Genomic DNA, 55,578 nt, shown 5'->3' on the forward strand with positions numbered 1-55,578 from the left:
GAGGGTCTGGAGGCTGTCCCACATCTGCTCGGGCGTGCCTTCGAACAGGCGGCCGCAGCCCAGGGTGAACAGCACGTCGCCGACGAAGGCCAGGCTGTCCGAAGGCGCGTGATAGACGATGTGGCCCAGCGTGTGGCCCGGCGCGTCCGAGACCTCAAAGGCCGTCTCGCCCAGCAAGACGATGTCGCCGCCCCTGATCACCCGATCCAGCGGGGCGGCCTTGCGCACCTCTTCCGGACCGACGATTTCGCAGCCGGTCGCGGCCTTGAGCGCGGCGTTGCCCTGGGTGTGATCCGGGTGCCAGTGGGTGTTCAGGATGAGGTCCAGCCGCCCCCAGCCGGAGCGTTCCAGCTCGGCCAGAATGACGTCGGCGTCGGGCGTATCGACAGCGGCGACCATCCCGGTCGCGCCGTCGCGGACCAGAAAGCCGTAATTGTCGCTCAGGCAGGGGAAGAGGCGAACTTCGAGAGACATGCGACCATTCTGGCAGCCGCCCGTCCACGGGTCTATGCTGGAGCCATGCGGTGCAGCATCGAGGATCTGAGACTCTTCTACGGCGAGCCTGCCGGACGGCTGGCGCGTCGTCTGCTGGCGCGACGGCTTGAGGACGCCTGGGGCGAGGCGCCGAACGCGGATGTTCTGGGCATCGGCTATGCGACCCCGTGGCTGGACGCCTTCGTCGGCGCGCGCCGGACGGTGGCGGCCATGCCCGGCGGACAGGGCGTCGAGCTATGGCCGCAGGCGGGCAAGAACCGCACGGTGCTGGTGGACGACCGCCGCCTGCCCTTCGCCGCCGGCTCCTTTGACCGCATCCTTATGGTGCATGCGCTGGAAGAAGCGGATGACGCCCAGGCCCTGATGCTGGAGGCCGTGCGGGCGCTGGCGCCGACCGGGCGGATCATTCTGGTGGCGGCGGCGCGAGGCGGACTGTGGGCGCGCGCCGAGAACACGCCCTTCGGCCATGGCAGACCCTTCACCCGTCGCCAGCTGGAGCGGCTGGTGCGCGAGGCCGGACTGGAGCCGACCGCCTGGTCCCAGACCCTGTATGTGCCGCCATGGGGGCCGCTGCTGCCGATGGCCGACGGGCTGGAACAGATCGGCAAGCATCTGATGCCCGGCGCGGCCGGTTTGATCCTGCTGGAAGCGACGCGGCAGGCCTACGCCCGCGCCCGTCCGGGCGGAGCGGTGGCGACGGCGCAGGTGCTGACGCCCGCCTTGCAGCCTCAACCGGCCTCGCGCGCCCGTCGTGATCTGGTCGAACGGGCCAAACACCCGTAAAGGCGGGCCATGCAAAGACTGATCCTGATGCGCCACGCGGAGGCCGAGCGGGCGAGCGATTCCGGCCGTGATCGCGACCGCGACCTGTCGGCGCGCGGACGCGCCGACGCCGCCGCCATGGGCCGGGCGCTGGCCGCGAAGGGCGTGCGTCCTGATCTGGCGCTGGTCTCGCCCGCCAGCCGCACGCAGCAGACCTGGGATCTGGTCCATGACGCCATGGGTGATGTCGAGGTGCGGGGCGACGAGCCCCTGTACAACGGCTCCGCCGACACCCTGCGCCGGGCCATCGAGGCGGTGGAGGACGAGGCCGGAACGCTGCTGGTGCTGGCGCACAATCCGGGCGTTCACCTGCTGGCCGTCGAGTATCTGGTCGAGAGCGCCGCCTCGCCGTCGATACTGGATCGGATGAGCGGCGGCTTCCCGCCGGGCTCCGCCGCGCTGTTCACGGTCGATGTGGCCGGACGCTGCACCTTCGAGGGCTACCTCCAGCCGCGGGACCTCGCCGGATGAGCGACATCGCCTACAAGCTGGTGGACCGCGACGAGTGGGAATTGGCCCGCCTGGATGGCGCCTATGCCGGTTCCGCCGTCGATCTGAAGGACGGCTACATCCACATGTCGAGCGGCGCCCAGTTGGCCGAAACGGCGCGCCGCCACTATGCGGGGCGCGGCGACCTGCTGCTGGTGGCGGTGGACCTGACGGTGCTGGGCGAATCGCTGAAATGGGAAGCGTCACGTGGTGGCGACCTGTTCCCGCATCTGTTCGCCCCCCTGCCCGTGAGCGCGGCGCGCGAGGAGCGCTCCCTTTCGGTCGATGCGGACGGCGTCATGCATTTCGACGATGGAGCCATCGGATGGGCCTGACCGACATCGGCGCGGCCCTGCTGCGGACCCTCGATCCGGAGACGGCGCACCAACTGGCGATCAAGGCCTTGCAGGTCACCCCCCTGCCCGCTCCGCCTACGGACGATCCGGTTCTGCGCGCGCGCGTGGGCCGACTGGACCTGCCGAACCCGGTGGGGCTTGCCGCTGGTCTGGACAAGAACGGCGAGGCCCTGCACGGCCTCGCCCGGCTGGGTTTCGGCTTCGTGGAGTGTGGCTCTGTCACCCCGCTGGCGCAGCCGGGCAATCCGAAGCCGCGTCTCTTCCGCCTGTATGAAGACCGGGCGATCATCAACCGGATGGGGTTCAACAACGCCGGGCTGGACGCCTTCGCCGGCCGTCTGTCGGGACGTCCGACGACGGCGGTGATCGGGGCCAATCTCGGCGCCAACAAGGACACCGAGGACAAGGCGGCGGACTATGTGAAAGGCCTGATCCGCCTGAAGGGACTGGCCGATTACGTCACCGTCAATGTCTCCTCGCCGAACACCCCGGGCCTGCGGGCCTTGCAGGGCCGCGCGGCGCTGGACGACCTTCTGGGCCGTCTGGCGGAGGCGCGAGGCGACGACCCGACGCCCGTTTTCCTGAAGATCGCGCCGGACCTGACCGCCGGCGAGATCCGTATGATCGTCGAGGCCAGTCTGGATCACGGACTGGACGCCCTGATCGTGTCCAACACAACGCTGGACCGCCCGGAGAGCCTGCGCGCGCCGGATCGCGGCGAGGCCGGCGGCCTGTCCGGCGTACCGCTGAAGGCTCGCGCGCGGGATGCCTTGCGCGCCGCCGCCGACGCCTCGGCGGGACGCCTGCCGCTGATCGCGGTCGGGGGCATCGACAGCGGCGAGGAAGCCTGGGCGCGTATCCGGGCGGGCGCTTCCGCGATCCAGATTTATTCGGCGCTGATTTACGAGGGCCCCGGACTGGTTTCCCGCATCAAGCGCGAACTGGCCGAACGGCTGCGCGCCGAAGGGTTCTCCACAGTGTCGGAAGCGGTCGGAACCGCCCGTTGACGGAGCGTTAGGGCCAACGCGGCATGATCCCCGAACGGCGAAGACGCCATTTCCGGGGAGACGCATGGCGAACGCCAGTGCCGCCATCACGCCGATGACCGATCCGTGGGTCGTCGCCATTCACCAGCGCCGCAAGGCGCTGCTGCAGCGGCTCGGCATGGCCGCGGCCAGCGCCCTGGTCTTCAGCCCCCTGATCGGCTGGGAGCTGAGCGTCCTGTGGGTGATAGGCTATTTCGTGATCCAGGGCGTCGACCTGTGGACCTTTTCCCCCGTTCTGGCCGGTCGCGCGCAGAAGCTGACGGGGCTGCGCGCCCTGCTGGGCGACGTCATGCTGGTCCTGAACGCAAGCTATTTCGGCAGTCTTTCAGTTCCGCTGTGGCTGGTCGGCGGTCCGATGGGCGGCATCAGCGCGGCCATGCTGCTGTCGGCCGGCGCCATTTATTCGATGATCAATGCGCCGCGTTCAATGCGGGTGCTGCTCCTGACCGTCACGCCACAGTTCCTCTATCTGACCTCCATCCCCTTCTACATGGCCCTATTCGGGGGCTCGACGGGCTTTGTTTCGGCCGCGGCGATCGCGGTGGGCGTCTTCATCACCTACTGCCTGTCGACCTGGAAGCGCATGAACGACGCCCGCACGGCCGAGAGCGCCGCCCGGATCGAAGCCGAACAGAAGCGGGTCGACGCCGTTCGCATCATGGAGGGCCGCAGCGCCTTCCTGGCCACGGTCGGCCATGACCTGCGCACCCCGATCAGCGCCATCCTGACCGGCGCGGCCGAGCTGGAGCGCGGCGCCGCCGACGGCGCCGCCCGCAGTCAGGCCCGACTGATCAACGACGCGGGCGTGATGATGAAGGCCCTGCTGGACGATCTGCTGGACCATGCCAAGCTCGAAGCCGGGCATATGACGGTGGACGCCGTGGACTTCGACCTGCGCGAACTGCTGAACCAGACCGTTCGCCTGTGGCGCGCCCCGGTGCGCGCCAAGGGCGTGAAGTTCCGCGTCGAAGGCGCGGCGACCATTCCGGCCGCGGTGCGCGGCGACCCGATGCGCCTACGCCAGGTTCTCAACAATCTGATCTCCAACGCCGTGAAGTTCACCTCGACCGGCGCCATCACGGTGCGGCTGCAAAGCTGGCTGGACGAGCCGGTCGGCCACGCCATCCTGATCGAAATATCTGACACCGGCCCGGGCATGAACGCCGCCCAGGTGGCGCGCCTGTTCACGCCGTTCGACCAGACCCAGGACGGCGTCAGCGCCCGTCACGGCGGCACGGGTCTGGGGCTGTCGATCAGCAAGCAACTGGCCGACCTGATGGGCGGCCGCCTGACCGCGCGCAGCCGTCCCGGCGAAGGCGCCCACTTCACCCTGGCCCTGCGCCTGCAACCCGGCGAGATGACCCAGGCCGTCACGCCCGGACTGGATCAGGAAAGCCGCGACGCCGTCGCCCGCGTTCTGTCTGATCGGGACGCCGGCGCGGGGCCTGTCGCACTGACGCCCGCGCCCCGGCCTGCCCCGACGCCTGCCCCGGTGATGGAAGCCGCCGGGCCCGCGCCCGCCGTCGTCGAGGACGCCGTCGAAGACGAGGACGAGGGCCGCCCGATGCGGGTGCTGGTGGTCGATGACCATGACATCAACCGCCGCGCCATCCAGTTGATCCTGCAGCCGCTGGGCTGTGACATCGCCACCGCGGCGGACGGCATGGCGGCGCTGAAGATTTGCGAGCAGACCGCCTTCGATCTGATCTTCATGGACGTGCGGATGCCCGAACTGGACGGTCGCGAGACGACCAGGCGCATTCGCGCCGGAAGCGGCCCGAACGCTCATGTCCCCGTTATCGCCGTCACCGCCGACACGGCGCCGGAAGACATCGCCGCCTGCACCGCGGCGGGCATGACCTATTTCGTGCCCAAGCCGATCACCCCGCCGATGCTGCTGGGCGCCATCACCCATGTGATGACCATGGCCGAGGATCAGACGGGCGTGGAAGACATGGAGACGGCGGTCGCCTGACCGCGCACCGCCGTCAGGAGGCGCTCAGGGAAATCCGCCGCCTTCATCGCGCACTCCCAGACCGTGATGACGCGCCATCCGGCGGCCTGAAGGGCCTGTGCGTTGGCCAGGTCGCGGGCGCGATTGCGGTCGATCTTGGCGATCCAGTAGTTCGCGTTCGCCTTTGGTTGTCGCGCCCCGCGCGGGCAGTCGTGGCCGTGCCAGAAACAGCCGTGGACCAGGACGACGGTGCGCCGCCCCTTCATTACGATATCCGGTCGTCCGGGCAGTCCCGCGCCGCCCAGCCGGTAACCGATCCCGGCCGTGCGCAGAATGCGGCGCACGGCCAGTTCGGGCGAGGTGTCCTTCCCCTTCACGCGCCGCATGACGGCGCTGCGCTTTTCCGGGGTGAAGACGTCGGTCACAGCTGGACCGCGCTCATGCAGCGAGTGACCGCGTCACCAGCGATAGCGCCAGCTTAGAGCTGCGCCAGCAGGTGCTCGGCCGACGAGACCTTGAACTCGCCGCCCTGCTCGATGTTCAGCTGCTCGACGACGCCGTCCTTGACCAGCATCGAATAGCGCTGCGAGCGCTCGCCCATGCCGAAGCCCTTCGCGTCGAGCGAGAGGCCGATCTGGCGGGTGAAGTCGCCGTTGCCGTCGGCCAGCATCAGGATGTCGTCCTTGCCGATGCCCTGGCTGTCAGCCCAGGCGCCCATGACGAAGGCGTCGTTCACGGAGACGCAGGCGATGGTGTCCACGCCCTTCTCAGCCAGAGCTTCGCGATTGTCCTTGAAGCCCGGGAGGTGGCGGGCCGAGCAGGTCGGGGTGAAGGCGCCGGGCACGGCGAACAGGGCCACGGTCTTGCCGGCGAAGATGTCGTCCGTCGAAACCGGCTTGGGGCCGTCGTCGGTGGCGCGGGTCAGGTTGGCCGAGGGGATGCGGTCACCGATCTGAACGGTCATGGCAGGCTCCGAAAATGGAATGTGAGGATCTAACTCCCGGACCAGATAGGCGTTGCCGAAGGTCCCGCCAACACCTGCGTCGCCGCGCATCCTTGCGCCGCCCGGCCCGCGTACCGATGATAAGGGCATGGACGACTTCCAATCCCTCGTCGGACGGCTGCTGGTGGCCATGCCGGGCATCAATGACGACCGGTTCGAACATGCGGTGATCCTGGTCTGCGCCCACGGCCCGGACCACGCGATGGGCCTGCGGCTGGACCGCCCCGCGCCGGGCGTGGACCTGAAGGCGGTGCTGGACAAGCTGGACACCCCCGCGCCGGACTCGGCCTCGAGCCGCAAGGTGCTGGTGGGCGGCCCGGTGGAGCGTGAGCGAGGCTTCGTGCTGCACACCAACGACTGGCTGATCGAGGACGCGTCCATGCCCTTCGGCGAGGGACTGGCGATGACCGGCACCCGCGAGGCGCTGGCGGCCATGGTCGATCCCTTCGAAGGGCCGCGGAAGTCGGTGCTGATGCTGGGCTATGCCGGTTGGGGCGACGGCCAGCTGGAGGACGAACTGGTCGGGAATGTCTGGTTGACCGCCGACGCCGATCCGGCCCTGATCTTCGACACCGATTATGACAGCAAATGGAGCCGGGCGGTGGCGACGCTGGGCGTCGATCCCGGGCAGCTGTCAGGACACGGCGGGCGAGCCTAGAGCCGCTCCCGGCACTGGACGATCATCCGGCGCTCACGATCTGAACGCGGCGCCCAGGCCAGCGCCGATCCCGTGAAATCGATGCGGCCCGCCCGGCCCCGGCTTTCGAGAGCCGCCACGCCACGCGTGGGATCACCATTCACCCGGCCGCACCACAGTCGGCTTCCCCTGTCAGCCCGACCATCGTCCCGCAGAAAGGCGCCGGTGTTGACCAGTTCAAGCTGATCCTCGGCGGAGAGATGTGCCCGTTCCCGGAGCACGGCCTCCACCCGGTTGCCGCCTTGATAGATCCACAGCAGAACCGGGGGCCCCAACAACGCGACTACGATCATCACGTACATCACCGCTCGTCCGACCGGACGCTCACGCCAGTAATCTTCAGGGCTCACGCGGAGCGCGCCTTGATCGGCGCCGAGCCGTCGGCAAGGGACTCGTTCAGATAGACCTCGGCCTCCTGCGCGGGCAGGGCCTGGGCGTAGCCGAAGCCCTGTCCGTAGTGGCACTGGGCGTCGAGCAGGAGCTTGGCGAGGCTGGCGTTCTCGACGCCCTCGGCGACGACTTCCAGCGAAAGATCACGGCCCAGGTTGACGACCGATTTGACGATCTTGGCCGACCCCTCGTCCTTGTCCATCGTCAGAACGAAGTAGCGGTCGATTTTCAGCGTATCGAACGGCAGCTTAGCCAGATAGCTGAGCGAGGAGAAGCCGGTGCCGAAGTCGTCCAGCGCCAGCGACGCGCCGACGTCGCGGAGCTTCTTCAGGGTCTCGGCGGCGCGGGTGGTGTCGCGCATGATGTCGCCTTCGGTCACTTCCAGCTTCAGCGCGCCCTTGGGCAGGCCGGCTTCGGAAATGATGCGTTCGACATCCTCGACCAGATTGGCCCGCTCGATCTCGCCGACCGACAGGTTGACGCTGCAGAACAGCTTGCCCGCCGACGGGTGCCGGGCCAGCCATTCGGCCAACTGACGGGCCGAGGCGCGCATCATCAGCAGGCCCAGATCGTTCATCAGGCCCATCTCGTCGGCCAGACCCAGAAACTCGTCCGGCGGGACCATGCCGCGCTTGGGGTGACGCCAGCGGGCGAGGGCCTCGAACCCGGCCACCGCGCCGGTATTGAGGTTCACGATCGGCTGGTAGAAGGGCTCGATCTCGCCGCGCACGAAGGCGTTTCGCAGGTCCGCCTCAAGCGCGAGGCGGGACAGGCTGTCGCTCTCCAGCGCACGGCCATAGGCGGCGATGCCGCCGCGACCGGCGGTCTTGGCCTGCTCCACCGCCAGTTCGACCCGGCGCAGCAGCTCGGCGGGATCAGCGGCGTCCGGACCGCCCTCGACCGTCACAGCGCCGATGGAGACCGTCGGATAGATGTCGAAGCCCGCGACACGCAGGGGCTGCTCCAGCGCCTCGCGCAGGCGCTCGGAGGCCACCGAGGTCTCACGCGGAACGAGGATGGCGAACTCGTCCTCGCCGATGCGGGCGGCGTTCGAGCCATGCGGGAAGGCGGCGTTCAGGCGCGAGCCCAGCGCGGCCAGCACCAGATCAGCCCGCTCGTGGCCCAGGGCCTCGTTCAGGCGACGCAGGCGGTCGACGTCGGCCACCACCAGTTCGAACTCGCCGGATTGGGTCAGGGCCTCGCCCGCGCGGACAAGGAAGGTGCGGCGGTCCAGAAGGCCGGTCAGATTGTCCCGGTGGGAGGCGGCGAACTTGGTCTCCAGCGCCACGACACCGGCGGCGCGCAGGCCGTCCTCGAGCCAGACGCCACGCCAGATACAGGTTTCGGCGTCACGCATGCGCAGGCGAACGGCGACCTCGGTCCCCTCCTCCTGCGGCTTCAGAATCTTTTCGGCAAGGGCGCGATCCTGCGGAATGGCCACCGCGGTGAAGGCCGCGCCCGAGCATTCGGGGGCCAGCGGGCCAAGTCCGAGGGCGCGGGTGGCGCCGGTGAACCGCATCTGATCATCGGCGGGGGTCCAGATCCACAGGGCGGTGTCCGCCGCCGCCAACGCCTCAATGGCCGTCGTCGCATCCCAGGCCAGACTTCTGGAGCGAGTGTTCACGCGCCGCGGTTCTCCGATGCACGGCGTCAGCCGGCGCGTCCAGTCCCGTCATTCACACGGCCGAACAGGAGATGATCTGCCCAAGCGCCGTTAATTTTGAGATAAGCCCGTGCCCGGCCTTCAAGCTCGAAACCCGCCTTTTCCAGCACGCGGCGGGAAGCGGCGTTGTGCGGAACGCAGGACGCCTCGACCCGGTGCAGCTTCAACTCGGTGAAGGCGTAGTCACTGATCGCCCGCACAGCCGCCGTCGCGAGTCCCTGGCCCGCGAACCGGCTGGCGATCCAGTAGCCGATGGTGCCGGTCTCGGCGACGCCGCGCCGGACGTTCGACAAGGTGATCGCGCCCACGAGCGTCCGCCCGTGATCGAGGAAGATGAAGAAGGGCCAGGCGTTCCCGGCGTCGAGTTCGCGCTGGTAGATCGACAGCCGCCGACGGTAGGCCGCGCGGGTCAGATCGTCCTCGGGCCAGGTCGGCTCCCACGGCTGGAGGTAGGCATAGGATTCCTGACGCAGCGCCGCCCAGGCCTCGTGGTCGGAGGCCCGGGGCGTGCGCAAGATGACGCCCTGCCCCTCCACGACCGGTCCGCCCGCGTCACTGATCCAGTCCAGAAGCGCCATGGGGCCAGAATAGTCCTGCGAGGATCAGCCGAACAGGGCGTGGCGGAAGGCCGCGCCCGCCGGAGCCGCCGCCTTCGGGCCCAGCACCGCCGTGGCGGCGAGACCAGGCGCCAGACAGGCCAGCGCGGCGGCGCGGACATCAGCGGCGCTCTGGAGCAGCACCCGATCCGCCATTGTCTGAGAAGCCAGCGGCGCGCCATAGATCAGCACCTGCGCCGCCGCCCGGTTGGCGCGCGACGCCGGGCTTTCGTCCGACATCCAAAGGCCGGCGTTCAGCACGGCCTTGGCGCGCGCAAGTTCAGCGGCGGTGGGGCCGTCCTTGGCCAGCGCCTTCAGTTCGGCCGCGCAGACCTGCGCAAGTTCGACCGCCCGGTCGGCCGAGGCGCCGGAGTAGATGCCGAGAACGCCGGCGTCCTCATAGGGCTCGTGCCAGGCGTCGACTGCGTAGGCGAGCCCCCGCTCCTCCCGAGCGCTCTGGAACAGGCGCGACGCCATCCCGCCGCCAAGGATTTCGGTCATCAGGCGGCTCGCCGGATAGAGCGGGTCCAAAGCCGACGGCGCGGGCAGTTCAAAGACGATGTTGGCCTGTTCGATCCGGCGGGTCAGGGCCGCGTCGCCGCCGGTGAACACGGGCACGGCGGGCGCCTCGGCCGGGGTCGCGACCTGATCTCCGAACCACAGCTCGGCAAGGGCCAGCAGCTCGGCCTCATCCACGGCGCCCGAGGCCGAAACCACCATCCGGTCCGGCGAGTACAGGCGCGCGCGCCACGCGGCGATGGTCGACTTGTCGATGGGCTTCAGGCTGGCGACCGAACCCAGGATGGGGCGACCGAGCGGCTGGTTCGCGAAAGCCCGCGTCTGGGCCATTTCGAAGACGTGGTCGTCCGGGGTGTCGAAGGCCTCGGCGATCTCCTGCGCCACGACATCCTTCTCGCGGATGATCTCGGCGGGATCGAGGGTCGGGCGAAAGACAAGGTCCGACAGCACCTGCATGGCCAGCGGCAGCGAGCCCTTGAGCGCCCGGATCTCGAAGCTGGTGCGCTCATAGCCAGTGGCGGCGTTGATGGAGCCGCCCTCGGCCTCGACCCGCTCCACGATCTCGCGCGCGCCCATATCGCCGGCGCCCTTGAACACAAGATGCTCGAGACAATGCGACCAGCCGGAGGTCGCCTCGCTTTCCCACTTGGCCCCGCCCCTTACGGCGACGGTCAGGGCGAGGGTGCGCAGACCCGGCATCGGATCGCAGACGACGCGGACGCCGTTGGACAGGGTGTGGAGGGTGGTCAGGTGGAGATCTCTTCAGTCGTCGGGACGCTCATCCGGCGCCGAAGCAGCGTCACGTAGGTGCCCAGCAGGGCGATCGCCAGCCCGAACCAGGTCAGGGCATAGCCGAAATGGTTGTTGGAGAAGGCCGCGGGCGGTGCCGAGGGCTGGAGGGCGGGCCAGTCGGGATTGGTCGATGTCAGGGCGTAGAGCGTCTCGGCCGCGACCGGACCGGCGACGTTCAGGGCGCGCGCCATGGTCGGCGTGTCGCGGGCATAGAACTGCCGGCCGCTGGACGGGGCCGCCATCGGGCCGGGCGGCGGCGTATGCCGGACCTCGACGGTCAGGGTGACAGGCGTATCGGACGCGGTCACCGGCGGACGGGCGGAAACGGTGTCGGGGACGAAGCCGCGGTCGATCAGGAACGTCGGACCGGCAGGGTCAGGCCGGCAGGCCGAAACGAGGCGCACGCCGATCTGCCCCTCCTGAACGGTCTGGAGCTCCACAAAGGGGGCCCAGGCCAGTCCGGCGCAGGTCAGGGTCGCGGAACGGAATTCGGGCGCCTGTGCGGCGAGCACGGCCGCGAGCGGTTGCGGCGGCTGGGCGGCGGCGGCTTCAGCCTCGGCGATCAGACCTTCCTTCCAGTGCAGGCGCTGGACCTGCCAGCTGCCCAGACCGCAGAGCAGGGCCAGGGCAACACCGGTGGCCAGCGTCAGGCCCCACGGGAACCGGGCGCGGGGTTCAGACATGGTCGTGTTGCCCGGCCTTGTTGCGCATCTGCAAGGCGATCATGACACCCTTGCCGGGTCGCATCAGTCCGATGGACAGCCCCGCCACCAGCGGCAGGGCGATCACCAGCAGAAGCCAGATGGGCGGGTTCCAGGCGATCATGGCGAACAGGGCGCTGAACACCACCAGTCCCCCGGCGATCTGCATGATGAAGATGGCCGCGCCGTCACCCGTGTTGAGGCGACTGTAGTCGAAGCCGCAAGCCTCGCAGCGGTCCACGACCTTCAGGAACCCCGCGTAGAGCGGTCCCTGCCCGCAGTTGGGGCAGCGGCAAAGCAGACCGGCGCGGATCGGGTCGATCCGCGCCGGCTTAAGTGGTTGCCCTGCAGGGCCTTCCGTCACCCGAAGACGACGTAGACGAAGGCGAACAGGAACAGCCAGACCACGTCCACGAAGTGCCAGTACCAGGCCGCCGCCTCGAAGCCGAAATGCTTCTGCGGGGTGAACTGGCCGGCCAGCAGACGCAGCAGGCAGACGATCAGGAACAGGGTGCCGATCAGGACGTGGAAACCGTGGAAGCCGGTCGCCATGAAGAAGATCGAACCATACAGGCCCGAGTTGATGGCCTCTTCGTTGAAGAAGAGGTTCTCGTGGATGATGTGGTGGTACTCGTAGGCCTGAACGGCGGTGAACAGCAGGCCGAGGGCGACGGTGATGGCCAGACCGATCTTGGTGGCCTTGCGGTCGCCTTGCGCCAGGGCGTGGTGCGCCCAGGTCACGGTGGTGCCCGACAGCAGCAGGATCAGGGTGTTCAGCAGCGGCAGTTGCCAGGCGTCCAGGGTTTCGATGCCCTTGGGCGGCCAGGTCGACCAGGCCTTGGCGGTGTCGGCCCAGGCGCCGACTTCCGGGATGTGAGCGCGCGCTTCATTGAAGAGCGTCATCTCGAAGAACATCCAGAAGAAGCCGACGAAGAACATCACTTCCGAAGCGATGAACAGGATCATGCCGTATCGCAGACCCAGCTGGACGACCGGGGTGTGGTCGCCCGCGCGGCTTTCCTTGACCACGTCCGCCCACCAGCAGGCCGCCGAGATCAGGACACCGGCCAGACCGGCGAAGAACAGCGCCTTGTCACCCTTGGCGAACAGGGCGCCCATGACCGTGCCGGCGGTCTCGGCGGGAACCAGACCCTTCATCCAGACGACGGCGCCGATCATCATGACAGTGACGGCGAACGAGGAGGCCAGCGGCCAGGGGCTCGGATTGACGAGGTGGTAGTCGTGGTGCGGTGTCGCGTGAGCGTCGGCCATCGGTGTCTCTTGGAACGGTCGAGAGTCGTATTGGGGCAGGCTATAGCGCCCGCTATCCAGCCGCGCCAGTGGCTTGCGCCACTGTTTGGGCGCCGTTCGCGGCCTGTTGGAACCGCGACGTCGGATAGAAGGTGTAGCTGAGGGTGATTTCGGTCACACCCCGGCTCTCCGCATCGGTCGCCATTTCAGGCGCGACGAAGTACTGAACCGGGAATTTGATGGTCTGGCCGGGCTGGATGATCTGCTCGTCGAAGCAGAAGCATTGCAGCTTCTGGAAGTAGGGACCGGCGCGTTCCGGGACCACGTTGTAGGCCGCCTTGGCGCTGATCGGCTCGTTCGAGGTATTGGTCACGTCGAAGAAGGCCATGCCGGTTTCGCCGATTCGGACGCGCTGGCTGACCTGCTCGGCGCGGAACTGCATCGGCAGCTCACGGACATTGGTGTCGAAGCGAACCAGAACCGTCTGATCCAGCTGGACGTCCGGCGCCTTGTCCGCGCGGCTGACGGTGCCGTCGAAACCGGTCACCTGACAGAACATGCGATACAGCGGCACGGCGGCGAACGAGGCGCCGGTCATCCCCATCACGCCCAGCACGCAGGCGATGGCGACGGCGTTCCGGGACATCTTCATCGGGCGTATCCGACAGGCTCGCCGGCGGCGATGGCCGCGGTGCGGGCGTCGATATTGCGCTTCAGGTTCAGGATCGTCACGCCGAAGACGATCACCATGAAGGCGACCAGGGCGCCGGCGATGGCGAGGTTCCGCTTCTTGCGGGCGGTGAGTTCTTCGGGGGTGAGCTGGCGCATGGGTCTTACAGTCCCGGAGTGAAGCTCTCGACCAGCAGAGCGGCGAACAGGGCCATCAGGTACAGGATCGAGAAAGCGAACAGGTTGCGCGCCGGTTTGGCCTCGGCGCGGACGTCATACAATGCGGCCTCTCGCCCCACGGCCTCCGCCTTGTCCGGCTGGTCGCCCGCGCGTGACCGCCACAGCCGCAGCGTCAGGAACAGGAAGCCCGCGCCGCCGACGATGGAGACCACCTGATAGATGATCCCGCCCATGCCGGTGAAGCCGGGCGCGACCGCCGCGACGAGGAACACCAAGGTGTACAGGACGATCTGCAGACGGGTGCTTTTCGCGCCGCGCGCCACCGGCATCATCGGAATGCCCGCCTTGGCGTAGTCGCCCGCCGAATACAGGGCCAGGGCCCAGCTGTGCGGCGGCGTCCACAGGAAGATGATCAGGAACAGCACCCAGGCCTGCCAGGGCGCCTGGCCTGTGGCCGCGGCCCAGCCGATGACCGGCGGGAAGGCGCCGGCGGCGCCGCCGATGACGATGTTCTGGGGCGTCCGGCGCTTCAGCAGCAGTGTGTAGAAGACGGCGTAATACAGGATGGTCAGCAGCAGCAGGCCGCCCGCCAGCCAGTTGGTCGTCATGCCCAGCAGCATGACCGAGAAGACCGACAGGATGACGCCGAAGGCCATGGCGTCGTTCTTCTTCACCCGTCCGGCGGCGACCGGACGGCCGCGCGTCCGCCGCATCAGGGCGTCCGTCTCGCCTTCCAGAGCCATGTTCAACGCGCCCGCGGCTCCGGCGCCCACGGCGATGCACAGCACCGCGATGGCGGACGAAATCCAGTCCAGCGCGCCATCAGCCACGACCAGACCGACGACCGCGGTGAAGATCACGACCGACATCACGCGCGGCTTCAGCAGCTGGAAGAAGTCTTCCGGCTGGGCCGTGGAGATCGCGGGGTGGGCGGCGGGTTCGGTCATTCAGGCTTCTTAACGGTTGAGGGCCGCTCCTGTGCAGGAGCGGCCCCCGGTTACTGTCCGGCCAGGCCGGTCTTAGTGCTCGTCGCTTTTGACCACCGGCAGCACGTTGAACTGGTGGTGCGGCGGAGGCGAGCTGAGCGTCCACTCCAGAGTCGTGGCGCCTTCGCCCCACGGATTGGCGACGCCCGGGCGACGACGGATCGCGGCTTCCAGCAGCATGATCAGAAAGACGGCGACGCCGATGATCGTGATCACATAGCCGACCGACGAGACGTGGTTCCACAGGGTGAACGCGTCCGGATAGTCGATGTAGCGGCGCGGCATGCCCTGCAGGCCGAGGAAGTGCTGCGGGAAGAACACGAGGTTCACGCCCACGAACATGATCCAGAAGTGCAGGCAGCCGAGGAACTCGTTGTACTTCACGCCGAACATCTTCTCGAACCAGTAGTAGAATCCGGCGAAGATGGCGAAGACTGCGCCCAGCGACAGCACGTAGTGGAAGTGCGCCACGACGTAGTAGGTGTCGTGCAGGCTGTAGTCGATGCCGGCGTTCGACAGGACCACGCCGGTCACGCCGCCGACGGTGAACAGGAAGATGAAGCCGATAGCCCACAGCATGGGGGTCTTGAAGGTGATCGACCCGCCCCACATCGTCGCGATCCACGAGAAGATCTTAACGCCCGTGGGCACCGCGATGATCATGGTCGCGGCCACGAAGTAGGCGCGCAGGTTCACCGACATGCCGACCGTGTACATGTGGTGCGCCCACACGATGAAGCCGATGAAGCCGATGGCGACCATGGCGTAGGCCATGGCGAGATAGCCGAAGACCGGCTTCTTCGAGAAGGTCGAGACAATGTGCGAGACGATGCCGAAGCCCGGCAGGATCAGAATGTACACCTCGGGGTGGCCGAAGAACCAGAACAGGTGCTGGAACATGACGGGGTCGCCGCCGCCGGCCGGGTTGAAGAACGAGGTGCCGAAGTTGCGGTCCGACAGCAGCATGGTGATGGCGCCGGCGAGGACCGGCAGCGACAGCAGCAGCAGGAAGGCGGTGATCAGCACGGCCCAGGCGAACAGCGGCATGCGGTGCAGGGTCATGCCCGGGGCGCGCATGTTGAAGATCGTGGTGATGAAGTTGATCGCGCCGAGGATCGACGAGGCGCCCGCGACGTGCAGCGAGAAGATCGCCAGATCCATCGCCGGCCCGGTGTGGCCCGAGGTCGAGAGCGGCGGATAGATCGTCCAGCCGCCGCCGAATCCCTTGCCCGGACCGCCGTCGACGAACATCGAGGCGCACAGCAGCACCCAGGCCGAAACCAGCAGCCAGAACGAGATGTTGTTCATGCGCGGGAAGGCCATGTCCGGCGCGCCGATCATGATCGGAACGAACCAGTTGCCGAAACCGCCGATCATGGCGGGCATGACCATGAAGAAGATCATGATCAGGGCGTGCGCCGTGACGGTGACGTTGTAGCCGTGCTTGGACGCCTCCACGAGGCCGAGCTGCTCGATGATGCCGCCCGGGACGAAATACTGGATGCCCGGGGCGGCCAGTTCGAGACGGATCAGGCCGGACAGGGCGCCGCCCACGATCCCCGCCATGATGGCGAAGATCAGGTACAGGGTCCCGATGTCCTTGTGGTTCGTCGACAGGAACCAGCGGGTGAAGAAGCCCGGCTTGTGGTCGTGATGACCGTCGTGATCGTGGGCGATGGTTTCGGCTGCGGTGGCCATGTCTTTGGGGCTCTCGCGGATCGTTACTGGGCGGCCGGGGCAGCGGCGGGAGCCGCGGCCGGGGCAGGCGTGGCCGCGGCAGGCGCGGGGGTGGTGGCGGCGTCCGCGGGAGCGGCGGCGTCAACGGCGGGGGCAGCGGCCGGAGCCGCGGCGCCTTCCGGCGCCTTCGGGGTCATCGAACCGCCCTTGGAGGCGACCCAGGCTTCAAACTCGGCCTGGCTGACGACACGGATCTCGATCGGCATGAAGGCGTGGTCGACGCCGCACAGCTCCGAGCACTGGCCGTAGAAGGTGCCGACGCGGTCGGCGCGGAACCAGGTTTCGTTCAGACGGCCCGGGACGGCGTCGATCTTCAGACCGAACGCCGGAAGGGCGAAGGCGTGGATCACGTCGGCGGCGGTGACCTGAACGCGGATGGTCTTGCCGACCGGCACGACGATCGGTTCGTCCGCGGCCAGACGGTAGAGATCGTGCGGCATGCCGCGTTCCTTGATCTCTTCCTCGGACAGCATGTTCGAGACGTATTCGGTGATGCCCTGATCCGGGTACTCATAGCCCCAGTTCCACTGGTTGCCGGTGGCCTTAACGGTCAGGTACGGCTCCGGCATGTTGTTGTAGGCGAACAGCAGGCGGAACGAGAACAGCGAGATGCCGACGAGGATCAGGACCGGCAGAACCGTCCAGATCACCTCGATCAGGGTGTTGTGGCTCCACTTGGCGGGAACCGGGTTCGACTTCTTGTTGTAGCGAACGACGATCCAGATCAGCAGCGCAAGCACCAGCAGCACGATCAGGGTGATGATCGGCATCAGGATCCAGTCATGGAAGAAGTGCGCCTCAACCTTCAGCGGCGAGGCCGCCGGTTGCAGCGTGATACCGCCCGGGGTCGGCTGACCCATGCGGTCGCCTTCCGAAGCCAAGGCCGGCGTAGCGGCGAAAACGGCCAGGCTCAGGGCGGCGATACCACCACCGATCAGCGCCCGGGCCCGCGTGCCCATCCCCATGCGAGACATCCTCATAAAACCGTTTCGTCGCAATCATTTGCGAGTCAATCGCAAACAGCCGCCCCAAGCCTCAAGCCCGCGACGACACTTCGGGCGGTCCATATCGCCCCCTCCCTCACTTGCCAAGCGTTCCGACCCATCCGCGACGTTCGGGCGCCGGATTAAATCGCATCCATGTTTTGACAGCTACCTTGCAGCGCAAGATACCTTGCGATACCCCTTTGGCCATCACAGGAGACCTTGATGTGCCTGAAACCATAGACATCCAGCTGAAGAAGGGGGCCCTGACGCTGTGCGTTCTGGCCGTTCTGAACCGGCGCGAAAGTTACGCCTACGAGATCGCATCGACCCTGTCGGACGCGATCGGAATGGGTGAAGGAACCATCTATCCGCTGATGCGGCGGATGCAGGCCGACGGGCAGGTAGAGACCTATCTGGTCGAATCGCCCTCGGGACCTTCGCGCAAATACTATCGCCTGACCGACGCCGGACGCGCGGCCCTGGAGGCCCAACGCTCCGAATGGCGCGTCTTCGCCCAGGCGGTCGAAACCATTCTGGACGACACGGCGGCTCCCGCCGTCGTCGCCAGCGAAGAGGGAGCTGAACAATGACCCGCGCCGAATTCATGGCCCGGCTGAGACAGGGCCTCGTCGGCCTGCCGATGGCCACGGCCGCAGAGATCGCCGCCGACTACGACCTGCACTTCACCGACGGCCTCGCCGCCGGGCGCAGTGAAGCAGAGGTGGCCGAGGCGCTGGGCGACCCGGCCCGTCTGTCCCGCGAACTGCGTGCAGAAGCCGGCGCCCGTCGCTGGACGCAGGAGCAGAACCCTTCGAGCGCGGTCGGCGCGGTCCTCGGCCTGATCGGTCTGGGCGCGCTGGACATCATCATCCTGACCTTCCTCGTGACCCCGCTGTTCGGTTCCGTCATCGCCATGCTGATCGGCGGTGTCGGGATATTCATCTCGGGCGGCGTCTTCGCCGTCGTCGCGCCGTTCTTCGACGGACCCGGCGGCGTCGCGGCGGCCGTTCTGGGCGGAGTCGGCCTGATGGGGCTGGGTGTGTTCATGACCGGCCTGATGGTCATGGTGGTCAAGCTGCTGATCGACCTGACCGTCTGGTACGCCCGCCTGCACTACCGCGTGCTGAAACCGGCGCTCGGCGCCCAATCCGACAACCAGGCCTGAGGGAGGACCTGACATGATGCGCAATCTACTGGTCATCACCGGCATCGGCTTTCTGCTGTCGCTGCTCGGTCTCGGCGGCGCCGCCGCCCTGGTGGGCAATGACGTCCGCAAGCACGACTGGACATGGGTCGTCACCGACGACGGTCCCGGCGACTCCAGCTTCCGCTTCGAACGGGGGCAGGTTCAGCCCGACATCAGCAAGACCATCGCCTGGTCCGGCGGCGACAGCCTGTCGATCGACGTCCCCGGCGAGGTCTCCTACGTGCAGGGCGATCAGGCCGGCATCCAGATCACCGGCCCGAAGGACATCGTCGACAGCATCCGCTTCGCAGACGGTCGCCTGACCATGATCAGCGATGACCGCCAAGACCGTGGCTACATCCGCTGGTCGGGAAGCAGCATCCGGGTGTGGAGCGAGTCCGAGAACCTGCGGATCGTCGTCACCGCCCCCTCGGTGACCACTTTCGAGACGGGCGACAACGGCGTCCTGCGGGTGCGCGGCTATGACCAGCCGACGCTCATGGTCACGACCCAGGGCGAAGGCCGGATCAATGTCGAGGGCCGGACGGACAAGGCGACGGTAGCCGTGAACGGCGACGGGGACATCAACCTGTCCCGCCTGCTGCTGGACGAGGCGGCGGTTACGGTGACCGGCAGGGGCGACGTCAGCGTCGGACCGACCGCCCGCGCCGACATCGACATCTCGGGGCATGGCGACGTCACCCTGACGCGCAATCCCTCCCAGGTGAACCAGACCATCACCGGCTGGGGTGAAGTCGAGTTCGAGTAGCCATGGTGACGCGGGGACGGTCAGCCCCTAATTAGGGAGCATGACCGTCCTCGTTTCCCCGCCCGCCATCCTCGACAGCGCCGAGGTCGGCGCAGACGAAGCCCTCTCGATCCTTCAGGACGCCCTGACCGGAGCCGATGACGGCGAACTGTTTCTGGAGCGATCCGAGTCGGAGTCGCTCGTTTTCGACGACGGCCGTCTGAAGTCCGCGGCCTATGACGCGACCGAAGGCTTCGGCCTGCGCGTCGTCGCCGGCGAGACCGCCGGTTACGCCCACGCCAACGAGATCAGCGCCCCGGCCCTGCGCCGCGCCGCCGACAGCGCGGCCCTGGCCAAGTCGGGCCACGCCGGGATCGCCGCCGAGGCCCCGCAGGCGACCAATCGCAAACTCTATGACGAGGTCGATCCCCTCGCCTCCCCCGCCTTCTCCGACAAGATCGCCCTTTTGGCTGAGATCGACGCCTGGGCCCGCGCCCGCGATCCGCGCGTCGTACAGGTCTCGGCTTCACTGGTCGGCGAGCATCGCCAGATCGAGATCCTGCGCGGCGATGGCCGCCTGATGCGCGACATGCGCCCGCTGGTGCGCCTGAACGTCTCCGTCACCGTCGAGAAGGACGGCAAGCGCGAGAGCGCCTCGTCCGGCGCGGGCGGTCGCGCGGGCTTCGAGGCCTGGGTGGCTCCGGACCGCTGGCAGGCGCAGGTCGATGAGGCTCTGCGTCAGGCCCTGGTCAACCTGGAGGCCATCGACTGCCCGGCGGGCGAGATGGATGTGGTTCTGGGCGCCGGCTGGCCCGGCGTCCTGCTACACGAAGCCATCGGCCACGGCTTCGAAGGGGATTTTCACCGCAAGGGTTCGTCGGTCTTCACCGGCATGATGGGCAAGCGCGTGGCGGCCCCGGGCGTGACCGTGGTGGACGACGGATCCATCGCCGGTCGCCGGGGCTCCCTGACCATCGACGACGAGGGCACGCCGACCAACCGCACCGTCCTGATCGAGGACGGCATCATGGTCGGGCTGATGCACGACCGCCTTTCGGCGCGCCAGCTGAACACCAAGGCCACCGGCAACGGCCGCCGCCAGTCGTTCGCCCACATGCCCATGCCGCGCATGACCAACACCTTCATGGAAGGCGGCAAGGATTCGAAGGCCGACATGATCGGCAACACGAAGCGCGGCCTCTACGCCGCGAACTTCGGCGGCGGGCAGGTGGACATCACCAACGGCAAGTTCGTGTTCCAGTGCACGGAGGCCTATCTGATCGAGGACGGGAAGATCACCGCCCCGGTGCGCGGCGCGACCCTGATCGGCGACGGCGCCACGGCCCTGACGCAGGTTCAGATGATCGGCGACGACTTCGCGTTCGATCCGGGCGTCGGTGTCTGCGGCAAGGCCGGTCAGGGCGTGCCGGTAGGCATCGGTCAGCCCTCGCTGAAGATCGGCGGACTGACGGTGGGCGGGACAGCGGTCTAGGGATTAGGGATTAGGGATTAGGGATTGTCGGCGCCAAACGGGCGACCAACAGGTCTGAACCGAGACCCAATCCCCAATCCCTAGTCCCTAATCCCCGGCTTCACTTCCACTCCGGCCCGACGATCTCGAACCCGCGCGCCTTCAGGCTGTCCAGAACGCCGCCCTCCTCGGCCAGCAGACGGACCGGGGCGACGCCCATGGTGGTGCCGGGCGAGATCATGGCGGTCTCGACCGCCGCCGCCCATTGCTGATGCAGTTGTGGGGCCAGCTCCGGGTCGCCCCACGGCCAGCAGACGTTCAGCGCCTGCTCAATGGGCGAGTTGACCACCTCCGGCACCCGGAAGGCCCGCCAGTCGATGGCCCGGTCCCGCGAGGACTCCGGCCCGGCCTCGGCGGCGGCGATGGCGCGCTCTACGCAGGGAACGTGCACGGTCTGGGGCGCCGAGATCAGGCTCTCGACCATCTCATCCCCGCGCACGATGCCGACCGGCCGCATGTCTGTACGCGCCCGGCGGCCCGCCCGCCGAACCACGTCGATAGCGTCCTGTCCTTCCCGGCCCGCGCGGAAGCCGGCCTTGTCCTGCATCAGGTCGAGACCGAGCATGAGCAGGCTCTTGCGCCGCCAGTCCTGATTGCGGTCGCCCGCCATCAGGGCTTCCAGCCGCGCCTGATACTCCGGCGACAGATAGTCGGCGGTCGTCGTGTCGCCGGGCAGTTGGCTGATGGTGCGCATGCGCCAGATGACCCGCAGCAGATCGCTGAAAGAGGCCCGCCCTTCCTGCGGCAGCAGGATCAAATCCGCCTTCGCGGCGGCTTCCTCCAGCGCATCCGGATGCCAGGTCACGTCGCGCGGAATGCTGCGGATGGAACCGACGAGGATCAGGGTCGTGTCGCCCCGCGTCACCGTCCACATCGGCGCGCCCGAGCGGCGGGCCAGCACCACGACCTCGTCGAGTTCGACGGCATCGTCCTGCGTGACCGGAGGCGCCGTCTGGGCGATGGCCGGCGAAGCGACCGGAGCGAGGGTCAGAAGGATCGATGCAACAACCGCGACGGACTTCATGATGCCACCCGTTAGACTTGATGAAAGACAGTATTGCGCAGACAAGATCAGAACACCAAAATGACAGCCCTGTAATGCTGTCTCCGATTTAATCCACCTGTCCGTGTTGTAACTGGAGACAGGCGGCTCATGCGGCCACACCTCTCGTCACATGACGAGGGGAGTTCCGCAATGACCAAGACCATTTTGATGGCGACCACGGCGCTGGTTCTGGGCGCCGGCGCGGCCGCCGCGCAGACGCCGCCCCCCGCACCGCAATCCGTCCAGCCCGAAGCCGGACAGCAGGGCGTGCTGGTGTTCACCCCGGACTTCTTCGCCGACCAGCGCCCGACCACCGCCTTGGACATGGTCAACCGGGTGCCGGGCTTCAGCGTCTCTGACGGTGACGGCAGCCGGGGCTTCGAGGGCTCGGTCGGCAACGTCCTGATCAACGGCTCACGGCCCGCCTCGAAGAACGACTCGGGCTCGAACGTTCTGGGCCGGACACTGGCAAGCAATGTCGAGCGGATCGAACTGATCCGCGGCGGCGCGCCCGGCATAGATATGCAGGGCTTCTCGGTCGTGGTGAATGTCGTCACCCGCAGCCAGGCCAGCCAGCAGACCATCGTCACCGGAAACGCCGTCCTGTTTGAAGGCGGTCAGGACGTCTATGGCGGCTCGGTCCAGTTCACCGCCCGCGACGGCGACCGGACGTGGGGCTTCACCCTGAGCGACGGCCTGTCGATGAGCGACTCCAACGGCACGGGTCCGGTCATCCGCCGCAACGGCGCGGGGACGATTATCCGCGACGAGGACTATTTCAACGACCAGAAGGGCGGCGGCCAGTCGGTCCGGGTCAACTACGCCAGCCCGTTCCTGGGCGGGAAGATCGACCTGACGGCGCGTTACGGCCTCAACGACTACGAAGGCATCAACCTGCAGACCTCGCCGACGGTCCGGCGCGAGAGCCTGTACGCCGAGGACGGCTCCAGCGGTGAGTTCGGCGCGGTCTATACCCGCCCGCTGAGCAGCCGGTTCAATCTGGAAACCCGCTTCATCCACGAGTTCAGCGACTTCGACGCCGTCTCGACAAACCGGACCCGCCTGTCGGGCGTGGATAGCCCCGAGCAACGCTTCGAGTCCGACGGCAATGCGTCCGAGACCATCCTGCGCGGCCTGATCCGGTTCGAGCAATCGCCGAAGCTGACGTGGGAGTTCGGCGGCGAGGTCGCCTACAACATGCTTGAGACCGAGCAGGCCTTCAGCATCGGCGGCACGCCGGTCCCCCTGCCCTCGGCTTCGGTCAAGGTTGAGGAAACGCGTGGCGAGGTCTTCGGCAAGGGCACCTGGCGGGTGCGTGACGACCTGACCATCGAAGGCGGCCTGCGGATGGAGGCCTCGACAATCACCCAATCCGGCGACGCCGATCAGGAGAAGAGCTTCTTCTTCCCCAAACCCCGTTTGCTGGCGACCTGGACGCCGATGCCAAACAACCAGTTCCGCCTGCGCTTCGAGCGTGAAGTGGGTCAGCTGGACTTCGGCGACTTCGCCGCCTCGGCCGATCTGGAGGATGAGAACGTCTTCGGCGGCAACATCGACCTGGAGCCCGAGCAACGCTGGATCAGCGAACTGATCTATGAGCGTCGCTTCCTGGGCGACGGCATCGTCAGCATCGGCCTGCGCCATGACGAGATCGTCGACGCCATCGACGTCATCCCGCTGGACGACGGCCTGTCGGCGGTCGGCAACATCGGCGACGGCACGCTGGACCAACTGGCCGTGAACGTTCTGGTGCCGATGGACTGGGCCGGTTTCACCGGCGGACGTCTGGGTTTCCGCAACACCTGGAACCAGACCGAAGTCACCGACCCGACCACCGGCGAAGCCCGGCCGATCTCGAACGTCCGCAGCACGCAGGCGACCTTCACGATCGCCCAGGACATCACGTCGTGGAAACTGCAGTGGGGCGGCGCCTGGATCCCGCTGCTGGGTCAGACCAGCTTCGACCCGGACCAGCGGTTCAGCTGGCGTGGACGGGACTATTTCGAAGCCTGGGCCGAGTACAAGCCGACCCCGACCCTGTCGATCCGGGCCCAGATCAACATCTGGGACAATTTCGACCAGGAGCGCATCGCTTACGGTGATCGGGTCAGCCGGCCGATCTCCTACATCGAAACGCGCGAGATCGACCCCCGCACCTTCTACCAGATCCGTCTGCGCAAGACGTTCTGACATCGGCTCCGGCCGCGCCCCTGAATGGCCGGAGCTGGACGGCGGCGGAGGTTCCCTTACCCTCCGCCGCCCCTTTTCGGTGATCGCGCCTCACTTTCCCGCTTGTAACTGGCGAAGGTCCGGCGGTCCGGGCATAGGTCCCCCAAAACGGGGGGTTCACATGCGCAAGGCCATCTGGCTTGCGGGCGTCGCGGCGTCCGTTCTTGCAGTTCCGGCCATGGCTCAGGTCGCGCCTGCGAGCGTGGCCGAGGCGCCGCGCCCCGCCGGACCTGCGGGCGAAGCGCCCGAAGTGGACGCCGCCCAGCGCGGAGTGTTGATCTTTGAACCGGCCTTCTTCGCCGCCAGCCGACCCAACACCGCCTGGGATATGATCACCCGCCTGCCGGGCTTCTCGTTCAGCGGCGGCGACAGCGACACTCGCGGCCTGGCGGGCGCCTCCGGCAATGTGCTGATCGACGGACAGCTTCCCTCCAGCAAGACAGACGGACTGGGCAGCGTTCTGGGCCGTATATCCGCCGCCTCGGTGGCGCGGATCTAACTGATCCGCGGCGGCGCGCCGGGCGTCGACATGCGCGGCCATCCGGTCGTCGCCAATGTGGTTCTGGTCCGCGCCGTGACAACCGAACGGGTGCTGGAGATCAACGCTTATGCCTACCCCGACGGCTATCTTGGTCCGACCCTGCTGTTCGGCTGGTCCCGCCGCGAGGGTGATGAGCAGATCGAGGCCGAGATCAGCGCCGCCAGCGACCGCACCGATGGTACAGGCCCCGGCTTCCGCCGCCGCTATGACGCGGCCGGAAACCTGACGCAGGACGCCGAACTGGACCGCTGGGACCGGTACAGGAACCTGCGCGCGACGGGCGCCTTGCAGCGGCGACTGGGTGGTGGACGGCTTCGGGTCAACGCACTGCTGGGCCTGAGCGACAACGATGATCGACAAGCCGTTCGCATCCTTTCAGGCGTCGGCGCCGACAGCCGGAACGAGGAGAGCGAACAGTCGCTGGACGGCGAGCTCGGTGTGAACTGGGTTCGCGATCTGGGCCCGCGTTCGGCGCTCGAACTGACCGGACTGCAGCGGTACGAGACCGAGGAGTACGTCGGCGTTTCGACCGGGGGCGGCGACAACGAGACCTTCACCTCGGACGCCACGGCGGGCGAAAGCATCCTGCGCGGCGCCCTGCGTTTCCGTCCGACGGATCAGTGGGCGTTCGAGGGGGGCGGCGAGGCGGCGTGGAACGTCCTCGACAGCGCCACGACCTACGCCGAGAACGGCGTGCCCATCCCCCTGCCCTCGGCCTCCGTGCGGGTCGAGGAGCTGCGCGGCGAAGTGTTCGGTCAGGCGACCTGGCGACCGTCGCCGGAGTTCACCGTGGAGGCCGGATTGCGCATCGAGGCGTCGGAGATCAGCCAGACCGGCGACAGCAACACCAGCAAGACCTTCACCTACGCCAAGCCCCGTCTGCAGGCGACCTGGACGCCCGGCGCGGGTCACCAGTTCCGCTTCCGGGTCGAGCGGGATGTGGGCCAATTGGACTTCGACGACTTCGTCGCCTCGGCGGACATAGACATCGGCGAAGTGGAAGCCGGCAACCCGGACCTGGCGCCCCAGCAGGAAACGGTGTTCGAGGCGCTGTACGAGCGCCGGTTCTGGAATGACGGCGTGTTCGACGCGACCCTCCAGCACGCCGAGATCGAGGATGTGGTCGACGTCATTCCGCTGGCCGGCGGCTTCGACGGCGTCGGCAATATCGGCGACGGAACCTCCGGCTTCTTCCGCCTGCGGGTCACACTGCCGTTCGACAAACTGGGGGTTCCCAACGCACGCCTGCACGTCCGCACGACCTGGGCGTGGAGTGAGGTCACCGCCCCGGTCACCGGCGAAAACCGCCGCTTCCAGGGCAGTCAGGCCTTCGGTTGCGAGGTGAACTTCAATCACGATCTGAACGGCGGACGCTGGTCTTACGGCTTCGAGCATGGCTGCAATACGGACAAGGGCCGCACCTTCCGGGTTCGGGAAATCCGCGCCTCGCGTGAGGACCCGTTCGTGCTGATTTATGGCCAGTGGAAACCGCGCGACGACCTGACCCTGCGTGTCGATCTGGGTAACGCCACGGATCAAAAGCAGGGCTATGACCGCCTGCTCTACAGCGGCCCCCGCGACGTCGCCCCGATCAGCGGGCGTGAGGTCCGTCAGACCGAAGCCAGTCCCTGGCTGTATCTGCAGGTCCGTAAGACATTTTAGGGCGCTATCGCTCGCCGCGCGGCGGCTCGCTGCTTGAGCGCGGGTGGGGGGAGCCACGGCCCGAAATGCGCTCAAGCAGCGAACGCCCGCGTCACGAGCGATTTCGCAAAGGAAGCGCGCTCAAGCAGCGAGCGACCGCGTCGCGAGCGATAGCGCAAAAAAAGAAAGGGCGGAGCCGCGACGCTCCGCCCTTTCCGTTTCCGTCCTGATCAGGCGATCAGTGAATGCCCGCCATGCCCTTCTTGAGCAGCGGCGAGATGAGCAGCAGGAAGACCCCCACGCCGACGCCGGTCCAGCCGATGGTGCTGAAAATCGAGCCATAGGTCTGCAGCGCCAGAGCCGGGTTGGTGACAACGCCCGCGACGGTGTCGGTGGCGGTGGCGGCGGCGATCCAGCCGGCGACGATGTGCGCCACGGAGCTGGACAGGAACCACACGCCCATCATCAGACCAACCACGCGCGCCACCGACAGTTTGGTGATCATCGACAGGCCCACCGGCGAAAGGCAGAGCTCGCCGACAGTGTGCAGGAAGTAGGTCAGGAACAGGAAGAGCAGCGGAACGCGGAAGTCCACGTTGGCCGCATTGCCCGAAGCCCAAGCCAATAGCAGGAAGCCGGCGCCGACGAAGGCAAGGGCCGCCGCGAACTTCACCGGGGTCGACGGTTCACGGTTACGCTTGCCGAGCCAGACCCACAAGGCAGCGACGATCGGGCCGCCGATAACGATGATGCCCGGGTTGAACATCTGGGTGTAACCGGCGTTGAACCACGACGGCATCTGGGTCGATTGGTCAGCGAACAGGGTCAGCGAGGAGCCCGCCTGCTCGAACAGAGCCCAGAACAGGACCGAGAAGAAGATCAGGACCTGGGCGACCAGCATGCGCGAACGCTCTGCGCCCTTCAGGCCGAAGACCGTGAAGCCGACGACGCCGAGGAAGGTCAGGCCGGCGATCGGCAGCAGGATCGCCTGGATGATCTCGTGGCGCTGCATCAGCAGCCAGGTCGGGAAGACGGCGACGATGCCGGCGATCCAGAAGAAGGGCACCAGCGGCACGCCCAGGATCGAACGTCCCTGAACCGGAACCGGCGGTCCACCGCGACCTTCCAGCCACGACTGGCCGAAGATGAAAGTCAGCAGCCCGAGCAGCATGCCGATGCCCGCGAGGCCGAAGCCATAGGCCCAGCCATAGGTGAAACCGAGGTAGGAACACGCCGCGGTGGCGAGGAACGAACCCAGGTTGATGCCGACGTAAAAGATGGTGAAGCCACCGTCGCGACGCGGATCGTTCTGCTCATACAGGGCGCCGACGACGGTCGAGATATTGGCCTTCAGGAAGCCCACGCCGACGATGATCAGCGACAGGGCCAGGAAGAGCAGAGGCTCGCCGACTTTCAGGTCGCGGGTCTTTTCGGTCGAGTAGCTTCCGGCCGGAGTGAAGGCCGGCAGATCGCCCGCGGGCGTTCCGACCGCCGTCACGCCTTCCGGCGCGATGGTGACCTGCGTCCGTTCGGCGCCATTGACCGCGAAGATCTTGCGGTTCTGGTCACGGCCTTCGACCTGCAGTTCATAGACAGTGGAGCCGATGGTCAGGCGTTCCTTGCCGCCGGAGCCTTCGAACGCCATCGTGAAGTGGCCGGCCACCAGAAGCACGGCGCCGATGATGACCGCCTTGCGCGATCCGAGATACCGGTCGGCGATCATGCCGCCGATCACCGGCATCAGGTAAACCATGGCCGCGTAGGCCGCGTAGATGCCTTGGGCTTCTGCCGGGCCGAACAGGAAGTGCTGCGTCAGATAGAGGACCAGCAGGGCCCGCATGCCGTAGTAGGAGAAGCGCTCCCACATCTCGGTGAAGAACAGAACCACCAGCCCGCGCGGATGTCCCAGAAACGTCTTGCGGGGCGAAGCGCTAAGCTCGCCCCCGGCGTCCGTCGTACTCAACGGCCAACTCCCATAATGCTTGCGCCCCACCTGACGCGATGGGCGCATAAGCAGCACGCGGAGCAACTGGCCACAAGGGTTAAGGGTAAATTGGTCGAAAGCGGCTTGTGCTGCGCCGTCGGTGCAGGATAGGCGCGAAACCTCTGAAGGCAGGCGAGACCTGAATGACCACGCGGCGCATGACCCTGATCGGAATGGGAGCGACATTCACCGTCGCCGCCTGCTCCCGCGCGCCCACGGAGCAGCGGAACGTCATCGCGGCCGGTCAGCCGGCGGCCGTGCTGATCTGGGCCGTGGCGCGGGGGCGACTGGCCGGGTGGCCACGAAGGCTCGACCCTGACTGCCTGACAGGACTGGCCGCCGGCGCGGCTGACCTGCCGGAACTGGGCGGGCTGTCAGGACCGGGCCTGATGGCCACGACCTCGTCCCTGTCAGCGCTGCGCCCCCGTCTGATCCTCGACTATGGCGACACCGATCCCGATGTCGTGGCGAACGGACGGGCAGCGAGCGAGGCCTTGGGCGTGCCTTGGGCGATGATAGACGGCGCCCTGCACCTGATTCCCGCCGCCTTCCGTCAGGCCGGGCGACTGCTGGACGATCACGAGCGCGGCCAATCGCTGGCCGAGGACGCAGAGCGGATCATCGCGGACTGGCGTCGCCACACGGCCGGGCCTAGCTTCTACTACGCCCGGGGCGCAGACGGACTGCAGACCGGATTCCGCGGCGCATTGGCCACGGAGGTCCTCGAAGGCGCCGGCTGGACCAATGTCGCCGTCGGAAGCAACGGCGATGGCGTGGGCCGGGTGGCCTATGAACAGGTGATGGACTGGGACCCCGAGGTGCTGGTCACCCTGAGCGCCGACTTCGCACGGGCCGTCCGCAACGATCCCCATTGGCGTCGCCGCCGGGATGGAAGCCGTCGCCGCCTGCTGCTGATGCCGGATCGGCCCTTCGGCTGGATCGACCGCCCGCCGTCGGTGAACCGCCTGCTGGGCTGCGCCTGGATGGCCCAGCCGAGCGACCGCGCCTCGACACGGCTGGCGATGCTGAGCCGCCGCCTCTATGGCATGGCCCCGGCGGAAATCCTGATGCCCAAGTGGCTGATCTGACGCGCGGCGAGGCGCGCGCTTGAGTTCACGGCTCCGCTGGTCGAGGTTGCGGCCATGAACCGTCTCCGTATCGCCCTCGCGACCGCCTTCGCCCTGATCGCCGCGCCCGCCTTTGCCCAGGAGCCGCCCCGCTGGTCTTTCGCCATTCACGGCGGCGCCGGTGTGATCGAGCGAGACAGCCTGACGCCCGAACAGGACGCAGCCTATCGCGCCGCCCTGCACCGTGCGCTGGAGGTCGGGCAGGCCATCCTGTCCAGCGGCGGCTCGGCCATGGACGCGGTGCAGGCCGCGATCCAGATCATGGAGGACGACCCGCTGTTCAACGCCGGACGCGGCGCCGTCTTCACCGCCGAGGGCCGCAACGAGCTGGACGCGGCGATCATGGACGGCTCCACCCTGAGCGCCGGTTCGGTCGCGGGCCTGACCACCACCCGCCATCCCATCGCCGCCGCGCGAGCTGTGATGGAGCAGTCACCGCACGTCATGCTGATCGGACCCGGCGCAGACAGCTTCGCCGCCTCGGTCGGGCTGGAGCAGGTGGATCCCGGCTTCTTCTTCACCGAGCGCCGCTGGCAGGGGCTGGAGCGCGAGCTGCGCCGACTGAACCTGCCCATCCCGCCGCGTCCCGCGGGCGCCGCGCCCGGCGCCATGGCCGACCTGCCTGCCCCCCCGTTGAACGAGCGCAAATTCGGCACCGTAGGCGCGGTCGCGCTGGATCAGGAAGGCCGTCTGGCGGCGGGCACCTCCACCGGCGGCATGACCGCCAAACGGTGGGGGCGCGTCGGCGACGTGCCGGTCATCGGCGCCGGCACCTATGCCTCCAACGCCGACGGCTGCGCCGTCTCGGCGACGGGCTCGGGCGAGTATTTCATCCGGGCGACGGTGGCGCGGGATATCTGTGCGCGGGTCGGGCTTGAGTTCCGCATGACCGAGGAACAACACACCGACCGTGACAGGGCTCTGATCGCGCTTTCGACCTGCAACTCCGAAGCATGCACCGACCTCGGCTTTATTCCGCAGTTGTACTCTGCCGCTAACGCCGAGATCGCCGAAGTCGGCGCGCTTGGCGGGGAAGGCGGGGTCATTGTGCTCGGCGCCGGTGGCGAACCTGTGTTCGCCATGAACACCTCGGGCATGTATCGGGGCTCCGTCTCCAGCGGTACGCGCGCTCAGGTCGCCATCTACGGCGACGAAGAGCTCCGCCGGTGACCGCCGCCGTCGACCTGACTGAAAAGTTCGCCGCCTTCTCCGACCACTGGCGCCCCCGCATCGCGGCGCAGTTGAACGGGCAGGACGTGCGGCTGGTGAAGGTGCAGGGCGTCTTCCCTTGGCACAGCCATGCCGACGCCGACGAGATGTTCCTCGTCTGGAAGGGCCGGTTCCGGGTCGAATTTCGCGACCGGATCGTCAGCCTCGATCCCGGCCAGTTCATCGTCGTCCCGCGCGGCGTCGAGCATCGCACAGCCGCCGATGAGGAGGCCGAGGTGATCATCTTCGAACCGTCCGAGGTCATCAACACCGGCGACGCCCCGCCATCCGAGTTCACCGCGCCTTCCGGACAGACCGTATGACTTCCGACACCACCGGCCCCGTCCGATTTCCGCCGCCGCTGATCTATGTCGCCTTCCTGTTCGCGGGCTGGGGACTGGGCGCGCTGGTCGATGAACCGGCGTTGGGCCTGAGCACCGAGATTCGGCGAGGCGGCGCCTTCGCCCTGATCATAGTCGGCCTGCTGATCGAGATGGCCGCCCTGAGCCGGTTCCGCCGTCTGGGCACGCCGCCCGAGCCGTGGAAGGCCACGACCGCCCTCGCCACCGACGGCCTGTACGCCTTCAGCCGCAACCCGATCTATCTGGGCTTCGCCCTGATCTACCTCGGCTTCGCCGCCGCCATGGACAGTTGGGTCGCACTGGCGATGATCCTGCCCTGCATGGTCGTGATCGACCGCTTTGTGGTTCTGCGCGAAGAGGCCTATCTGTCCGCCAAATTCGGCGCCGGCTGGGACGCCTATCGATCAAAGGTGCGCCGGTGGCTGTAAAAGACGACGAACTGTCCGAGATGGCCATCGAGGAGCTGGACGCCGCCTGCGCCCTGCCCTGGCCGGACATGAAGGCCGTCACCCCGTGGGGCGACACCTATGAGGGCGTCGCGCCGTCGGGCCGCGACGTCGAGGTCGAGCGCCGATACCTGTGGGCCCATCAGCCCGAAGGCGCCATCGCCGTCGAGGTCGAGGTGCGCCTGATCGGCGGTCGCGAGGGGGCCGAGGCCAAGGCCCTGATCCACCCGCCGGGCTGAGCCTGCGCGGTATCCACAAAGCCGTTAACCTTTTCCCGTTGCCAAGCGGAGCCGGGCGCGCAGAATGATGTTCGATCATTCTGCGGGAGCCTTCATGTCCTACGGTGCAGACTTCCCGGCGGCTGATCCGGCCGGCGCCCCGCTGGACGCGCCAATCCTGATCGGCGCCGACCCGGTGCTATGGGGCGCGTTGATTTTGCTGTTGCTGGCCGCGGGATTGCTGGGCTGGTTCCTGCGCGGACAGTCGATGCCCAGGACCGGCGACGCCTCCGAAGCGATCTGGAAGGCCGTCAACGGCGCCGCCAAGGACGCCATGACGGCTGACGACAACGCCCTGAAGGGCAAGGCCGAACACCTCGCAAAGGTGATCCGGAGCCGTCTCGGCGGGGTTCTGGCGATCGCAGGCGGCAGGGGCGGGCTCGTCGCGGGACTGGGCGCGCTCGACAAGGCGATCGCGGGCAAACATCCGGAGAAAAAGGAAGAACCCCACAAGCCCGCCCACGACGACCATGGCAAAGGTCACGACGAAAAGGCCTCAGATCACGACCACAAGGCTGAAGGCCACGGCCATGATCACACCACCGGCGCGACAACCACCGCCGCCGCGGCCAACATCGTCATCAACGTCGCGCCCTCGGCTCCGGGCAAACCCGAGAAACCCGACCACGGCGGACACCCGCCCCATCCGCCCGCTCCTCCCAAGGACATGACCGGCCGCGAACAGACCGACGCCCTGCGTCTGGCCGTCGCGGCCTTCAATGAGCACTGGAGGGACGCGAGCGCCCGCAAGGGCGAGCTGCGGCAAGCTCTGGCCGAACTGTCCGGCGACAGCCACGGCCCGCGTCTCAGCCACGACTGATCCGCCACTGACACGGCGCCCGGTTTCCCCCCGCGAGGAAACCGGCTAGGCCTGCGGCATGAAACTCGCCTCGCTCAAGCATGGCCGTGACGGCCGCCTCGTCGTCGTCTCCAGCGATCTCGCCTGGTTCACCGACGCCTTCCTGATCGCCCCCACGCTGCAAGCCGCGCTGGATGACTGGGACCGGGTCGAGCCCGACCTGCGCGCCCTGGCCGAAAGCCTTGAGCACGGCGGCGTGCCGCGCGGCCGCTTCCACGAGCGCGACGCCGCCAGCCCCCTGCCCCGTGCCTATCAGTGGGCTGACGGCTCGGCCTATGTGAACCACGTCGAACTGGTCCGTAAGGCGCGCGGCGCCGAGATGCCCGAGAGCTTCTGGACCGATCCCCTGATGTACCAGGGCGGCTCGGACGGCTTCCTGAACCCGCGCGATCCGATCCCGCTGGCCGACGAAAGCTGGGGCTGTGATCTTGAAGCCGAAATCGTCGTCGTGACCGGCGATGTGCCGCAGGGCGTGACCCGCGAAGAGGCCCTGACGCACATCCGTCTGGTCGGCCTCGTGAACGATGTCAGCCTGCGCAACCTGATCCCCGCCGAACTCGGCAAGGGCTTCGGCTTCGTCCAGTCCAAACCCGCCAGCGCCCTGTCGCCCGTCTTCGTGACGCCCGAGGCGCTGGGCGACCGCTGGCGGGACGGCAAGCTGCACGGAACCCTGTCGGTCCAGTTGAACGGCGAGGACTTCGGCAAGGCCGACGCCGGGGTCGACATGACCTTCGACTTCGGGACCCTGATCGCCCACCTGGCCAGGACCCGCGCCCTTTGCGCCGGCACCGTCATCGGCTCGGGCACCGTGTCGAACCGTGACGCAGACGGCGGTCCCGGCAAGCCGGTAGCCGAGGGCGGTCTAGGCTACAGCTGCATCGCCGAGGTCCGAACGGTGGAGACGATCCTGCGCGGCAAGCCGGAAACCGGGTTCCTGAAGCACGGCGACACCGTCCGCATCGAGATGCTGGACGAGAAGCATCACTCCATCTTCGGCGCTATCGAACAGACGGTCGGCCCGGTCGCCGGCTAGCCGCTTTACCGATGCGTCGTTCGGCGTAATCTCCGCCCGCCCACGCTGATCGACGGCGATGGGCGGGGGACATTTCAGTGACGCCAGAACAACTCATCCCGCTGATCGTGATCGCGGCTGTTATCCCGGTTGTCCTGCTGCGTAACCGCCGACCGAGGACGCTGCGCCCGCAGTTCCTCTGGGTTTCGCCACTGATCGTCGTCCTCGCCATCGGCGCCGGTCTGTGGGGCATCAGCGCCAGCGGCGGGCACGCCCTGCCGGTGGACCCGATCTCGCTGCTGATCATCGCCATCGGCATCGGCCTGGGCGCCGCCTTCGGTTGGCAGCGCGGCAGGATGACCACCATCCACAAGGAGCCGGACGGCGCCCTGAAGGCCCAGGCTTCGCCCATCGGCCTGATCATCATTATCGCCGTCATGGTCGCCCGAAAGGCGCTGGAGCCCTGGCTGGAAGCCCATGCCGCGGAATGGCACGTCAACCCGCTGGCGATCATCGAGGCCTTCATGCTGTTCGCCGCAGCCATGGTCGTGACCCAGCGCATCGAGATGTTCATCCGCGCCCGCAACATCCAGCACGGCGGCACGGACGCCCACGTCGAGGTCGAGGCCTGATCCCATGCGCCGTTTCGCCGCCGCCGCAATCGCCCTGGCCATCGCGACGCCTGGCTCCGTCCGCCGATGGAACCGCGCGCCGCGGACGCTTGCCGCGCTTCAGCGCGCCGACCTGACCACAAACCCAAGACACTCTCTGGCGCGGTCGTTGAAATGCGCCCCGGCGCGCGCTAGGAGCACTGCACCCCTGTCCGTGCGGGCGTGGTGAAACTGGTAGACGCGCCGGACTCAAAATCCGGTTCCGCAAGGAGTGTCGGTTCGAGCCCGACCGCCCGCACCATCAGCGCAAGCCCGGCTTCGGCCGGGCTTTTGCATTTCAGGCGATGGTTTCGCCGGGCACATAGACCCAGCCTTCCATCAGGCGGCGCGCGCTGCGGCTCATGATGGCGCGGGTGACGGTCCATTCGCCGTCCTGCTGCACCGCCTCGGCGCCGACGCGCAGCGTCCCGGACGGATGGCCGAAGCGCACGGCCTTCCGCTCACCACCGCCCGCCGCCAGATTGACGAGAGTGCCGGGCACAGCCGCCGCCGCGCCGATGGCCACCGCCGCCGTGCCCATCATGGCGTGGTGCAGCTTGCCCATCGACAGGGCGCGGACCAGCAGGTCCACCTCGCCCGCCGCGATCGTCTTGCCGCTCGAGGAAACATAGCCCTTCGGCGGGGAGACGAAGGCGATCTTCGGGGTGTGCTGGCGCTTCGCCGCGCCTTCCAGCGTCTCGATCAGCCCCATGCGCAGGGCGCCGATGGCCCGCAGCGCCTCGAACCGCGCGAGGACCGCCGGATCGCCGTTGATGGCGTCCTGCAGCTCCGTCCCTGTAAAGCCCAGATCGGCGGCGTTGACGAAGATGGTCGGGATGCCCGCGTTGATCAGGGTCGCCGTCAGCTTGCCGCCCGCGACCAGAGTCTCGGGCACGTCAAGTTCATCGACCAGATTGCCGGTCGGGAACATGGCGCCGCCCCCACCGTCACTGGCCTCGCCCTCGTCGGCGGGATCGAGGAACTCCAGCACGATCTCGGCGGCGGGGAAGGTCACGCCGTCCAGTTCGAAGGCGCCGGCCTCCTGAACCGCGCCGCCGCTGACCGGAACGTGGGCGATAATGGTCTTGCCGATATTGGCCTGCCAGATGCGCACCTCGCGCACGCCGTCCGGCCCGGCGTCGACATAGCCGGCATGGATGGCGAAGGCGCCTGCCGCGGTCGACAGGTTCCCGCAGTTGCCGGACCAGTCGACGAAGTCCGTGTCGATCGAGACCTGTCCGTACAGATAGTCGACGTCGTGTCCCATGCGGTCGCTGGGCGAGATGATCACGCACTTGCTGGTGCTCGACGTCGCCCCGCCCATGCCGTCGATCTGCTTGGCATAGGGGTCGGGACTGCCGATCACGCGCTGGAACAGCCGGTCCCGTGCAGGACCGGGAGTCCGGCAGGCCTCGGGCAGGTCTTCCAGACGGAAGAAGACACCCTTGGACGTCCCGCCGCGCATGTAGGTGGCGGGGATGCGAACTTGCGGACCGTGCGACATCAGGCGGCGGCCTCCGAGTCGAGGAAGTCCTGGGCGAAGCGTTGAAGCACCCCGCCGGCCTCGTAGATCGAGACCTCCTCGGCAGTGTCGAGGCGGCATTTCACCGGCACGGTCTCTTCCGAACCGTCGGCGCGGTGGATGACCAGCGTCAGTTCGGCGCCCGGCGCGGGCGTCCCGATGACGTCATAGGTCTCGGTCCCATCCAGCTTCAGCCCCAGACGGGTCACGCCGTTGATGAACTCCAGCGGCATCACGCCCATGCCGATCAGATTGGTGCGGTGGATGCGCTCGAAGCCCTCGGCGACGATGGCCTCGACCCCCGCCAGACGCACGCCCTTGGCGGCCCAGTCGCGCGACGAACCCTGCCCATAGTCCGCGCCCGCGATGATGATCAGCGGCTGGCGGCGGCCCAGATAGGTCTCGATCGCTTCCCACATGCGGACGACTTCGCCATCGGGTTCCAGCCGGGCCAGCGAACCCTTCTTCACAGCCCCGTCGACCACGGCCATTTCGTTGACCAGCTGGGGGTTGGCGAAGGTCGCGCGCATGGCGGTCAAGTGGTCGCCCCGGTGGGTGGCGTAGGAGTTGTAGTCCTCCTCCGGCACGCCCATCGAAGTCAGGTACTCGCCCGCCGCCGAAGTCGGCAGGATGGCGTTCGACGGCGACAGGTGATCGGTCGTGATGTTGTCCGGCAGGATGGCCAGAGGACGCATGCCCTTCAGCGTGCGCGGGCTGGCGGCAAGGGCGCCGAGACCCTCCGTATCCCAGTAGGGCGGACGGCGGATGTAGGTCGATTGCGGACGCCAGTCGTACAGCGGGCTGACCGGCGCGCCGCCGTGGGTCCGGCGCGCGAACATCGGCTCATAGACGTTGCGGAACTGCTCCGGCTTCACGTGTTCGCCGACGATGGCGTCGATCTCGGCATCCGTGGGCCAAAGGTCCTTCAGGCGGATTTGCGAACCGTCCGGCGCGACGCCCAGCACGTCCCGCTCGATATCGAAACGCACGGTCCCGGCGATGGCGTAGGCGACCACCAGCGGCGGCGAAGCGAGGAAGGCCTGTTTCGCATAAGGATGGATGCGGCCATCGAAGTTGCGGTTCCCGGACAGGACGGCGGTTGTGTAGAGATCGCGATCCACGATCTCCTTCTGGATGACCGGGTCCAGCGCGCCGCTCATGCCGTTGCAGGTGGTGCAGGCGAAGCCGACGATGCCGAAGCCCAGCGCTTCCAGCTCGGACAGCAGGCCCGCCTCTTCGAGATACAGCTTCGCGACCTTGGAGCCGGGGGCGAACGACGTCTTCACCCACGGCTTCCGATCCAGGCCCAAAGCCCGCGCCTTCTTCGCCACCAGACCGGCGGCCACGACGTTGCGCGGGTTGGAGGTGTTGGTGCAGCTGGTGATGGCGGCGATGATCACGCCGCCGTCCGGGATCAGGCCCTCGCGCTCCTCGGCGCGCGCGCCTTCCAGATCGACGGCCACGCCACGCTCGTGCAGGGCCGAGGTCGGCAGGCGGCGATGGGGGTTCGACGGCCCGGCCAGATTGCGCTCGACCGTCGACAGGTCGAACTCCAGCACCCGCTCGTATTCGGCGCTCTTCAGGGCATCAGCCCACAGGCCGGTCGTCTTCGCATAGGTCTCGACCAGGGCGATCTGTTCGGGCTCCCGGCCGGTCAGGCGCAGGTAATCAATGGTCTGTTGATCGATGTAGAACATCGCCGCCGTCGCCCCGTATTCCGGGCACATATTCGAGATGGTCGCGCGGTCGCCGATGGTCAGGCTGTCCGCCCCTTCGCCGAAGAACTCCAACCAGGCGCCGACGACCCTCTCCTTGCGCAGGAACTCGGTCAGGGCCAGCACAATGTCAGTGGCGGTGATGCCTTCAGGACGACGCCCCGTAAGCTTCACGCCCACGATGTCGGGCAGGCGCATCATCGACGGACGGCCCAGCATGACGGTCTCGGCCTCCAGCCCGCCGACGCCGATGGCGATGACGCCCAGCGCATCCACGTGCGGTGTGTGGCTGTCGGTGCCGACACAGGTGTCGGGGAAGGCCACGCCGTCGCGCGCCTGAATGACCGGGCTCATCTTCTCCAGATTGATCTGGTGCATGATGCCGTTGCCAGCCGGGATGACGTCCACGTTCTCGAAGGCGCGCTTGGTCCATTCGATGAAGTGGAAGCGGTCCTCGTTGCGGCGGTCCTCGATGGCGCGGTTCTTGGCGAAGGCCTCGGGATCGAAGCCGGGCGCCTCGACGGCCAGCGAGTGGTCGACGATCAACTGGGTCGGCACCACCGGATTGATCTTGGCGGGGTCACCGCCCTGATCGGCGATGGCGTCACGCAGACCGGCCAGATCGACCAGCGCCGTCTGGCCCAGAATGTCGTGGCAGACCACGCGGGCGGGATACCAGGGAAAGTCCAGATCGCGCTTGCGCTCGACGATCTGCGTCAGGGCGGCGGTCAGCGAAGCGGGGGCGCAGCGACGCACCAGTTGCTCGGCCAGAATGCGCGAAACATACGGCAGGCCGTCATAGCTCCCGGGCCGGATCGCCTCGACCGCCGCGCGGGTGTCGAAATAGTCCAGCGCCGTACCCGGCAGCGGCTTGCGGAAGGCGGTATTCATGGCAGCACTCTCGTCCCGTCGTCTGGCCACGATCATACCGACCGGCAGCGCCGAAGCGCGTTCGTCCCTGCCGTTTTGCGTTCCCGTGGCCATTTGGCTCTGTTTTGCCAAGTGGTAGCACGCCCCGACCACGCAAGTCGCGCCCGAAGCAGATTCACCCTTCACCCGGCGCGGAATTCCGCTATTTCGTGCCCATCAATCAGGGCGGACGCGCGATCAACGGGCGCCGCCGCGTGCAGGCTCGGCCCGCGCTCCCCTCCGGGACGCCAGAACGCCGCGACGCGCTGCACTGGACCAGTGAGGAAATCGATGACTGACGCCGCCGCCCCCGCGTTCAAGCCCAAGAAGTCCGTCGCCCTGTCCGGCGTCACCGCGGGCAACACCGCCCTGTGCACCGTCGGCAAGACCGGCAATGACCTGCACTATCGCGGCTATGACATTCTGGATTTCGCGGAAGGCGCCGAGTTCGAGGAAATCGCCCACCTGCTGATCCACGGCAGCCTGCCGAACGCGGCCGAGCTGAAGGCCTACAAGGCCAAGCTGAAGGCCCTGCGCGGCCTGCCCGCCGCTGTCATGGACGCGCTGGAATGCCTTCCCGCCGCCGCCCACCCGATGGATGTGATGCGCACCGGCGTCTCGGCCCTGGGCTGCGTCCTGCCGGAAGCCCATGACCACAACCACCCCGGCGCCCGCGACATCGCCGACCGCCTGATGGCCTCGCTGGGCTCGATGCTGCTCTACTGGCACCACTTCAGCCAGAACGGCCGCCGCATCGAGGTCGAGACCGACGACGAGACCATCGGCGGCCACTTCCTGCACCTGCTGCACGGCAAGGAGCCGTCCGAGAGCTGGGTGCGGGCCATGCACACCTCGCTGATCCTGTACGCCGAGCACGAGTTCAACGCCTCGACCTTCACCGCGCGCGTCATCGCCGGCACCGGGTCGGACATGTTCTCGGCCGTCGCCGGCGCCATCGGCGCCCTGCGCGGGCCCAAGCACGGCGGCGCCAATGAGGTCGCCTTCGAAATCCAGAAGCGCTACGCCAACCCGGACGAGGCCGAGGCCGACATCCGCCGCCGCATGGACGCCAAGGAAGTCATCATCGGCTTTGGCCACCCGGTCTATACGATCTCGGACCCGCGCAACGTCGTCATCAAGCGCGTCGCCAAACAGCTGTCCGACGAGGCCGGCTCGACCAAGATGTACGACATCGCCGAGCGCATCGAGAGCGTCATGATGGACGCCAAGAAGATGTTCCCGAACCTCGATTGGTTTTCGGCCGTCAGCTACCACATGATGGGCGTGCCCACGGCCATGTTCACCCCCCTGTTCGTCATCTCGCGCGTCACCGGCTGGTCCGCGCACGTCATCGAACAACGCCAGGACGGCAAGATCATCCGCCCGACGGCGAACTACACGGGTCCGGAGAACCTGGAGTGGGTGGAGCTGAAGAAGCGGGGGTAATGGCTATGCGGGGGTTCGGCATTCAAGGCATCGGGGCAGGTCTCTGCGCGATCTTGCTTGCCGCCGCCACGCCGAGCCAAGCCGCCGCCAAGGCGGACGGACCGGACTGCTACGACGCCATCGTCTCAGCAACCATTTCGCACCAGGTTCCGAGCATTCTTCAGCCGGATCCGGAGTGGATCGTCGTCACTTGGCCATGGTTCATCGACCTTCGGGTGCATCGCGTGATCGAGGGCGATGCCCATCGTGGAACACTTGAGGTTCTCAGCGTTGAACACACGGGGTACCGGTCCGACCTCGGTCGCAGGAACTGGTGGCTGAGACGGAACACGCTCGGCGGATACAATCTGATCCGGTTCCCAAACGACGATATTCAACGCTGTGCGCCGGGCACAGAGGGTGCCACCCCGTATCTGCGCCCCGGACCCGATCAAACGCTTCGGCAAATGCGAAGCGAAGCCGAGCGCGAGTATCGACGCTACGGCGCCCATTAAATTTAGCCTTCGGAACCAGTCTCTCCATGCCCTACCTCCTCGCCTCCGACCTCCCCACTGAATCCGCCGGCAAGCGGTTCCGCGCCGCCCTGGCCCGTGACGGCATCTGGCAGCTGCCGGGCGCGCACAACGGTCAGGCGTCTATTCAGGCGCGGAACGCGGGCTTCGACGGCGTCTATCTGTCGGGCGCGGCCATGACCGCCTCCATGGGCCTGCCGGACCTCGGCATCATCACCGTGGACGAGGTCGCTTTCTTCATCCGCCAGATCGCGCGCGCCTCGGGCCTGCCGCTGCTGGTGGACGGCGACACGGGCTATGGCGAGGCGCTGAACGTCATGCACATGGTGCGGACCTTCGAGGAAGCCGGAGCCGGCGCCGTGCACCTTGAAGACCAGATCCTGCCCAAGAAGTGCGGCCACCTGAACGGCAAGTCGCTGGTGCCCGCCATGGACATGGCCGCCAAGGTCGCCGCCGCCGCCAAGGCCCGTCGCGACATGGTGATCATGGCCCGCACCGACGCCGTCGGCGTCGAGGGCTTCGACGCCGCGGTGGACCGCGCCAAGCTGTATGTCGAGGCCGGGGCCGACGCCATCTTCCCCGAAGGTCTGACCAGCCGCGAGATGTTCGAGAAATTCGCCGCGGCCATGCCCGGTGTGCCGCTGCTGGCCAACATGACCGAGTTCGGCAAGACGCCCTTCTTCACCGCGAAGGAATTCGAGGAGATGGGCTACAAGATGGTGATCTGGCCTGTGTCCTCGCTGCGCGCCGCCAACAAGGCCCAGGAAGAGCTGTACGCCTCGATCGCCGAGCACGGCGGCACCCACAAATACATCGACCGCATGCAGACCCGTCAGGAGTTGTACGACACCATCGGCCTGCATGCCTTCGAGGAACTGGACGCCTCGATCATCAAGACCATCGTGCCGCAGGGCATGCCGCAGGGCGGCTGAAGCCTCCTGTAGCCCGATACACGAACGGAGCCTGACGGTCGTCAGGCTCCGTTCCTCGTTCAGGGCCGGTCGCGCTCGACCACCACATAGCCTTCGTGCCCTTCCGCCTCATCGCGGGCGGCGCGGACGGCCGCCCGGCGGTCCATGAAAGCGCCGCTCAGGCGGCCGTCCAGCGAACGGAAGCACCACAGCCCATGGTCGATAGTGATCTCGATGGGCACGGGCGGGGCGGGAAGCGCGATCATTGGCGGGCCTCCCGGCGATGGTGGAGTCCATCCGCTTCAGCCTGCAGGCTGCGGGCCAGTTGCTCGGCCAGTTCGCGGACCGGCAGGGCGCGGGTGCGGCAGCCGTTGACCGCGACACACCAACCCCCATCCCTTTGCAGGACTCCGTAGCCGCCGGGACCACGGCGCCCCGGCCTTAGGTCATCAACATAGCCCGACATCATCGGCCGCGCTCCCGCGTCGAAGCGGCGCCGAAGGCCTGACCGATCACATCCATCGCCATCCGCCAGACGCTGGGCGGCGCCGCGGGGCGAGACTTCAGGCTTTGGGTCAGCAGGGCGTTGCGGGTCATTTCGACCTCCGTTGAAGAGGCCCGTAATCGACACCCGACGGGCCTCAGCGCGCCATTCGAAAACCGCCCGCCCGCATAAGCGCCGCATAACGCCGCTGCCCCACCCCCTGGGCTCCCCTTATGTTTTCCTTATGCGCCGCGCCCGAACCTGAATGGCGCCCTTACGCGGTTCGGGAGCCTTGTCACGCCTTCTTTAGTCGGAGGCTGTCGGCGATGTCCGATCTGATCTTTCTGGCGTTGGGCGGCGGAGCATTTCTGCTCTTCGCCGCCCTCGCCGCTGCATTGAAGAGGATGTGACGATGATCGTCTCCATCCTCTGGGGCGTCGGCGCGGTCGTCGTCGCCGGTTACATGTTTGCGGCGCTTGTGCGCCCCGAGCGGTTCTAGGAGAGCCGCCGTCATGACCCTTCAAGGCTGGGCGGAAATCGCCCTCACCCTCGGTCTCGCCTGCCTGCTGGGCTGGCCGATCGGGATCTATATGTCGCGCGTCTGGAACGGCGAGCGGACCTGGCTCGACCCGGTGCTGAAGCCGGTCGAAGCTGTCTTCTACAAGGCCGCTGGCGTGGACCCGGCCCGCAGCCAGGGCTGGCTCGGCTACGCCGGCGCCCTGCTGGCGTTCAACCTGACCGGCTTCCTGTTGCTGTTCGCCATCCTGCGCCTCCAAGGCGTCCTGCCGATGAACCCGCAAGGGTTTGACGGCCTGTCGCCGCATCTGGCGTTCAACACCGCCGTCAGCTTCGTGACCAATACCAACTGGCAGTCCTACGGCGGCGAGACGACCCTGTCGGCCTTCAGCCAGATGGTCGGTCTGACCACCCAGAATTTCGTCTCCGCCGCCACCGGCGCGACCATCGCCGCCGCCCTCGCGCGGGCCTTCGTCGCCAGCCGGGGTGAAGGCGTCGGGAACTTCTGGGCCGATCTGACCCGGACCACCCTCTACGTCCTGCTGCCCCTCTCCTTCCTGCTGGCCATTGTGCTGGTCGCCCTGGGCCTGCCCCAGACCCTGTCGGCCAACGCCGTCGCCACCACCCTGGAAGGCGGCCAGCAGACCCTCAGCCTGTTCCAGACCGCGAGTCAGGTGGCCATCAAACAGCTCGGCATCAACGGCGGTGGCGTGTTCAACGTCAATGCCGCCCACCCGTTCGAGAACCCCTCGGCCCTGACCAATCTGATCACCGCCGTGGCCATCAACGTCATGGGTTGGGCCGCCTTCTTCGCCTTCGGGCGAAGCGTGCTGGCCAGGCGTGAGATGAAGGCCCTGGCCGTCGCCGCCCTGGTCATTCTGGGCGTCTGCACCTCGGGCATCTATGTCGCCGAAAGCCAGCCCGCGCCCGCCCTCGTCGCCGCCGGGATCGAGCAGCCGGTGAATATGGAGGGCAAGGAGACCCGCTTCGGCATCCCCGCCTCCGCCGCGTGGGCCGGTCAGACCACCGGCGCCTCGAATGGCTCGGTCAACTCGATGCACGGCAGCTACATGCCCCTGTCAGGCGGCATCGCGATGTTCCTGATGCAACTGGGCGAAATCCTGCCGGGCGGCATCGGCTCGGGCATCGCCATCATGGTCGTCATGGCCATGCTCGCTGTCTTCGTGGCCGGCCTGATGGTCGGTCGCACGCCGGAGTATCTCGGCAAGAAGATCGAGGCGCGCGAGATCCAGTTCGCCATGATCGCCGTGCTGGTCCTGCCGCTGGCCATCCTCGGCTTCACCGCCGTCTCCGCCGTCTTCCCCACCGCTCTGGAAGGGCTGCTGAACCATGGGCCGCACGGGCTGTCGGAGATTCTGTACGCCTACACCTCGGCGGCGGCGAACAACGGCTCGGCCTTCGCGGGCCTGACCGCCAATGCCCCCTGGTGGAACACGACCCTGGGCCTTGCCATGCTGGCCGGGCGCTTCGTCCCGGCGGTCGCGGTGCTGGCCATCGCGGGCAGCCTGGTCGCCAAGCCGAAACTGGCGCCCAGCACCGGCACCCTGCCGACGCACGGCGGCCTGTTCATCGGCCTGCTGATCGGCGTGATCCTCATCCTAGGCGGGCTGCAGTTCTTCCCCGCCCTCGCTCTCGGACCCATCGTCGAGCATTTCCAGATGCTCGGCGGGGCGTTCTGACGGACATCCCTCATGACACTCGCAAATCCTGAACTGCCGGGCGGCAAGACCCGTCCGCCGCCCCTCGCGGGGGGGCTCAACGGCGCCATGCTGGGCCGCGCGCTCGGCGACGCCTTCATCAAGCTGGACCCACGCAAGCTGCTGCGTAACCCGGTCATCTTCACCACCTGGATCGTGGCCCTCCTGGCGACCGTTTCGGCGGTCGCGGCGTTGGCGACCGGCCAGTCGGCCGGCTTCGCGATCCAGCTCGCCCTCTGGCTCTGGGCGACGGTCCTGTTCGCCAACATGGCCGAAAGCGTCGCCGAAGGGCGGGGCAAGGCGGCCGCGGATAGCCTGCGCGCCACCCGGGTGACGACGAAGGCCAAGCTGATCGTCGACCCGAACACCGGAACCATTGTCCCGACCCCGGCGCATGAACTGGTGGTCGGCTCAGTGATCCTGGTCGAGGCGGGTGACGTTATCGCCTCGGACGGCGAGATCATCGAAGGCGTCGCCTCGGTCAACGAGGCCGCCATCACCGGTGAAAGCGCCCCGGTGATCCGTGAAAGCGGCGGCGACCGTTCGGCCGTCACCGGCGGCACCACCGTCGTCTCCGACTGGATCAAGGTTCGCATCACCTCGGCCCCGGGTTCGACCTTCCTCGACCGCATGATCGCCATGGTCGAAGGCGCCAACCGTCGCAAGACGCCGAACGAACTGGCCCTGTCGGTTCTGCTGGCGGGCCTGACCCTGGTCTTCCTGATCGCGGTCGTGACCCTGCTCGGCCTCGGCGCCTATTCGGGCGTGAAGCTGGACCCCATCGTTCTGGGCGCCCTGTTCATCACGCTCATTCCGACAACGATTGGCGGTCTCCTTTCGGCAGTCGGCATCGCGGGCATGGACCGCCTGCTGAAGGTCAATGTGCTCGCCACCTCGGGTCGTGCGGTCGAGGCCGCCGGCGACGTCGATACCCTGCTACTCGACAAGACCGGCACCATCACCTTCGGCAACCGCATGGCCACCGAAGTGATCCCTGTGCCGGGCGTCCGTCCGGAAGCCGCCCTGCGCGCCGCCGTCACCGCCTCGCTGGCGGACGAGACGCCGGAAGGTCGCTCCATCATCGAACTGGGCCGCAACGCCGGGATCTTGGTCGAGCAGCCGGAAGGGTCCAAAGCCATCCCGTTCACCGCCGTCACCCGCCAGTCGGGTCTGGATGCAGGCAAGGACAACTGGCGCAAGGGGGCGGTTGACGCCGTCCTGCGGTCTCTGGATCTGGACGAGACCTCGGCTCCGACCGAGTTCCGCTCCGCCGTGGACCGCATCGCCCGCTCGGGCGGCACGCCTCTGGCCGTCACGGAGAACGCCCGTCTGGTCGGCGTCATCCACCTGAAGGATGTGGTGAAGCCCGGCGTGAAGGCGCGGTTCGCGGAACTGCGCGCCATGGGTCTGCGCACCGTCATGATCACCGGGGACAACCCGGTCACCGCGGCGGCCATCGCCTCGGAGGCGGGGGTCGATGATTACCTCGCGGAGGCCACGCCCGAGGACAAGATGCGCCTGATCAAGGCGGAGCAGGCCAAGGGCCGTCTGGTCGCCATGTGCGGCGACGGCGCCAACGACGCGCCCGCCCTCGCCCAGGCCGATGTCGGCGTGGCCATGCAGACCGGCGCCCAGGCGGCGCGGGAAGCCGGAAATATGGTCGATCTCGACAGTGACCCGACGAAAGTCATCGAGATTGTCGAGGTGGGCAAGCAACTGCTGATCACCCGGGGCGCCCTGACCACCTTCTCCATAGCCAATGACGTGGCCAAGTATTTCGCCATCATCCCGGCGATGTTCGTTGTCGCCCTGCCCTCGCTCGGCGCGCTGAACATCATGCAGCTAGGTTCGCCCGAAAGCGCGATCCTGTCGGCGGTGATCTTCAACGCCCTGGTCATCGTGGCCCTGATCCCGCTGGCTCTGCGCGGCGTGAAATACCGCGCCGTCGGCGCCGGGAAGCTGCTCGGCCGCAACCTGCTGATCTACGGCCTCGGCGGTCTCGTCGCGCCCTTCATCGGCATCAAACTCATCGACATCGTGATCACCGGCCTAGGGCTGGCGTGATCCTGAAAGGACACCTGAAATGACCCGCAAACCCTCTCTCAAGACCCCACGTCTCAAGGCCTCTGGCCGCAACGACGCCCTGTTCGCCGCCGCCTGTCTGGCCGTCCTCGCCGGCGTCGGTTTCTGCAGTCAGGCCAAGGCCCAGGACGTCACCGGACCTTCCGTCTCCTGGAACGGCGCCCTGACCTCGGACTATGTCTTCCGGGGCGTCAGCCAGACCTCGGAGAACCCGGCGATCTCGGCAGGCGTCGATGCGACCTTCGGCGATTTCTACGTCGGAGGCTGGGCCTCGAACGTCGACTTCGGGGACGACACGGACGCCGAGGTCGATGTCTATGGCGGCTGGCGTTCGGAACTGTCGGGCTGGACCGTCGATCTGGGCGGCGTGGCCTATCTCTACACCGGGCAACCGGACGGGGCGGACTATGACTACGTCGAGCTGAAGGCCGCCGCCTCGCGCGCCGTCGGCCCGGCCACCCTCGGTGTCGTGACGTACTGGTCGCCGGATTTCTTCGGCGCCTCGGAGGACGAGGCGACCTATCTGGAAGCCAACGCCGCCTTCGCCCCGGCTGACCGCTGGACCCTGTCCGGCGCGGTGGGCCGCCAATGGGTGTCGTCCGATCTCGACTACACGACCTGGAACGCGGGCGTGGCCTACGCCCTGACCGACCATCTGGCGCTGGACGTCCGCTACCACGACACCGACCAGCACGACTTCGGTGAAGCCTATGGCGCGCGCGCCGTGGCCTCGCTGAAGGCCACCTTCTGAGGAGTGGAGCCATGATCTCCCAACTGCGTCCGGCCCTTGTGATGACGGGGCTGTTCACCCTCCTGCTCGGCGCCGCCTATCCACTGGCGGTCACCGGCGTGGCGCAGGCCGCCTTTCCGGGTCAGGCCAACGGCAGCCTGATCCGGGACCGGGACGGCACGGTGCGCGGCTCGGCCCTGATCGGCCAGACGTTCGCCGAAGCCCATTACCTGCACCCCCGTCCCTCTGCGGCGGGCGACGGCTATGACGCCTCCGCCTCTTCCGGCTCCAACCTCGGGCCGCTGAACCCGGACCTGAGAACCGCGGTGGCCGAGCGCGTCACCGCCATCCGGACCGAAGACGGCGTGGGGGCCATCCCCGCCGATGCCGTCACCGCCTCCGGCTCGGGCCTCGACCCGGACATTTCTCCGGCCTACGCTCGCCTTCAGGCCCAGCGCATCGCGACGGCCCGGGGCGTCTCCGTGGATCAGGTCCAGCGCATCATCGGGAAGCATGTCGAACAGCCCCTGTTCGGCTTCATCGGCCAGCCGCACGTCAATGTGCTGATGACCAACCGCGCCCTCGATTCGGAGCTGCCCCGATCTTGACCGCGCCCGGACCTGACCCGTCCGCATCGTCAGCCGTCCGTCGGAAACGCGGGCGGCTGAAGGTGTTTCTGGGCATGTCCCCCGGCGTCGGGAAGACCTACGAGATGCTGCGCGCGGCCCGCCGCCGGAAGGCCGAGGGGGGCGATGTCGTGGTCGGGGTCGTAGAGACCCACGGCCGCAAGGAAACCGAAAGCCTGCTGCGAGGCATGGAGGTCATGGCTCGCGCGCCGCTGGAGCATCGCGGTCGAACCCTGCTGGAGTTCGACATCGACGGGGCCATCGCCCGCCGTCCCGATCTGCTGCTGGTGGATGAGTACGCCCACTCCAACGCGCCGGGCTCGCGCCATCCCAAACGATGGCAGGATGTGGAGGAGATTCTCGACGCCGGGATCGACGTCTGGACCACACTAAACGTCCAGCATCTGGAAAGCCTGTCGGACGTCGTCTTGCGCATCACCGGCGTGCGCCAGCGCGAGGCCGTGCCGGACAGCGCCCTGAGCCGCGCCGACGACATTGAGGTGATCGACATCACCCCGGACGAGCTGCGCAAGCGCCTGTCCGAGGGCAAGGTCTACCTGCCCGAGACCGCCCGTCTGGCCTCCGAGAATTTCTTCAAGGTCGAGAACCTGACGGCCCTGCGCGAACTGGCCCTGCGCCGGGCGGCGCAGACCGTCGATGACCAGTTGGTCGCCGCACTGCGCGAGAAGGGCGTTCAGGGGCCTTGGGCGGCGGGTGAACGGATTTTGGTGCTTGTGGGCGGCGATGCCATGGCTTCGACCCTGGTGCGCACCGGACGGCGGATGTCCGACATGATGATGGACGCCCCCTGGACCATCGCCCACGTCGAGCGTCCCAGTGGCGGCATCGCCGATCCCGTCGGCGCGGCCCGGTTGAACGAGGCCGCCAAGCTGGCCGAGCAGCTGGGCGGCCGCAGCATCCGGCTGAGCGGCGACGACGTCGTGCGGACGGTGATGGATCACGTCCGTCGCAACAACATCACCCAGATCGTGCTGGCGCGCGGACGGGAGAACCGGTTCAGCGCCTTCCTCGGCCGCTCGCTGGCGGCGGAACTGCTGCGCGCGTCAGAAGGGGCGGCGGTCCACATCATCACCGACACAGTCGCCCCCGAGGTCGAGACCAGGCCCGCGCGGCGCCGGCGACCGGCGGGGTTCGGCGACTGGACGGGCTATGCCGCCGGTATCGGCTTCGTGCTGGTCGCGACAGCGGTCGGGGTTTTGCTGGACCGCAGCTTCGAACGCGCCGATCTGGGCGTCATCTATCTGGCCGCGGTGGTCGCGGCCGGGGTGCTTTACGGCCTGCGCCCCGCGATGGCGGCGGCGACGGCGGCCTTCCTGATCTACAACTTCCTGTTCCTCAGGCCCCTCTACAGCTTCGCCATCGGGTCGCCGACCGATCTGCTGACCCTCGTGCTGTTCTGGGGCGTAGCCTTGGGCACCGGCGCCCTTGCCGGCCGGGTGCGCGAACAGATGCGCCGCGCGGGCCGCCGCGCTTCCGCCGTCTCGGCCCTGCTGGCCGCCAGCCAGACCCTGACGGCGACGCAGGATGCCAAGGTCACGGCGCGGGTTCTCGCGGATCAGGCCGCCGCCGCAGCCGGCGCCCGCGCCGTTGTCCTCCTGCCTGAAGGAGACGATCTCGTTGTCGCCGCCTCCGCTCCGGACGCCGAAGGCCATGTCCCGCTCGGCGCCGGCGCGATGGCCGCCGCGCGCTGGGCCTGGGAGAAGGGCGAAGCCGCCGGCCACGGCACAGGCACCCTGCCCCAGACCAGCTGGGTCTTCCGCCCCCTGCAAGGCGTGCGCGGGCGGTCCGGCGTGGCGGGTATTGAAGCCGAAGGCGTCGTCCCCGGCTCGGATGAGGAGCGGTTGGCGCTCGCCATCCTTGATCAGGGCGCGGTCGCCATTGAGCGGGCCGAGCTGGCCGGACAGGCGCTGGAAACCGAAACCCTGAGACGGACCGACCGCTTCCGGGGCGCCCTGATGAACTCGGTCAGCCATGACCTGCGCACCCCGCTGTCGACGGTGCTGGGCTCGGCGACCACCCTGATCGACTACGGCGACAGCCTGAAGCCGGCGGTGCGCGCGGATCTGCTGCTCAGCATCCGCGAGGAAGCTGAACGGCTGAACCGCTATGTGGGCGACCTGCTGGACATGACCCGGCTGGAGGGCGGGGGCCTGAACATCCGGGCTGACTGGACCGACGTCCGCGACGTGCTGAACGCCGCCGCCGAACGGGTTGGGCGGCGTCTGGGAACGCGCCGCCTGACCCGCGACTTTCCCGCCGACCTGAGCATGGTCATGGTCGATGAGGGCCTGCTGGAACAGGCCGTGGTCAACATCCTCGAGAACGCCATCGCCTACAGCCCGAACAGCTCACGGATCGAACTGGCGGCCTATGAGGACCGGGGCTCGGTCGTCATCTCCATTGAGGACGAGGGCAAGGGCATTCCCACCACCGAGCTGGAGCGGGTGTTCGACAAGTTCCGCCGGATAGAGGAGCCCTCTGACCGGACCCAGGGCGCCGGTCTGGGGCTGGCGATCAGCAAGGGGTTTATTGAAGCGATGGGCGGCCGCATCGCTGCCGCCAGCCCCATCGTGGATGACCACGGCACCCGTGTCCTGATCAGCCTGCCCAAGTCCATCGCCACCCATCGCGACCTGCTGTGAGGTCCCCCATGAGGATCCATGTCCGCCACTAGAACCACTATTCTGGTCATCGACGACGAGGCGCAGATCCATCGCTTCCTGTCGCCCGCGCTGGATGCCGCCGGTTTCGATCCCAAGCGCGCGGACAGTGGTCAGGAAGGACTGCGCGCCATCGCCCTGTGGAATCCTGACGCCGTGGTTCTGGACCTCGGCCTGCCGGATATGGACGGCAAGGACGTGCTGACGCGCGCCCGCGAGTTCTATGAGGGCCCCATCATCATCCTGTCCGCCCGCGACAGGGAGGCGGAGAAGATCGAGGCGCTCGATCTGGGGGCCAACGACTATGTTGAAAAGCCGTTCGGGGTCGGAGAGCTGCTGGCCCGGCTGCGCGTCGCCCTGCGTCAGAAGGCGGGCGCCGAGACGCCGCAAGGCCCCATCATCACCGGTGATTTGGTTATTGATCTGGAGCGCCGTCTGGTGACCCGCTCCGGCGAGGTGGTGCGCCTGACGCCCAAGGAGTACGAGGTGCTGACCCGGCTGGCCCGCGCGGCGGGCAAGGTGCTGGGACACAGGGACCTGCTGACGGCCGTCTGGGGGGCCGCCCACGCGGAGGACACCCAGTACCTGCGCGTCGTCGTCGGCCAACTGCGGCAGAAACTGGAGGGCGACCCCGCCCAGCCCCGTCTGATTTCAACGGAGCCGGGCGTCGGGTACAGGTTGCAGGTCTGACCGGTCAGGGCGTCACCGGCCGCCCGGACGACGTCTGGTTCCGGCCGCGCTCCCTCTTAGAGAACGTCCAGCACCTTTTCCCTGGGCCTCGCCAGCACCGTCCCCTTCGGCGTGCGCACGAAGGGACGTTCAACCAGCACCGGATGCTCGACCATCGCCGGCAGGATCGTCGCATCTGACGTGCCCACGTTCAGGAGCCCCAGCCCTTCGGCCAGCTCGCCCCTGGTTCGCATCGCCTCACGCGGCGTGACGCCCGCTTCAGCGAACAGGGCCTTCAGTTCCTCCGCCGTCCAGCCGGTCTTCAGATACTGAACCACCTCGGGCTCGACGCCCGTATCGCGGATCATCTGCAGCACATTGCGGGACGTGCCGCAGTTGGGATTGTGGAAGATCGTGATGGTCATGGACGGCTTTATAGCCATTGGCCGCGTCGGGTCGAGAAGGCCGAGCCTTACGAAACGCAGCCGCACAAAGTCAGACTATTCACCCTTTAGCGGTTGCGCTTGTGGACACAGGGTCGCATCTGGCCCGGATGACCTCCCCCCAGTCAGAAGCCGCCCCGCCTATCGTCAAGGGACCGGGTTTTCCAGAGTTCGTGTGCCTGATCGCCTGCCTGATGGCCCTGAACGCCCTGGCCATCGATTCCATGCTGCCCGCCCTGCCCGACATCGGAAATGCTCTCGGCGTGGCGCGCGAGAACGACCGGCAATGGATCATCACCGCCTATCTGCTGGGCTTCGGCGTGGCCCAGATCTTCTATGGGCCGCTGGCGGACCGATACGGACGCAAGCCGGTCCTGATGATCGGTGTGGGCCTCTATGCCCTGTTCGGCCTGCTGGCCGCTTTGGCGCCGACCTTTGAACTGCTGATCCTCGCCCGCGTCGGATCAGGGATCGGCGCCGCCGGCCTGCGGGTGCTGGCGGTCTCCATCGTGCGCGACCGCTACGAGGGCCGCACCATGGCGCGCGTCATGTCACTCAGCTTCCTCGTCTTCCTCGGCGTGCCGATCATCGCCCCCAGTCTGGGCGCGGCGATCCTGCATGTCGCGCCGTGGCACTGGATTTTCGGCGTTCTGGCGACGGCGGGCGTGCTGGTCATGGCGTGGGCCGCCATCCGCCTGCCTGAAACCCTGCATGTCGAGAACCGTCTGCCCATCCAGCCTGCCCGCATCGGCGCCGCCTTCAGGGAAGCGCTGACCGAGCGTCAGTCGCTGGGCTATACCCTGGCCATGACGGCGATCACCGGGGCCCTTTTCGGCTTCCTGAACTCGTCGCAGTCGATCTTCGAGCATGTTTTCCATGCCGCCGATCTGTTCCCGTTGATCTTCGCAGCCGTAGCGGGCGGCATCGCGGCCGCCAGCCTGCTGAACGCCACTTTTGTCGAGCGCTTCGGCAGCCGGCTGATCTCGCACGCCGCCCTGCTGGGTTTCATCGCCATGGCCGCGATACACGCGACGGTCTCCGCAACCGGTCACGAGACCCTGTGGACCTTCGCCGTGCTTCAGGCCCTGACAATGTTCTGCTTCGGCTTCATCGCCGGAAATTTCGGGGCCATGGCCATGGAGAAGATGGGCCATATCGCCGGCACGGCCAGCTCGGCCCAGGGCTTCCTGTCCACCACTCTCGGCTCCATCGCCGGCTTCCTTATCGGGCAACAGTTCGCGGGGACCGCCACCCCCATGCTGATCGGCTTCACGGTCATGGGCCTGCTGGCCCTCGTCGCCGTCCTGTTCGCTGAGCGCGGCAAGCTGTTCCGGTCGCATCATGTAGCCCCGACGACGCAGGCCCCTTGATCTTTTCGGGCGGGCGGGGCGTTGTCCCGTCACGTTATTGAAGAGGTAGTTCGATGATCCGCACGGCCGGCCTGGTCTCCGCCCTCGCCCTGATGCTCGCCACGGGAGGGTGCGCCACGATGACCGCCTCCGGTTCCGACATGCCGCCCTTGCCCGCCTCGGCCACCGCCCCGGTGCAGTATGTGCGCGACATCCACTCCTATGCCCGGCCCGAGATCGCCCACGTTCGTCACGTCTCGCTGGACCTGAAGACGGACTTCGCGGCCAAGACCCTGTCCGGCACGGCGACGCTCGACGTTCAGGGCGTCCCCGGCGCGACCGAAATCATCCTCGACGCCCGCAACCTCGACATTCGCGGCATCGCCGACGCCTCGGGCGCCCCGCTGCAGTTCACCCTCGGCGCCTCCGACCCGATCCTCGGCCAGCCACTGACGGTCCGCTTCCCGGCCCTCGCGGACGGCGCAACGCAGAAGCTGGTCATCACCTACGCCACCCGTCCGGACGCCGCCGCCCTGCAATGGCTGACCCCGGCCCAGACCGCCGGCGGCCGCCAACCCTATCTGTTCAGCCAGGGTCAGGCGATCCTGACCCGTACCTGGGTGCCGACGCAGGACAGCCCCGGCATCCGCCAGACCTGGGACGCCCGCATCGTCGCGCCGTCCGACCTCAAGGTCGTCATGAGCGCCGAGACCCTGACCACCTCGGGCGAGGCCGTCGACGGCGGTAAGGCCTGGCGTTTCCGGATGACCAACCCGGTCCCGCCCTATCTGATCGCCATCGGCGTCGGTGACGTGGACTTCGCCGCCATCGACCACCGCACCGGCGTCTGGACCGAGCCCTCGCGCCTGCACGCCGCCCATGACGAGCTGGTTCCGACCGCCCGCATGGTCGACGTGGCCGAGGAGCTGTATGGCCCCTATCGCTGGGGCCGGTATGACATTCTGGTCCTGCCGCCCTCCTTCCCGTTCGGCGGGATGGAGAACCCGCGCCTGACCTTCGCCACCCCGACGATCATCGCGGGCGATCAGTCGTTGGTCTCGCTGGTCGCGCACGAGCTGGCGCACAGCTGGTCAGGCAATCTGGTGACCAACGCCACCTGGGCCGACTTCTGGCTCAACGAGGGCTTCACTGTCTATTTCGAGAACCGGATCATGGAGGCCCTCTACGGCGAGGAGCGCGCCCTGATGCTGCAATCGCTGGGCTGGGGCGACCTGCAGTCGACGCTGGCCGACCTGCCGCCCGCCGACACGCGCCTGAAGATTGATCTGGCCGGTCGCGACCCAGACGACGGCCTGACCGACATCGCCTATGAGAAGGGCGCCGCCTTCCTGCGCACCATCGAACGCATCGTCGGGCGCGAGCGCTTCGATGCCTGGCTGAAGGGCTATTTCGAGCGCAACGCCTTCCGCCCGATGACCACCGAGCTGTTCCTTGAGGACATTCGCGCGAATCTGGTGAAGGGCGATCAGGCGCTTGAGCGTCAGCTGATGATGGACGCCTGGATTTACCAGCCGGGCATGCCGTCGAACTGGGTTCCGCCCGTGTCCAACGCCTTCGTTCCGGTCGATGCGGCGGCGCGCGCCTTCGCCGCAGGCGGCCCGGCCTCGGCCATTCCATGGGCCGGCTGGTCCACGCAGGAACGCCAGCGTTTCCTCGCCTGGCGTCAGCCCGTGGCGACCAGCAATGGCCGCTGGCTGACAGACGCCCAGTTGGCCGATCTGGAATCGACCCTGAATCTGAAAGCCGAAGGCAATGCCGAGGTCGTCTTCGCTTGGTTGCAGATCGCGGTGAAGCACCGCTATCAGCCCGCCGTGCCGACGCTGGAGCATTTCCTGACGACGCAGGGCCGCCGCAAGTTCGTCCTGCCGCTGTTCACCAGCCTGTGGGCCGAAGGTGACTGGGGCCGTCCGATCGCGACCCGCGTCTATGCGCAGGCCCGCCCGGGCTACCACCCGGTGACCACCGGCTCGGTGGATGAGGTGGTGGGTCGACCGAACTGACGGCGACTTCCCAAACCTGTGTCCGGCGGCGCCTTGGCTTGACCGCCCCGCGCCACTAGGTTCCGCGCCATAAATGCGGCCCCGGGATCAACCGGGGCCGCCACCCCATTCAGGAGACGCTCCATGACTGACGCTGCCCGCATCGATCAGGAAAACCCGCTTGGCGTCGACGGCTTCGAGTTCGTCGAGTTCACCGGCCCCGAGCCCGAGGCCATGGTCGCCCGTCTGGAGCTGATGGGCTTCACCCGCACCCATGTGAACCCGGCCACCGGCGCCGTCCGTCTGAAGCAGGGCGACATCACCATGCTGGTGAACCTGTCGCCCAAGGGGCAGGCCGCTGACTTCGCCAGGGACCACGGTCCGTCGGCCAACGGCATGGCCTTCCGCGTCGCCAACGCCAAGGACGCCTATGACGGCGCCTTGGCCCGCGGCGCCGTCGCCGCCACCGAAGCCGCCGGCGGCGCTCTGGGCAATGACTACCCCTACATCCTTCAGGGTATCGGCGGCTCGCTGCTCTACGTCATCGACCAGTATGGCGCGCAGGGCTCGCTCTACGACGGCTGGACCGAGATCGAGGGCTGGCAGGACGCCGAGGCGAAGAACTCGATGGGTCTCGAGGTCCTCGACCACCTGACCCACAACGTCCGTCGCGGCCAGATGCGGACTTGGTCCGGCTTCTACAACTCGATCTTCAACTTCGAGGAGCAGAAGTATTTCGACATCAAGGGCAAGGCGACCGGCCTGTTCTCGCAGGCGATGATCGCGCCGGACCGCGCCATCCGTATCCCGCTGAACGAAAGCCAGGACGACAACTCGCAGATCGAGGAGTTCCTGCGTCGCTACAACGGTGAAGGCATCCAGCACATCGCCCTGACGACCGAGAACATCTTCGAGACCGTCGAGGCCATGAAGGCGCGCGGCGTGGCCTTCCAGGACACCATCGAGACCTATTTCGAGCTGATCGACAAACGCCTGCCGAACCATGGCGAGGACGTGGAGCGGATGCGCAAGAACCGCATCCTGATCGACGGTTCGGACGAGGAGGGCCTGCTGCTGCAGATCTT

At 67.6% G+C, this 55,578-nt stretch carries 56 protein-coding genes and 1 tRNA gene (2 of these 57 only partly in view); 35 read left to right on the plus strand and 22 right to left on the minus strand.

The window, feature by feature from the left end; all coding sequences use genetic code 11:
* Positions 1 to 474: the 5' portion of a hydroxyacylglutathione hydrolase gene (gene gloB, locus ACODRV_RS10800; protein ID WP_141627717.1), read on the minus strand. 255 nt of this gene lie to the left of the window's left edge; only the first 474 of its 729 coding nucleotides appear in the window; its start codon is at positions 472 to 474; its stop codon lies off the left edge, out of view.
* A gap of 45 nt (positions 475 to 519) precedes the next feature.
* Between gloB and ACODRV_RS10805 the strand changes: the two genes are divergently transcribed.
* From ACODRV_RS10805 to ACODRV_RS10825, 5 genes are all read left to right on the plus strand, one after another.
* The gene (locus tag ACODRV_RS10805; protein ID WP_141627718.1) at positions 520 to 1,278 is read left to right on the plus strand and encodes a class I SAM-dependent methyltransferase; all 759 of its coding nucleotides are present in this window, start codon (positions 520 to 522) and stop codon (positions 1,276 to 1,278) included.
* A 9-nt stretch (positions 1,279 to 1,287) separates the two neighbouring features.
* Complete coding sequence (locus tag ACODRV_RS10810) at positions 1,288 to 1,788, plus strand: SixA phosphatase family protein (protein ID WP_488908318.1); 501 nt, start codon at positions 1,288 to 1,290, stop codon at positions 1,786 to 1,788.
* Positions 1,785 to 2,141 carry a DUF952 domain-containing protein gene (locus ACODRV_RS10815; protein ID WP_141627720.1) on the plus strand — a complete coding sequence of 119 codons (357 nt, stop codon included), beginning with the start codon at positions 1,785 to 1,787 and terminating at the stop codon, positions 2,139 to 2,141. Before ACODRV_RS10810 ends, ACODRV_RS10815 begins: the two co-directional genes overlap by 4 nt.
* Positions 2,132 to 3,169 carry a quinone-dependent dihydroorotate dehydrogenase gene (locus ACODRV_RS10820; RefSeq protein WP_488908319.1) on the plus strand — a complete coding sequence of 346 codons (1,038 nt, stop codon included), beginning with the start codon at positions 2,132 to 2,134 and terminating at the stop codon, positions 3,167 to 3,169. Before ACODRV_RS10815 ends, ACODRV_RS10820 begins: the two co-directional genes overlap by 10 nt.
* Positions 3,170 to 3,233: 64 nt before the next feature.
* Positions 3,234 to 5,183: an ATP-binding protein gene (locus ACODRV_RS10825; protein WP_488908320.1), complete on the plus strand. Its 1,950-nt coding sequence runs from the start codon at positions 3,234 to 3,236 to the stop codon at positions 5,181 to 5,183.
* On the opposite strand, the gene ACODRV_RS10830 is transcribed toward ACODRV_RS10825, so the two are convergent.
* Complete coding sequence (locus ACODRV_RS10830) at positions 5,144 to 5,587, minus strand: very short patch repair endonuclease (RefSeq protein ID WP_488908321.1); 444 nt, start codon at positions 5,585 to 5,587, stop codon at positions 5,144 to 5,146. The genes ACODRV_RS10825 and ACODRV_RS10830 overlap by 40 nt on opposite strands.
* Positions 5,588 to 5,640: 53 nt before the next feature.
* A complete protein-coding gene (locus ACODRV_RS10835; RefSeq protein ID WP_141627723.1) occupies positions 5,641 to 6,126 on the minus strand; it encodes a peroxiredoxin in 486 nt (161 codons plus the stop codon).
* A 127-nt stretch (positions 6,127 to 6,253) separates the two neighbouring features.
* Between ACODRV_RS10835 and ACODRV_RS10840 the strand changes: the two genes are divergently transcribed.
* Entirely contained in the window at positions 6,254 to 6,823 is a 570-nt protein-coding gene (locus ACODRV_RS10840) for a YqgE/AlgH family protein (RefSeq protein ID WP_488908322.1), read from the plus strand.
* On the opposite strand, the gene ACODRV_RS10845 is transcribed toward ACODRV_RS10840, so the two are convergent.
* From ACODRV_RS10845 to coxB, 12 genes are all read right to left on the minus strand, one after another.
* On the minus strand, positions 6,820 to 7,164 hold the full coding sequence (locus tag ACODRV_RS10845; RefSeq protein WP_141627725.1) for a hypothetical protein: 345 nt from the start codon (positions 7,162 to 7,164) through the stop codon (positions 6,820 to 6,822). The genes ACODRV_RS10840 and ACODRV_RS10845 overlap by 4 nt on opposite strands.
* Positions 7,165 to 7,208: 44 nt before the next feature.
* Entirely contained in the window at positions 7,209 to 8,876 is a 1,668-nt protein-coding gene (locus tag ACODRV_RS10850) for a putative bifunctional diguanylate cyclase/phosphodiesterase (protein ID WP_488908323.1), read from the minus strand.
* Positions 8,877 to 8,902: 26 nt separating this feature from the next.
* Positions 8,903 to 9,493: a GNAT family N-acetyltransferase gene (locus ACODRV_RS10855; RefSeq protein ID WP_488908324.1), complete on the minus strand. Its 591-nt coding sequence runs from the start codon at positions 9,491 to 9,493 to the stop codon at positions 8,903 to 8,905.
* Positions 9,494 to 9,517: 24 nt separating this feature from the next.
* Positions 9,518 to 10,729: a M16 family metallopeptidase gene (locus tag ACODRV_RS10860; protein ID WP_488908325.1), complete on the minus strand. Its 1,212-nt coding sequence runs from the start codon at positions 10,727 to 10,729 to the stop codon at positions 9,518 to 9,520.
* Between the two features lie 47 nt (positions 10,730 to 10,776).
* Entirely contained in the window at positions 10,777 to 11,505 is a 729-nt protein-coding gene (locus tag ACODRV_RS10865; protein WP_488908326.1) for an SURF1 family protein, read from the minus strand.
* Positions 11,498 to 11,887: a DUF983 domain-containing protein gene (locus tag ACODRV_RS10870; RefSeq protein WP_141627730.1), complete on the minus strand. Its 390-nt coding sequence runs from the start codon at positions 11,885 to 11,887 to the stop codon at positions 11,498 to 11,500. Before ACODRV_RS10870 ends, ACODRV_RS10865 begins: the two co-directional genes overlap by 8 nt.
* Positions 11,884 to 12,795 (minus strand): cytochrome c oxidase subunit 3, encoded by a 912-nt coding sequence (locus tag ACODRV_RS10875; protein ID WP_141627731.1) that lies wholly within the window; start codon positions 12,793 to 12,795, stop codon positions 11,884 to 11,886. Before ACODRV_RS10875 ends, ACODRV_RS10870 begins: the two co-directional genes overlap by 4 nt.
* Before the next feature lie 52 nt (positions 12,796 to 12,847).
* Positions 12,848 to 13,426 carry a cytochrome c oxidase assembly protein gene (locus ACODRV_RS10880; RefSeq protein ID WP_141627732.1) on the minus strand — a complete coding sequence of 193 codons (579 nt, stop codon included), beginning with the start codon at positions 13,424 to 13,426 and terminating at the stop codon, positions 12,848 to 12,850.
* Positions 13,423 to 13,602 carry a hypothetical protein gene (locus ACODRV_RS10885; RefSeq protein ID WP_141627733.1) on the minus strand — a complete coding sequence of 60 codons (180 nt, stop codon included), beginning with the start codon at positions 13,600 to 13,602 and terminating at the stop codon, positions 13,423 to 13,425. The genes ACODRV_RS10880 and ACODRV_RS10885 overlap by 4 nt, the downstream gene beginning before the upstream one ends.
* 5 nt (positions 13,603 to 13,607) lie before the next feature.
* Positions 13,608 to 14,570 carry a heme o synthase gene (cyoE, locus tag ACODRV_RS10890; RefSeq protein WP_141627734.1) on the minus strand — a complete coding sequence of 321 codons (963 nt, stop codon included), beginning with the start codon at positions 14,568 to 14,570 and terminating at the stop codon, positions 13,608 to 13,610.
* Positions 14,571 to 14,642: 72 nt separating this feature from the next.
* A complete protein-coding gene (ctaD, locus tag ACODRV_RS10895) occupies positions 14,643 to 16,307 on the minus strand; it encodes a cytochrome c oxidase subunit I (protein WP_141627735.1) in 1,665 nt (554 codons plus the stop codon).
* Between the two features lie 23 nt (positions 16,308 to 16,330).
* The gene (gene coxB / locus ACODRV_RS10900; RefSeq protein ID WP_141628385.1) at positions 16,331 to 17,311 is read right to left on the minus strand and encodes a cytochrome c oxidase subunit II; all 981 of its coding nucleotides are present in this window, start codon (positions 17,309 to 17,311) and stop codon (positions 16,331 to 16,333) included.
* Positions 17,312 to 17,556: 245 nt separating this feature from the next.
* Between coxB and ACODRV_RS10905 the strand changes: the two genes are divergently transcribed.
* From ACODRV_RS10905 to tldD, 4 genes are read left to right on the plus strand one after another with little or no spacing between them, the layout of a single operon-like run.
* Entirely contained in the window at positions 17,557 to 17,922 is a 366-nt protein-coding gene (locus tag ACODRV_RS10905; RefSeq protein WP_488908327.1) for a PadR family transcriptional regulator, read from the plus strand.
* Positions 17,919 to 18,497 (plus strand): DUF1700 domain-containing protein, encoded by a 579-nt coding sequence (locus tag ACODRV_RS10910; RefSeq protein ID WP_141627737.1) that lies wholly within the window; start codon positions 17,919 to 17,921, stop codon positions 18,495 to 18,497. The genes ACODRV_RS10905 and ACODRV_RS10910 overlap by 4 nt, the downstream gene beginning before the upstream one ends.
* A 13-nt stretch (positions 18,498 to 18,510) precedes the next feature.
* Positions 18,511 to 19,287, plus strand: coding sequence for a GIN domain-containing protein (locus ACODRV_RS10915; protein WP_141627738.1), 777 nt, complete (start codon positions 18,511 to 18,513; stop codon positions 19,285 to 19,287).
* Between the two features lie 40 nt (positions 19,288 to 19,327).
* Positions 19,328 to 20,758 carry a metalloprotease TldD gene (gene tldD / locus ACODRV_RS10920; RefSeq protein WP_488908328.1) on the plus strand — a complete coding sequence of 477 codons (1,431 nt, stop codon included), beginning with the start codon at positions 19,328 to 19,330 and terminating at the stop codon, positions 20,756 to 20,758.
* 100 nt (positions 20,759 to 20,858) lie between these two features.
* On the opposite strand, the gene ACODRV_RS10925 is transcribed toward tldD, so the two are convergent.
* On the minus strand, positions 20,859 to 21,821 hold the full coding sequence (locus ACODRV_RS10925; protein WP_488908329.1) for a TraB/GumN family protein: 963 nt from the start codon (positions 21,819 to 21,821) through the stop codon (positions 20,859 to 20,861).
* Between the two features lie 171 nt (positions 21,822 to 21,992).
* Between ACODRV_RS10925 and ACODRV_RS10930 the strand changes: the two genes are divergently transcribed.
* The 3 genes from ACODRV_RS10930 (at position 21,993) to ACODRV_RS10940 (ending at position 26,274) form a co-directional block, all read left to right on the plus strand.
* Positions 21,993 to 24,032 carry a TonB-dependent receptor plug domain-containing protein gene (locus ACODRV_RS10930; RefSeq protein ID WP_488908330.1) on the plus strand — a complete coding sequence of 680 codons (2,040 nt, stop codon included), beginning with the start codon at positions 21,993 to 21,995 and terminating at the stop codon, positions 24,030 to 24,032.
* Positions 24,033 to 24,192: 160 nt separating this feature from the next.
* Entirely contained in the window at positions 24,193 to 24,570 is a 378-nt protein-coding gene (locus ACODRV_RS10935) for a hypothetical protein (protein WP_488908331.1), read from the plus strand.
* Between the two features lie 30 nt (positions 24,571 to 24,600).
* Complete coding sequence (locus ACODRV_RS10940) at positions 24,601 to 26,274, plus strand: TonB-dependent receptor domain-containing protein (RefSeq protein ID WP_488908332.1); 1,674 nt, start codon at positions 24,601 to 24,603, stop codon at positions 26,272 to 26,274.
* A gap of 217 nt (positions 26,275 to 26,491) precedes the next feature.
* Here the strand turns inward: ACODRV_RS10940 and ACODRV_RS10945 are convergent, their stop codons facing one another.
* Entirely contained in the window at positions 26,492 to 28,216 is a 1,725-nt protein-coding gene (locus ACODRV_RS10945) for a peptide MFS transporter (protein WP_168196867.1), read from the minus strand.
* A gap of 164 nt (positions 28,217 to 28,380) precedes the next feature.
* Here ACODRV_RS10945 and ACODRV_RS10950 point away from each other — a divergent pair, with 164 nt between their 5' ends.
* From ACODRV_RS10950 to ACODRV_RS10990, 9 genes are all read left to right on the plus strand, one after another.
* Positions 28,381 to 29,325 carry a TroA family protein gene (locus ACODRV_RS10950; RefSeq protein ID WP_488908333.1) on the plus strand — a complete coding sequence of 315 codons (945 nt, stop codon included), beginning with the start codon at positions 28,381 to 28,383 and terminating at the stop codon, positions 29,323 to 29,325.
* 54 nt (positions 29,326 to 29,379) lie between these two features.
* Positions 29,380 to 30,534, plus strand: a complete 1,155-nt coding sequence (locus ACODRV_RS10955; protein WP_488908334.1) for an isoaspartyl peptidase/L-asparaginase family protein — start codon at positions 29,380 to 29,382, stop codon at positions 30,532 to 30,534.
* Entirely contained in the window at positions 30,531 to 30,896 is a 366-nt protein-coding gene (locus tag ACODRV_RS10960) for a cupin domain-containing protein (protein ID WP_488908335.1), read from the plus strand. The genes ACODRV_RS10955 and ACODRV_RS10960 overlap by 4 nt, the downstream gene beginning before the upstream one ends.
* Complete coding sequence (locus ACODRV_RS10965) at positions 30,893 to 31,363, plus strand: methyltransferase family protein (RefSeq protein WP_488908336.1); 471 nt, start codon at positions 30,893 to 30,895, stop codon at positions 31,361 to 31,363. The genes ACODRV_RS10960 and ACODRV_RS10965 overlap by 4 nt, the downstream gene beginning before the upstream one ends.
* Positions 31,354 to 31,620: a hypothetical protein gene (locus ACODRV_RS10970; protein ID WP_370450970.1), complete on the plus strand. Its 267-nt coding sequence runs from the start codon at positions 31,354 to 31,356 to the stop codon at positions 31,618 to 31,620. Before ACODRV_RS10965 ends, ACODRV_RS10970 begins: the two co-directional genes overlap by 10 nt.
* Before the next feature lie 94 nt (positions 31,621 to 31,714).
* Positions 31,715 to 32,479 carry a hypothetical protein gene (locus ACODRV_RS10975; RefSeq protein ID WP_141627747.1) on the plus strand — a complete coding sequence of 255 codons (765 nt, stop codon included), beginning with the start codon at positions 31,715 to 31,717 and terminating at the stop codon, positions 32,477 to 32,479.
* A gap of 58 nt (positions 32,480 to 32,537) precedes the next feature.
* Positions 32,538 to 33,551, plus strand: coding sequence for a fumarylacetoacetate hydrolase family protein (locus tag ACODRV_RS10980; RefSeq protein WP_141627748.1), 1,014 nt, complete (start codon positions 32,538 to 32,540; stop codon positions 33,549 to 33,551).
* Positions 33,552 to 33,628: 77 nt separating this feature from the next.
* Positions 33,629 to 34,162, plus strand: a complete 534-nt coding sequence (locus ACODRV_RS10985) for a CcdC protein domain-containing protein (protein WP_141627749.1) — start codon at positions 33,629 to 33,631, stop codon at positions 34,160 to 34,162.
* 195 nt (positions 34,163 to 34,357) lie between these two features.
* Positions 34,358 to 34,442 (plus strand) — tRNA-Leu (locus ACODRV_RS10990).
* A gap of 36 nt (positions 34,443 to 34,478) precedes the next feature.
* On the opposite strand, the gene prpF is transcribed toward ACODRV_RS10990, so the two are convergent.
* Both prpF and acnD read right to left on the minus strand, forming a co-directional pair.
* Positions 34,479 to 35,684, minus strand: a complete 1,206-nt coding sequence (prpF, locus tag ACODRV_RS10995; protein ID WP_488908337.1) for a 2-methylaconitate cis-trans isomerase PrpF — start codon at positions 35,682 to 35,684, stop codon at positions 34,479 to 34,481.
* The gene (gene acnD, locus ACODRV_RS11000; RefSeq protein WP_488908338.1) at positions 35,684 to 38,308 is read right to left on the minus strand and encodes a Fe/S-dependent 2-methylisocitrate dehydratase AcnD; all 2,625 of its coding nucleotides are present in this window, start codon (positions 38,306 to 38,308) and stop codon (positions 35,684 to 35,686) included. Before acnD ends, prpF begins: the two co-directional genes overlap by 1 nt.
* A gap of 309 nt (positions 38,309 to 38,617) precedes the next feature.
* Between acnD and prpC the strand changes: the two genes are divergently transcribed.
* The 3 genes from prpC to prpB are packed head-to-tail and all read left to right on the plus strand — an operon-like array spanning position 38,618 to position 41,216.
* Positions 38,618 to 39,772 (plus strand): bifunctional 2-methylcitrate synthase/citrate synthase, encoded by a 1,155-nt coding sequence (prpC, locus tag ACODRV_RS11005; protein ID WP_488908339.1) that lies wholly within the window; start codon positions 38,618 to 38,620, stop codon positions 39,770 to 39,772.
* 5 nt (positions 39,773 to 39,777) lie between these two features.
* Positions 39,778 to 40,266 (plus strand): hypothetical protein, encoded by a 489-nt coding sequence (locus tag ACODRV_RS11010; RefSeq protein WP_488908340.1) that lies wholly within the window; start codon positions 39,778 to 39,780, stop codon positions 40,264 to 40,266.
* 26 nt (positions 40,267 to 40,292) lie between these two features.
* The gene (prpB, locus tag ACODRV_RS11015; RefSeq protein WP_488908341.1) at positions 40,293 to 41,216 is read left to right on the plus strand and encodes a methylisocitrate lyase; all 924 of its coding nucleotides are present in this window, start codon (positions 40,293 to 40,295) and stop codon (positions 41,214 to 41,216) included.
* A gap of 59 nt (positions 41,217 to 41,275) precedes the next feature.
* On the opposite strand, the gene ACODRV_RS11020 is transcribed toward prpB, so the two are convergent.
* Together ACODRV_RS11020 and ACODRV_RS11025 are read right to left on the minus strand one after the other, a co-directional pair.
* Entirely contained in the window at positions 41,276 to 41,461 is a 186-nt protein-coding gene (locus tag ACODRV_RS11020) for a hypothetical protein (RefSeq protein WP_488908342.1), read from the minus strand.
* Between the two features lie 199 nt (positions 41,462 to 41,660).
* Complete coding sequence (locus tag ACODRV_RS11025) at positions 41,661 to 41,792, minus strand: hypothetical protein (protein WP_255431410.1); 132 nt, start codon at positions 41,790 to 41,792, stop codon at positions 41,661 to 41,663.
* 299 nt (positions 41,793 to 42,091) lie between these two features.
* On the opposite strand from ACODRV_RS11025, the gene ACODRV_RS11030 reads away from it, so the two are divergent.
* From ACODRV_RS11030 to ACODRV_RS11060, 7 genes are read left to right on the plus strand one after another with little or no spacing between them, the layout of a single operon-like run.
* A complete protein-coding gene (locus ACODRV_RS11030) occupies positions 42,092 to 42,178 on the plus strand; it encodes a potassium-transporting ATPase subunit F (protein ID WP_488908398.1) in 87 nt (28 codons plus the stop codon).
* Positions 42,179 to 42,191: 13 nt separating this feature from the next.
* Entirely contained in the window at positions 42,192 to 43,895 is a 1,704-nt protein-coding gene (gene kdpA / locus ACODRV_RS11035; RefSeq protein ID WP_488908343.1) for a potassium-transporting ATPase subunit KdpA, read from the plus strand.
* A 12-nt stretch (positions 43,896 to 43,907) separates the two neighbouring features.
* Positions 43,908 to 45,977 carry a potassium-transporting ATPase subunit KdpB gene (gene kdpB, locus ACODRV_RS11040; protein ID WP_488908344.1) on the plus strand — a complete coding sequence of 690 codons (2,070 nt, stop codon included), beginning with the start codon at positions 43,908 to 43,910 and terminating at the stop codon, positions 45,975 to 45,977.
* Between the two features lie 19 nt (positions 45,978 to 45,996).
* Positions 45,997 to 46,746, plus strand: a complete 750-nt coding sequence (locus ACODRV_RS11045) for a TorF family putative porin (RefSeq protein ID WP_488908345.1) — start codon at positions 45,997 to 45,999, stop codon at positions 46,744 to 46,746.
* Between the two features lie 11 nt (positions 46,747 to 46,757).
* Positions 46,758 to 47,333: a K(+)-transporting ATPase subunit C gene (gene kdpC, locus ACODRV_RS11050; RefSeq protein ID WP_488908346.1), complete on the plus strand. Its 576-nt coding sequence runs from the start codon at positions 46,758 to 46,760 to the stop codon at positions 47,331 to 47,333.
* Positions 47,330 to 50,014, plus strand: coding sequence for a DUF4118 domain-containing protein (locus ACODRV_RS11055; protein ID WP_488908347.1), 2,685 nt, complete (start codon positions 47,330 to 47,332; stop codon positions 50,012 to 50,014). The genes kdpC and ACODRV_RS11055 overlap by 4 nt, the downstream gene beginning before the upstream one ends.
* A gap of 18 nt (positions 50,015 to 50,032) precedes the next feature.
* Positions 50,033 to 50,722 carry a response regulator gene (locus ACODRV_RS11060; RefSeq protein WP_488908348.1) on the plus strand — a complete coding sequence of 230 codons (690 nt, stop codon included), beginning with the start codon at positions 50,033 to 50,035 and terminating at the stop codon, positions 50,720 to 50,722.
* Between the two features lie 56 nt (positions 50,723 to 50,778).
* Here ACODRV_RS11060 and arsC read toward each other — a convergent pair whose 3' ends face one another.
* Positions 50,779 to 51,126 carry an arsenate reductase (glutaredoxin) gene (arsC, locus tag ACODRV_RS11065; protein WP_488908349.1) on the minus strand — a complete coding sequence of 116 codons (348 nt, stop codon included), beginning with the start codon at positions 51,124 to 51,126 and terminating at the stop codon, positions 50,779 to 50,781.
* Between the two features lie 128 nt (positions 51,127 to 51,254).
* Between arsC and ACODRV_RS11070 the strand changes: the two genes are divergently transcribed.
* The 3 genes from ACODRV_RS11070 to hppD all read left to right on the plus strand — a co-directional run.
* Entirely contained in the window at positions 51,255 to 52,514 is a 1,260-nt protein-coding gene (locus ACODRV_RS11070) for a multidrug effflux MFS transporter (RefSeq protein WP_141627765.1), read from the plus strand.
* Positions 52,515 to 52,567: 53 nt separating this feature from the next.
* A complete protein-coding gene (locus ACODRV_RS11075; protein WP_488908350.1) occupies positions 52,568 to 54,514 on the plus strand; it encodes a M1 family metallopeptidase in 1,947 nt (648 codons plus the stop codon).
* Positions 54,515 to 54,637: 123 nt separating this feature from the next.
* Positions 54,638 to 55,578, plus strand: partial view of a 4-hydroxyphenylpyruvate dioxygenase gene (gene hppD, locus ACODRV_RS11080; protein ID WP_141627767.1) — the 5' portion only. Its footprint extends 145 nt past the window's final position; only the first 941 of its 1,086 coding nucleotides appear in the window; its start codon is at positions 54,638 to 54,640; its stop codon lies off the right edge, out of view.

The sequence above is a fragment of the Brevundimonas sp. FG8 genome (genome assembly GCF_057808845.1).

What these genes read in the sequence shown, in the direction of transcription:
- ACODRV_RS10815 (WP_141627720.1), top strand. Translation starts at nt 1,785, where the DNA reads ATGAGCGACATCGCCTACAAGCTGGTGGACCGCGACGAGTGGGAATTG.
- ACODRV_RS10980 (WP_141627748.1), top strand. Translation starts at nt 32,538, where the DNA reads ATGAAACTCGCCTCGCTCAAGCATGGCCGTGACGGCCGCCTCGTCGTC.
- tldD (WP_488908328.1), top strand. Translation starts at nt 19,328, where the DNA reads ATGACCGTCCTCGTTTCCCCGCCCGCCATCCTCGACAGCGCCGAGGTC.
- ACODRV_RS10955 (WP_488908334.1), top strand. Translation starts at nt 29,380, where the DNA reads ATGAACCGTCTCCGTATCGCCCTCGCGACCGCCTTCGCCCTGATCGCC.
- ACODRV_RS10860 (WP_488908325.1), bottom strand. Translation starts at nt 10,729, where the DNA reads ATGCCGGGTCTGCGCACCCTCGCCCTGACCGTCGCCGTAAGGGGCGGG.
- ACODRV_RS11010 (WP_488908340.1), top strand. Translation starts at nt 39,778, where the DNA reads ATGCGGGGGTTCGGCATTCAAGGCATCGGGGCAGGTCTCTGCGCGATC.
- ACODRV_RS11070 (WP_141627765.1), top strand. Translation starts at nt 51,255, where the DNA reads ATGACCTCCCCCCAGTCAGAAGCCGCCCCGCCTATCGTCAAGGGACCG.
- cyoE (WP_141627734.1), bottom strand. Translation starts at nt 14,570, where the DNA reads ATGACCGAACCCGCCGCCCACCCCGCGATCTCCACGGCCCAGCCGGAA.
- ACODRV_RS11060 (WP_488908348.1), top strand. Translation starts at nt 50,033, where the DNA reads ATGTCCGCCACTAGAACCACTATTCTGGTCATCGACGACGAGGCGCAG.
- ACODRV_RS10825 (WP_488908320.1), top strand. Translation starts at nt 3,234, where the DNA reads ATGGCGAACGCCAGTGCCGCCATCACGCCGATGACCGATCCGTGGGTC.
- kdpA (WP_488908343.1), top strand. Translation starts at nt 42,192, where the DNA reads ATGACCCTTCAAGGCTGGGCGGAAATCGCCCTCACCCTCGGTCTCGCC.
- ACODRV_RS10965 (WP_488908336.1), top strand. Translation starts at nt 30,893, where the DNA reads ATGACTTCCGACACCACCGGCCCCGTCCGATTTCCGCCGCCGCTGATC.
- ACODRV_RS11075 (WP_488908350.1), top strand. Translation starts at nt 52,568, where the DNA reads ATGATCCGCACGGCCGGCCTGGTCTCCGCCCTCGCCCTGATGCTCGCC.
- ACODRV_RS10855 (WP_488908324.1), bottom strand. Translation starts at nt 9,493, where the DNA reads ATGGCGCTTCTGGACTGGATCAGTGACGCGGGCGGACCGGTCGTGGAG.
- ACODRV_RS10865 (WP_488908326.1), bottom strand. Translation starts at nt 11,505, where the DNA reads ATGTCTGAACCCCGCGCCCGGTTCCCGTGGGGCCTGACGCTGGCCACC.
- ACODRV_RS10930 (WP_488908330.1), top strand. Translation starts at nt 21,993, where the DNA reads ATGACCAAGACCATTTTGATGGCGACCACGGCGCTGGTTCTGGGCGCC.
- arsC (WP_488908349.1), bottom strand. Translation starts at nt 51,126, where the DNA reads ATGACCATCACGATCTTCCACAATCCCAACTGCGGCACGTCCCGCAAT.
- prpC (WP_488908339.1), top strand. Translation starts at nt 38,618, where the DNA reads ATGACTGACGCCGCCGCCCCCGCGTTCAAGCCCAAGAAGTCCGTCGCC.
- ACODRV_RS10810 (WP_488908318.1), top strand. Translation starts at nt 1,288, where the DNA reads ATGCAAAGACTGATCCTGATGCGCCACGCGGAGGCCGAGCGGGCGAGC.
- ctaD (WP_141627735.1), bottom strand. Translation starts at nt 16,307, where the DNA reads ATGGCCACCGCAGCCGAAACCATCGCCCACGATCACGACGGTCATCAC.
- ACODRV_RS10910 (WP_141627737.1), top strand. Translation starts at nt 17,919, where the DNA reads ATGACCCGCGCCGAATTCATGGCCCGGCTGAGACAGGGCCTCGTCGGC.
- ACODRV_RS10950 (WP_488908333.1), top strand. Translation starts at nt 28,381, where the DNA reads ATGACCACGCGGCGCATGACCCTGATCGGAATGGGAGCGACATTCACC.
- ACODRV_RS10845 (WP_141627725.1), bottom strand. Translation starts at nt 7,164, where the DNA reads ATGTACGTGATGATCGTAGTCGCGTTGTTGGGGCCCCCGGTTCTGCTG.
- coxB (WP_141628385.1), bottom strand. Translation starts at nt 17,311, where the DNA reads ATGGGGATGGGCACGCGGGCCCGGGCGCTGATCGGTGGTGGTATCGCC.
- ACODRV_RS11030 (WP_488908398.1), top strand. Translation starts at nt 42,092, where the DNA reads ATGATCGTCTCCATCCTCTGGGGCGTCGGCGCGGTCGTCGTCGCCGGT.
- kdpB (WP_488908344.1), top strand. Translation starts at nt 43,908, where the DNA reads ATGACACTCGCAAATCCTGAACTGCCGGGCGGCAAGACCCGTCCGCCG.
- prpB (WP_488908341.1), top strand. Translation starts at nt 40,293, where the DNA reads ATGCCCTACCTCCTCGCCTCCGACCTCCCCACTGAATCCGCCGGCAAG.
- ACODRV_RS10885 (WP_141627733.1), bottom strand. Translation starts at nt 13,602, where the DNA reads ATGCGCCAGCTCACCCCCGAAGAACTCACCGCCCGCAAGAAGCGGAAC.
- ACODRV_RS10840 (WP_488908322.1), top strand. Translation starts at nt 6,254, where the DNA reads ATGGACGACTTCCAATCCCTCGTCGGACGGCTGCTGGTGGCCATGCCG.
- prpF (WP_488908337.1), bottom strand. Translation starts at nt 35,684, where the DNA reads ATGTCGCACGGTCCGCAAGTTCGCATCCCCGCCACCTACATGCGCGGC.
- kdpC (WP_488908346.1), top strand. Translation starts at nt 46,758, where the DNA reads ATGATCTCCCAACTGCGTCCGGCCCTTGTGATGACGGGGCTGTTCACC.
- ACODRV_RS11025 (WP_255431410.1), bottom strand. Translation starts at nt 41,792, where the DNA reads ATGACCCGCAACGCCCTGCTGACCCAAAGCCTGAAGTCTCGCCCCGCG.
- ACODRV_RS11020 (WP_488908342.1), bottom strand. Translation starts at nt 41,461, where the DNA reads ATGATCGCGCTTCCCGCCCCGCCCGTGCCCATCGAGATCACTATCGAC.
- ACODRV_RS10880 (WP_141627732.1), bottom strand. Translation starts at nt 13,426, where the DNA reads ATGAAGATGTCCCGGAACGCCGTCGCCATCGCCTGCGTGCTGGGCGTG.
- ACODRV_RS10940 (WP_488908332.1), top strand. Translation starts at nt 24,601, where the DNA reads ATGCGCGGCCATCCGGTCGTCGCCAATGTGGTTCTGGTCCGCGCCGTG.
- ACODRV_RS10835 (WP_141627723.1), bottom strand. Translation starts at nt 6,126, where the DNA reads ATGACCGTTCAGATCGGTGACCGCATCCCCTCGGCCAACCTGACCCGC.
- ACODRV_RS10820 (WP_488908319.1), top strand. Translation starts at nt 2,132, where the DNA reads ATGGGCCTGACCGACATCGGCGCGGCCCTGCTGCGGACCCTCGATCCG.
- ACODRV_RS10875 (WP_141627731.1), bottom strand. Translation starts at nt 12,795, where the DNA reads ATGGCCGACGCTCACGCGACACCGCACCACGACTACCACCTCGTCAAT.
- ACODRV_RS10975 (WP_141627747.1), top strand. Translation starts at nt 31,715, where the DNA reads ATGTCCTACGGTGCAGACTTCCCGGCGGCTGATCCGGCCGGCGCCCCG.
- ACODRV_RS10805 (WP_141627718.1), top strand. Translation starts at nt 520, where the DNA reads ATGCGGTGCAGCATCGAGGATCTGAGACTCTTCTACGGCGAGCCTGCC.
- ACODRV_RS11045 (WP_488908345.1), top strand. Translation starts at nt 45,997, where the DNA reads ATGACCCGCAAACCCTCTCTCAAGACCCCACGTCTCAAGGCCTCTGGC.
- ACODRV_RS10935 (WP_488908331.1), top strand. Translation starts at nt 24,193, where the DNA reads ATGCGCAAGGCCATCTGGCTTGCGGGCGTCGCGGCGTCCGTTCTTGCA.
- acnD (WP_488908338.1), bottom strand. Translation starts at nt 38,308, where the DNA reads ATGAATACCGCCTTCCGCAAGCCGCTGCCGGGTACGGCGCTGGACTAT.
- ACODRV_RS10925 (WP_488908329.1), bottom strand. Translation starts at nt 21,821, where the DNA reads ATGAAGTCCGTCGCGGTTGTTGCATCGATCCTTCTGACCCTCGCTCCG.
- ACODRV_RS10915 (WP_141627738.1), top strand. Translation starts at nt 18,511, where the DNA reads ATGATGCGCAATCTACTGGTCATCACCGGCATCGGCTTTCTGCTGTCG.